The following is a 57,671-nucleotide window of genomic DNA, read 5'->3' as shown; positions in this document are numbered from 1 at the left end:
CCTAATCGCCATTCTGGCGAACATTAAAGGCACACTCAAATATGAGTGTGCCGGGTTCACGTTTGACTCCTTGCAATTTAACGTGACCAATTCTAACTGCAAATCATTGTCTCACACATGCCATTTAATCAATGCTCACCACGAGTTGGGAAAGTTATTAAAATTCTTTTATATAACTGAGTATATTATACTATAGTATAATACTTTACCTCAACCAATTATTTCCTTCATTATTTTCTGATTTTCGATTTTCTTAATATAATTACAACATTTTCCTTAATTTTAGCGCGAATTTTATGTTGTTTCGTCATTTTTGTAGAATAGCATTCTTAAATACTCGCTATAAGTACAATTTTTGCAGCGTGTTCGACTGCATTCCTTCATAGAATTGCCTTAGAGAATTGCCTTAGAGATATTTACGCATCAAAAAACACCAGGAATAAATTCCTGGTGTCGTTTTTGCGTTATGGGGTGGGTGATGGGGCTTGAACCCACGAATGCCGGAGCCACAACCCGGTGCGTTAACCACTTCGCCACACCCACCATAATGATTTTTAAGTGGTGCGCCTGGAGAGACTCGAACCCCCGACAACCTGCTTAGAAGGCAGATGCTCTATCCAACTGAGCTACAGGCGCATTCAAGAATTACGATTGTCAACTCAGGTTACCCATTTAACCGAAGAAGATCTTGGGAAAATCATGGTCGGGGCAGAGGGATTCGAACCCCCGGCCTCCTGCTCCCAAGGCAGGCGCGCTAGCCAAGCTGCGCTATGCCCCGATTGGTGACTTGATTAGTATAGCTCATCTTCGCCCATTCGTCAAGAAAAATTTCAAAAGTTTTTTTGAGCGATTCGAGGACATTTTTATCAACCAAAAAAACCACAATTCCTTTTAAAATTCCCTTTAAGCCACTACCTTTTAGCTCTCTTTGTACTAGTCAGAAAGTATAACTTTTTGTTTCATACTGCAAGAAGGTTTAACCCGTGCGAAGACAGTGTCTTCGTGGGCGCCAGCCAAGTTTTCTTTAAGAGCTTGTAGAATCGGAATCGCTTGTCGAAATGCCTGAGCTCTGTGGCTTAATTTATTTTTTTCAGTCAAGGTCAGCTGAGCCATAGTTCGTTCATACTCTGGTAGATAAAAGATTGGGTCATAACCGAATCCATCTTGTCCACGACGTTGCCTTAAGATTTGCCCTTCAACAACACCCTCTGTAAGATATTCTTTCCCAGAAGACGTTGCCATAACCAACGCACAGCGAAAACGCGCCGTCCTTTTGTCATCCGAGGTAGTTTCTAAGAGATGGAGTAGTTTGTCATTGTTACGTTCATCATCTTTAGGCTCACCGGCAAAGCGCGCAGAATAAACGCCTGGTGCACCATCTAAAGCATCTACTTCTAAACCGGAATCGTCGGCAAGAGCAATTAACCCTGTTTTCTTGACTGCTGCTCTAGCTTTAAGTGCAGCGTTGTCTGCGAAGGTTCTTCCGGTTTCCTCCACATCCTCCCAATCAGGAATATCCGCTAATGAAAGTACTTCAATCCCCTCATCCATAAGCAATTCTTGAAGTTCTCGGACTTTCCCCTGGTTTTGAGTCGCCAGTACTATCTTCATGAATTTGTTTCCACCGCCGATTTCTGTACCTCCATCAAAGCGCGAATCCCTTTTTCGGCAAGTTGCAAAAACGTATCCAAATCTGCACGGTCAAAGGGGATTTCTTCTGTGTGCCTTGGATTTCCACAAACTTTCCGGCACCGGTCATAACGATATTCATATCTACGTCCGCTTGTGAATCTTCTTCATACGCTAAATCCAGCACCGCTTGTCCTTGAACCTTCCCCACTGAGATGGCCGCAAGCGTATCCTGAATTGGGTTCGTTCTAATAAGTTTCTTTTCCAATAAATATTGAACAGCGTCAACCAAGGCAACGTAAGCTCCTGTGATAGCAGCGGTACGCGTTCCACCATCCGCTTGGAGCACATCGCAATCCAACCAAATTGTGCGTTCGCCAAGTTTCTTCAGATCAACCACAGATCGCAGGGCACGCCCAATTAAGCGTTGAATCTCCATCGTACGACCGGTTAGCTTTCCTTTGGTTGCCTCTCGTTGCGTCCGTGACTGTGTTGCCCGAGGAATCATTGCATACTCTGCTGTAACCCACCCTTTACCCGACCCCTTTTGAAAAGGAGGTACTTTTTCCTCAACACTGGCTGTACATAAAACCCGTGTCTCACCAATTTGGATGAGAACTGAGCCCTCAGGTATATTAGTAAACTGCCGTGAAATTTTAACAGGACGTAATTCATCATAAGACCGACCATTAGAACGTTGCATATTATAACCTGACCTTTCTTCGCGCAAGTACTTATTACTAATCTCAGTTTACCAGAATAGCAAGAAAAATGCCAATTACTTCCTCAACATATAGGAAGCTAGCTATTTGGGATTGCGCCCTCCACAAAAATCCACAGTACGGCTAGGTATTGTTTCCTCTCCCACAATTCCGGCAATAGTATAAAGCTGGGCAATGGGGTCGAACCGGAATTCCTTAAGCAAGTGAAAGCCTTTGATTTCACTAGTCCGCCGAATATGAATCCGTGGACCTGTGCAGGGATAAAGCATTTGCCCGACCCGTATATGCCCATCATCAGCAAAACAAATAGGCAAGTCGGCATTAATTAAATCCAGAACACGTTGTTCCACTAAATCTAAATCAATATCTGGTTTTTCCGGTAATTCTAAAACAAAACCGTGTTTAATGTCGCTATGGACTTCAGGTTTATCCAAGCCCATCTCCTCAAGAATCATCGAGGTGATGTCCTCAGCGCTGTGTGCCTTGCGTCGATACTTAATCGAATCAAACACAATATCTACAATACTCTGCGGCTCTGGCCCAAACACTGTCGGACGAGTTACAATCACTTCTTCCCCTACTCCAATCAGTACTTCAGCGTTAACCTCAAGCTGAGAATAAACGAGGTCAAAGTGTTCAACGACCACGCGATGACCACTCGCTATTGCTTTTTGAATAGCTTCAGCAATTCTCCAAGGTTGTGTAAACGCCGACTCGAAACGGACATCTAAATGGTAAGTATGATAACGAAAATGTCCACGCTCCGCATCCTCCATCAAAGGCAAGGGTCTAATATTAATTCCATCGTCATCATTAGTCAATTCTAACCCTGGAAACATCCCTCGAATCAACAACGACTTCCCAGCTCCGGCATCTCCCACAAACCCTATCAGTTTGTCCTCAGGACTTAAATAACGTTGTTGAATATTCGTTCCTAAAAATAGAAGACGTCGCTTCCCACGTGGAGCAAAGTAGACCGCCTGCATCAAATGCTCATGAACAAACATGGTCAAAGCCCTCCCTCCCTCAAAAACCTTTTTATTATCTATACCTCAAAGGGCGTCTAGCCTTCTTAAAGAAAATGCAAAGCAAATTTACGTCAATAGACGAAAACAGCCCTATAGTACCCCCCGTCATACTCCCCCCGTCAACCCAAGCCCAGAGGAAGTTTCTTAGCTTAGAGAGCACTTTAGTGGAATTGCGTCAATGAGCGCAGACAATAAGGCGTTAAGAAACGCAACGGTTCACATACAGAACACCCCAGAGGTTTTGCGTTTTAGCCTTAGTGACAAGCAAATAGCAATGTAACGTGTGCGAACGGGCTAAGACACTTCCTCCCTCATAAACGATTAACGACGAAAATAATAAACAGGATTATGGGCTGATGAATTAAATAAATGCCCAATGAATTTCGACTTAACCACTTAGTCAGGTTAGAATTCAGCCGAAACGAAAATAGAGACTTCGTTCTCTGAGCGTAAAAACGTCGATATGCAAGAATCCCTAAAATGGTCACCGCAAAATACGGAAAAAGGGGATAATAATCTAGAGAACTAAACCCGTCATTCATTAGCCCAAATGGAATAAAGAGACCCGTTCCTACTGCCAGTCCGTTGAACCACAATCCAAGCAGGACGATAGGAACGACAAGTACCCAAAGCGTTCGTGAAGATAAGCGAGAAACGAGAGGGGATAAGATCATCGTCACACCTAAAAAATGTAGAATCCCAAAGCGGACATACTCTTCTTTCATAAACAGATAAGTTACAACTGTGATGACCATTCCCCAGAACAGCACTTTCAGTCCCCGCCTAACTGAGGATTTGCTAAAACCACTAGAAAGCCCCGATATAAAAATAAAGAGCAGAGCAGAAGTCTTTCCAATGACAAACCAAAACGGATCCTGATAGTCAATATCGACCCCAGCAAACTCCTTTAGGTCATAAACAAGATGAAATACCACCATCAGCCCGATCGCCAGCGCCCTTAAAACATCAATTTCTTCATAACGCTGGCTCAATATCCCCCTATTTAGTGAGTGCCACCTATCCATCTTCATTATCCTCTTCCATCTCTAAAACATATATCCTTATGCATCATCCCATTTAAACGTTTGCATTATACTCTTAACCGTCGACTTACTGACACCCCATCTCCAAATGGCAAGACAGTCGTAGAAAATTCCGGATTCTGGCAAAGGTCCTGTAAAAATAAACGCAATCCCCCCACCATACGGTCATACTTAGATGCAAAGGTGGTTCCCGGAACCACCCACCCACGAAAAAGCACATTGTCCACCACTAATACTCCCCCTGGGGCAATTAAGGGATAAATAAGGCTCAAGTAATCCAAATATTCCCCTTTGGCCGCATCGATGAAAACAAAATCGAACACTGAATCCAAGGTCGGAAGAATCTTACGAGCATCCCCCTCTAAAGCCGTGATACAATCTTGAAGTCCTGCACGCTCAAAATATTTAACGGCCCGCGCGCGACGATCTTTATTCATATCAATCGTCGTAACATGCCCTCCAGTCTGTTCTGCAGCACGCCCCAACCAAATCGTAGAATACCCAATCGCTGTCCCAATCTCTAAAACAGACTGCGCTTTGCCCATATGTACAAGTAAGTTAAGGAAATTCCCAACCATTGGCGTCACTACCGGTATAGTTTCTTTAAGGGCCTGCTCCTCCATTTCTCGAAGCAGCGGGTCCCGTTCTCCCAACAATGTTTCCAGATAGCGTTCCATTTCAAAAGGGTAAAACAAAGCCAATCTCCCCTTTTTCTCAGATCTAATTCCAAAATCAACAGTTTCACTACAACTTTACCACAAATAGTTTTGAAACGCATTTAACGCATTTAAACCATAATAATTATAACATCCGTTATATTCTTCCTCGGCTAACGCAAAAAATCCCTACTGTGCTTTATCTGATATTGATAAGGCACAGTAGAGACACGGGAAAAGAAGATAAGGTTACGACGTATGAGAATCAAGAAGCGTCCCTCCACTATCCCAGAACAAGACGGTGCACATGAAATGTGCCGTCCTCCTAAACTCCGTCTTCCGTTCCTCAACACAAGTCCCCTCTAATCCCGCAACCCCATTTGGGCTAATGAAGTTGCCGAATTAGCCACATCTTCTGAGGCTGCTCCGATCTGGCCAGCCGTCAAGGCTAAGGCATCAATCTGCTGAGCGATTCCTTGAACTTGTTGAATACTGGCATTAATTGCAGACATGATTTCTCCAAAACGACCTACGACTTCTCCTGCCTCTGCCGCGGCAATCTGCATGGCCTCAGTCGTTTGAGCAATGGATTGATTCACCGCAATCGTATTTTGCTTCGTGATCGCAATCAGTCCGCTAATCTCCTTGACCGATTGTTCAGAATGGGTTGCGAGCTTCTTAACTTCCTCGGCGACGACCCCAAAGCCTCGACCACTTTCTCCAGCGCGTGCTGCTTCAATGGCGGCATTTAAGGCCAAGAGATTGGTTTGTGAGGCGATTTCCTTGATCACATCCGTAACCGAGGCAATTCGCGCCGAGCTTTTATCCAATTCGGTCATTTTCCCTTGCATCTCAGCTGTCATATGTGCGAGACGCAAAATTGTCTCTGAGATCATTTGAATCTTCTGAGCGCCCTCTTGCGCCAAGGCATCCACCTGGCGAGAGAATTGGGCCGCTTCAGATGCATTATTCGAAATCTGCGCTGTTGCTTCATTCATCTCCGACGCTGAAGCCGCTGTTTCTTCCGAGGTTGCCGCCAACGCTTGACTGGCTTCACTCACCCTGCGCTGTAAACCGTCGATCTCATTTAAAGCCTTCTCTAATTCGGCCTTCTTATCGATTTCAGTCATGTAGGACTGAATATAACTAGCCATAACAACTTGCTGGTCAAAACTCAAAAGTCTCTGAATGGCTAAACTGGCCCGGATGGCCTGCTCTGTTTTCTTACGATAGTGTTTAAAAATCCGTGGTATAATCTCGTCACATAAGACCTGATTAGCACTCAGATAGTAAGACGGTGGCAAGTTGATGCGATTATGAACCTCGCCAATCGTAACTCGCCACTGCATGAACTCTTCGTCAATCTTTTCTGGGAAAAGAGATAACAAGTATTTCTTCATGGTGATTTTCAACATGTCCACTGTAGAATATCGGTCGATAATGGCTTTTAGTCCTGATAAGGTTGTAACGTGAGCATAAAAATTCCGGACAATCTCCTCTGCATTTTGCTCGATCACAGGTCGAATTTCTTTAAGCAGAGCCAACTGTTCTGCGTCTATTCTTAATAAGCCAACAGCTTCGTCTAAGTCAAACTGATGTAACTGAATCATCGGAGCTCATCCCTTCTCTATCAATAAATCTTGCAATGTCTTAAGTCGCCCTCTCAAGCAATGGTTTAAAATAATTCTATTTTAATAATTTTATTGTTATCATTCGATTATTTATAGCGAAAATCCTGCAATATAATTTAAAAGATCAAGTTTTTATCCAAACAGACCAAAAGAGAGCCTAAAACCTTGGCTCTCTTTTCACTAATTATTTAGCATATTTCAATACACTGCTGCATTTATTTACTGTTTTACGGATATTGACCCCTAACACTTGTCAATATGTACATGCTCCATCCTTCAGCCGGCTCGGCGGCGTTCACCACATTGAGCGTAGGCTTGGAAGAAACGATCATGATCTGTTGTCAACTGTTCCACCGATCCATCCGACAAAACTTCATAAATTTTAACCTCTCCCCCTCCCTTCGTCCACTCGTGACAACATTCTCTGCAATAATACCGTTCACGGCCAATTCGGCCAACCTCACGCGCTCCACATAACGGGCAAGTATTCATACTTTAGCCAACTCCTATCAAGGATTTCCAGTATTATCTACATTATACCGTAAATTCTTAAACTGTTGCTAAAGATTTTGTGAAGCTTTTGTGTCTATTTTTAGGTCGGAAAATATAAAAATCTTATGTGAATTCGTATTATTATACTGCTACACAAACCCACTTTAATGTCACTCTATCGATTAAAAGAAATTCAAAAACTTGATTGGACATGAAACCGTTCGTAATTATTTATGATGTAATTATGCAAATTCCTCAATTGCAAATTGTCATAATGGAGTAATGTCTATAATCCTCGAAAAAAAGAAAAATTTATTTTTAAAAGTAGAAAAACAAGCAGGATTTTTAATAATATAAGAAGAACACGTCGTAATACCAAATTTGCTATCTCTCAAATTCTAATTATTTATGAAGAAGTTCTGAGATAGAATTGATTCTTATGTTGAGAGGGAGCGTATAATGTTTAAATTTAGACGTCATTTTTCTGACAGCGTTACGCAGATGGCCATAGACAAAGATGAACTAGACAAGTTAACTGAATGTCTGAATCACTGCGACCTCGGAAAACCGCTTGAGCCGGACCTCTCTCCCTCTAGCTCACTTAGCGGTATTGTCAAAGTCATCAACGGAATCATCGAAACACGGCAAAATGCTGTCGCCAGTACTATGCTCGACATTAATGGAGCAGTTGGACAAATGACCGGTATGACCTCTATTCGAGAAATGCTCCAACGCATTCAGGAACAGACGCCACAAATTGCTAATATGTCCGCACAGGCCCAAGAAATGGGCGCAGCCGCCGGTGAAACTGCCTCATCCGCAGCCAATGCAGCGTCTTTTGTCGAACAATCCTTGAGTATGGCCTCCTCTGGGGTGGAAAAGATCAAACAAGCCATTGACTTTGTTGAACGCTCCTTTGCCCAATTCGAACAAGTGAGCCTCCAGGTACAAGCTGTTTTAGATTCCATGGGCGAGATCGAACAGATTGTCGGCGTCATTGCAGGCGTTGCGGATCAGACAAACCTTTTGGCTTTAAACGCGGCCATCGAAGCCGCTCGAGCGGGAGAGCAGGGACGTGGGTTTGCAGTCGTTGCCGACGAAGTACGCAAGCTAGCCGAACACACGAAGATGTCTGTCACTGACATCCGACAGAAGACTGGGCATTTGAATCAGAATTCTAGCCGTACTGCGAGTGACATCCTTTCCCTCTCTCACATGATGCTGGAAGGAAAATCCGTCATGCAGGCTGCGGGGCAAGAGGTGGAGCAAATCTTAAACCACGTCGAAACGATCGCGGAGGAAATTCAACAAATTGCTGCCGGAAGCGAAGAACAAAGTGCCGTTATCGAAGAATTTGCTCAAATCATTAGCTCGGTGAGCGAATCTGCCAATACAACTGAAATCGTTGCCAACCAAACGGGCGAGGGGATTTATTCTATCAGCCAACAACTCGGAGAAATCAGAACCCGCCAAATCCAGAGTGTGCCTGTCATAAACACTTCACAGGCTCTCGAGCTTTCTAAGACAGATCACCTCCTCTGGACTTGGCGAATCTATAATATGCTTTTGGGGTATGAGCAAGTTGATGCAAATAACGTGGGTACTCACCATGACTGTCGCTTAGGACAATGGGTCGATGGTCCGAATTCTACCCTATTACGAACAAACCCAACCTTCTTGAAACTTGCGTCACCTCACGAACGCGTGCATGAATTAGCACGCCAAGCTGCCCACGCGTACAGTCAAGGTAACGTTGAAGAAGCCGCCTACCTCCTGTCTGAGATGTCCCAGGCATCTCAAGAGGTTGTCGGAATCCTCAACGAGCTACAACAGCTTATTTGATTTCTCTATAAATACTCTTTACTACTTCTATAAGATTAACAAAGCACATAGTCAGACCGTGAAAAAGGGGCTGTGCTAAAACTTGTTACTATATTTTTCACATCCCCACTTTTGCTTCTATATCATCAAAACACAAGCGTCCTCACTCCACTTTAATAGTGAAATGAGGACGCTTATGATTGTTGTAACCACTTGAAATTTTGGAGACTGAGTTTTCACACATCCCCTTTCCTTACTTCCCTGAACTTAATAGAAAATTTTCTCCGAAAAAGATTTACCCCTTATTCGCACAGGACGTTCGTGGTAGAGCATCACGATGAACCGTCCCTTTTCCCTCAGTCTCTTTCCATATAATCATCTAATAGATCCAAGAAGACTGTGACCCCTAATAAATCTGCGCTACCACCGGGACTAATCTTTCGTCGAGAGAAGTCTTTATCCATTTCATGGATCGCTTTTATTCCTTGGGACGTTTTTACTCCGCCTATGGAAATAATTTGCTTAGCCTTTTCTTGAATTTCTTTTAATGTGTCAATAGAGTGTCTATATAAAATAGTGGAGTCTTCACAATACTGCATAATCGCCAAAAGAGTTTGCACTAATCTTTGGTTTTTACCTAAATCTTGGTTCCTCTTATAAAAACCTAGCGAAAAATCAAAAACCGTGGGCAGTCCTCTTTGAACTTCTCCACGAATTCCTTCTACTTTATGGTGCAAAAAGAGCCTTTCTCCGTGTGTTAAGAAGAGTTCATCAGCATTTTTAAACTCATGATACCTTGAGCTCAACTCCCGCTCTACCAAACCCGAGGTCATATCTTTTATGATGCTTTGTAAAGCTGAGAAGCGAGCTCCGCTATGAAGTGCTTTGCCTGCAGCAGCACAGCAAACACCTAACAAAAAAAACATTCCTTTATGGGTATTGACCCCTAAAGTCTTGCGAAACATTTGTTGTTCGCCCAATTGTCCAATCTGCCTTATTTGAGTGAAAATTTCTTGGGGTGTACTGGAGGTGAACCCCGCCTCTGTGCAATGAATTAAGGGACTAATTAGGGTGGTGGCGCTATCCAAGAAAGTGAAGTAATCCATATCTTGATGAGCGCCACTTGAGGCTCTGGAAACCAATCCGGGCGATGGATGGCAGGATGCCTCATAGAGCATTGCTTGCACAGCAAAACTCGCTATCTTAATACATTGATCATTTGCGCTAGTGTTTAGTCTGGTGTTCGCTACCATAAACATTTTCCCTATATTCCCTATATTTTTCTTTAATATATCCGACGACCTCATGTTTGCTATGTCGTTTCGCCCTAACGCAATTATGGGCATACTCCTCACATAGATAACATTTTCTCCTTGGATACCCCAGTTCCTGCCTGCCTATACTTTTCCCCTCTAAATCATACACATCTAGGTCTAAACATCTCCCAAGGGTATGTTTTTCTTCAAGATCAATCGCTATCCTCTTCAAAACCAAAATGTCTTCTTTAACGGCAACATAAAGAATCGGGCCTTCTGCTCCTTGAAGTAGTAACTTGCTACAAACTTTGTCGCTTAAAATAGTACAAATTAGAGAGCTCATATCCTCAATCATCTGGGTTGTCATCTCATTTGTTTTTTCAAGTCCCGGATAGTTTACTCTCATAACTAATAGTGGGGTATTATACCGTTTTAGTAATTTGCCGATTAAGCTAACTCTTTTTTCCCTAGCTAAAAGTAATTCATCGGCTGTGTATTCTTTCATCATTTAGTGCGAGGAGCAACTACTTTTCAGCTTCTCCACGATCTCCCTTCCTAAGCGTGTGTTTAAAAACTCCAGAGTAACGTCAGGCAGAAGGTTTTTAAGATCATCGAGCTCCCCTTGTTTTATTAGAGCTCTAACCCTAGAAGCGCTTATGGCAACATCCTTAAACCTTTTCCTTCCAATAACGTGCACCTCTACGCCATAAGTAGGAAGGACCTTCTTCAGAGCCTCATTGTAGGTCTCAGTAATTTGGCAATAAGGTTCATACCCCACATATCTCTTCGTAATATTTAAGATTTTACAGAAATACTGGCCAAAGATTGAGGAGTCTAACTCCACATAAGCCTTTAACCTTGCACCCTTTTCCCGCAAAAAGTAGGAAGGGAAAGTGGCTGAAGATATTATATACTCTCCACTTGGTAACACCTTAACATTTTTTAAGTGCGAAACGCCTTTACTAACCAGCTCATATCGCGTTTTAAAGGGAAATAGTGATCGATCTTCCTCGACAACAAACACGAGTACCTCTTTATTGTTTTTAGCCGCTTCTTCAATTAAATAGGCGTGTCCTAGGGTGAAAGGGTTGCAATTCATTACTAACGCCGCTTTTTCTCCGCCCCCTAGATTATACTTTTCTTTCATATCCTCTAAGGCTTTGTAGATATCATAAACGCCATTTTCTAAGAGGGCTACCTCTTCATTACTATGGATAAGTTTGAAATTAAGAGCCAAAAAAACATGAGTACTTGCTGGTTTTGAGAAAATAAAGCTGTGGAATATACCTTGACTGAACAGTTTATCGATCAGAGCAGAAATTAAGATGGAGGCTATTCCTTCTCCTCTATGCTCCTCAATTATGGCAAAGCATTTTAAAACATTTTTTGCTTTAGAACAGGTTGCAATAATTGAAGCTTCCTGCGAAACTCCATCTCTTATTACTATAGTATAGTCCACATCCTGATCTAAACTTAAATTAAAACCTCGTAGAAAGGTTTCTACCTCGTCTCTTGCTTTGCGATCTTTAAGATTTACCCATTCAGGGATGACTCCATACATTACTATTCTCCTCTACCATCCTCACAACATCTATAACACTACCATCTCGGTATTCCACCACAGCCACGATCTTATCGGAGGTTTTAATGGCCTTAGGCACTCCTGTAATCTTTTCGGCCATCATTTTCAATTCTTCAATAGTCATGAGCGGCAGGCCCGTTTTCCTTAGTTTTTCAATTAAATCTACTCTTCTAGGATTGACAGCAATTCCGCGTTCAGTCACAACAACATCAATGCTTTCTCCTGGAGTTGTAATCGTCGTCACTTTATCTTTGATTATTGGAAGCCTGGCTTTCATTAGATTAGTAACGACAATGGAGAGTTTGGCCCCTGCAGCGGTATCACTATGCCCACCCGAGCCGCCCATGATTACTCCGTCTGAGCCTGTCGTAACATTGACGTTAAAGGCGATGTCAATTTCAGTGGCTCCCAGGATCATGATATCTAAGTTGTTAACCACCGCTCCCTTAGTGTGAGGATTCCCATACATGGAAGCAGACATAAATTGGTGCCGTTTATTATTTCTATACGATTCTATTGCTTCTAGATCAAAGCATTGAACATCAAAGAGGGCTTGAAATAATCCTTCTTCCAGCATCTCCACAAGATAACCCGTAATTCCACCGGCAGCGAAGCTTCCAACTACACCTTCCCGTTTCATAATATTTTTAAGCTCTGCTGCGACTGCGAGAGAGGTTCCACCTGCGCCTGTTTGAAAGGACATTCCATTTCTAATCAAACCCGAAGCCTGGATTACCTGAGCAGCCATTCTTGCGATCATAAGAGCCACAGGATCCTTCGTAATCTTCGTTGTGCCTGAAACAATACCCCTAGGGTCTCCGATGGATTCAACCTGAACCACGTAATCGATAAAAACTTGGCTAATTTCAATTGGGCAGGCTGGGTAGGACACTAAATTATCGGTTATAACTACCGTTTTATCGGCGTACTCGGCATCTGAAACAGCATAACCTAAGGCTCCACAGGCCGATTTACCCTCCACTCCATTGATGTTGCCGTAGGTATCTGCCGTAGGCGCTGCAATGAAAGCCACGTCGATATGCAAATCTCCACTTTCTATGGCCCTAGGTCTTCCGCCATGAGTCTGCATTATAGCAGGCTTTTTTAATTCCCCTCGTGATATGGCCTCCGGCACAGGCCCTGACATATAGTTCGCTACAATTCCAGTGACCACTCCATTTTTTATGTGCTCTACAAGGGGCGCATGGACTGGAAAGATAGAGCTGGCCGCGATCGTAAGATTTTTTATGCCTCGTCTAGCCAAGGCCTCCACCACCCTATTTAAGATATAATCTCCATTTCTTAAATGGTGATGGAACGAAATTGTCATACCATCCATTATGTTTAATATATCTAAAGCCTGATCTAAACTTGCTAAAATTTTTTGCTCACTGGGGATGACACTGGTCAGTTTCACAGCTTTCCTGGTCTTAATCCTTTCATTAATATAAGTGCCTTGAAACGGCTTAACTTCTCCATACCCCTCTATGTAAGCCGGAAGTTCTCTGCCTAAAATCGTTTTGATCATTTTTATAGATTTCAGTATGCTTCCCCCTATCTCTCCATAAGTCCTAGTCTTTGTCCAAGCTCCACTATCGTTCTCGCCCGATTGATAACCGGCGCATCAATCATTTTACCATCTAAAGAAAAGACTCCTTTGCCTTCTTTTTCAGCTTCTTCCATGGCAGCCAAAACCCTCAAGGCATGTTTTAATTCGGCCCCCGTCGGGGCAAACACAGCATGAATGATCTCAATTTGCCTGGGGTTTATGGCTGATTTTCCGGTTAGCCCCAAGCTTTTAGCCCTAGCTGTGTCCTTGGTAAGTCCCTCATAATCGTTCGTATCTGTAAACGGAGTATCAATAGCATCTACCCTTAAAGCCCGGCACACTGTTGCGACCTTATTCCGAGCATAAAAGATTTCCTCTCCCTCTTTTGTTCTCGTAATTCCCAGATCTGCGGTCAAGTCTTCTCCACCCAGTAAAACCCCTACCATTCGTTGGGAGGCCTTGATCACCTCATAAACTGTTTCTAAGCCCAAAGCAGTTTCAATCAGAGCAATTATTTTAATGCTACCGACTAAGTAGCCTTCTTCTTCTTCAATTTTAGCCAACATAGTATCAACCAGCTTTATTTCCTCTACATCCGCTTTCGGAATCAACAATGTATCCGGTTTAACTCTAGCAATCATATCCACATCTTGCGGCCCAAATTCTGTATCCAAGGGATTGACTCTAACCACCACTTCAACCTGTGAGTAGTCTATATATTTGATAGCATCTCTTACCAAAATCCTGGCACTATCTTTTTCTGTTAAACTTACTGCGTCCTCTAAATCTAAAATAATAGCGTCCGCTCCAAGGATCGCCGCATCTTGAAGCATACCTGGGTTATTTCCCGGCATAAAAAGCATCGTTCTTCTTAACTTTTGCACTTTTATCACCTCGACTTATGATCCAATGCGTATCGCCACGATATACGGTTCGCGGTTCGATATACGAATATACAAGTATACGAGTATCCGAGTATCCGAGCTTCGCTCATCGCCTGTGTCCCTGGATAAGTTCAGCTAAACCCTGTAAGCTTCTTTATGACCTTGCCAGAGTTGAAATTGTCTTTAAAACCGTGTGTTAGATGGCTCGTTTAATAGCTGTTTCCACTCTTGCACCGATCGTATAATCTAGAGCTCCCTTATCTTGAGCCTTAATAGTAATACCCTCGATACCCATTTCCTTAACCTTATGTAAAATCACTTGCTCAATCACATCACCAAACTGCTGCATAACGATACTTTCTAGTTCAAGCTTTACGTTTCCCGAATCATTGGGCATGACCATGATCAGAATATCGTTGGACTCTAATGTACCTGCTTTGGCGATCTTAGTTATCTTGATGTAAATCACCTCAATTCGATTTTCTTTCTTGCAATAGCAAAAAATAGCCTTTCTGACCAGAGCTGAAAGGCTATTTTCCTGAATTCTCTAAATAAACACTACTGGTATATTATATCATGATTTTTAAATTGACACACATTTCAGTCGAGTCAATTTTACGTCCTTTAAATACGGATGATGGAAAAACAGAGGGACGATTATACGATCGTTACCCGACGTTATATAGAAAAGAGAGTCAACGCCCGCAGGCGCCAGCTCTCTTTTAGACAATTAATCGAATTGCTATAGGGTCTTGTTCTGACATTTTACATTCTTGTCCATAGCTTCCGATTCTTCTGGCAGACTTTTGTCTGTTCTTGAAACTTTATCAGATTCCAACACACTGACTAAATGTCTCCATATATCTAGGTCATTTGGAATCTCACTAAGGTTTCTTCCGCAAATAGGGCAATCCCAGTATGATTCACTACATGAGGAATATGATCTCGCCCCACAGTCAGGACATGTTCTTCTGTTCACCTTTTATCTCCCTCCCGTCTAGTCTGCATTTGCTGACGTTTCAGACGAGCTCGTGCTAATTCCTGAGTCTAATTGACCTCCATCGTTTTGACTATCTGCGGTATTGTCTGGATTTCCTGACGAAGCTGGCGTACTTGTAATGGTTGCTGCATCTGCTGGTGCGCTTGGGTCCGTTGCCATGTCGGCTGGCGTACTCGGGTTAGTTGCCGTATCCGCTGGCGTGCTCGGGTCAGATGCTGCATCTGTAGGCGTACTCGGGTCAGATGCTGCATCTGTTGGCGTACTCGGGTCCGTTGCTGCATCTGTTGGCGCACTCGGGTCGGTTGCTGTATCCGTTGGCGTGCTCGGGTCAGATGCTGCATCTGTTGGCGTACTCGGGTCCGTTGCTGCATCTGTTGGCGTACTCGGGTCCGTTGCTGCATCTGTTGGCGCACTCGGGTCCGTTGCCGTGTCTGCTGGCGTACTCGGGTCAGATGCTGCATCTGTTGGCGCACTCGGGCCAGATGCTGCATCTGTTGGCGTACTCGGGCCAGATGCTGCATCTGTTGGCGCACTCGGGCCAGATGCTGCATCTGTTGGCGTACTCGGGCCAGATGCTGCATCTGTTGGCGCACTCGGGCCAGATGCTGCATCTGTTGGCGTACTCGGGCCAGATGCTGCATCTGTTGGCGCACTCGGGCCAGATGCTGCATCTGTTGGCGTACTCGGGCCAGATGCTGCATCTGTTGGCGCACTCGGGCCAGATGCTGCATCTGTTGGCGTACTCGGGCCAGATGGCGTACTCGTGCCCGCTCCTGGATCTGTCGGGTCTACCACCGGCACCGTCGGGTCTACTACCGGTAGTACTGGTTCAAGTGGAAGGATCTGGGGTACTAGTTCCGGAAAGGTATCAGCCGCTTGAAAATGCACGGATGCGGAAGTTTTATCACTCATAAGGGAATATGTACTAGGAATGATACCTAAATTAGCTATGGCTAATCCAATTCCGAAAAACAATGCCATTTGTTTCTTGGACCAGTTAAAAGCGTCCTGTACAAAAGGTTCATGTATTATCCCCAGTTTGCTTTTACTAGTTGCATATATCCATGATTTTATCTCATTTGCAACGACACCTATGTTTTTTTCACAATAAGGACAATCCCAGTCTTCTTCACTGCCAGAGATGTATGACATTCTTCCACAATCGGGACAGATTTTTCTGTTCACACCTTTTCTCCTTCCCGTCTTGCCCTAAATTGCACCATTTAAAGGTACCCACAGTGTAAGTAACATTAATAAGGCCCTTCTTTAGTCGCATGATAATCTATTCCACAGCTGACCCTCTTTTTGAATCATTAAACTTTAAGGTGCATTCGAACGATTTCCTGGTTCCGTGCTAAAGGTCTTTTGACCGTACATCTGGGAACCAGAGTATACAGTAGCAGTGTAGGTTTCGTTATCAAAAAACAGATTTTGATCCGCATACACGTTGGCCTGGTAATGTCCGCCATTGAGACTTAAACCGTTTTCAAGGTTGTATGTCAATCCTTCCCTCAAGTCGCGGCCAGTGATGACAAGCTTTACATTGTGGCTAGATGTGAGCAGATTACCATCTGAGTCGTAACATTCAAATTTAATGGGAGTCGAGGATCCTCTTTTCATTGAGTAATTCCGATTGCTAAATGGGGGTCTAAAGCAATTATGAGAAGAAGGCTGATCAGTTGCGTTTAGTATAAATTTCATAGAAGTGAAGATTTCTTGATATTCATTTCCTGCTTCACTCGGTAATCCGATGGTTACATTAAAGATCTTATTTTTGGAGTTACCTAATATCCCGAGATCTAAATCATTTAAGTCCTTCAATTTGCCTGAATATAGCTCATTATGATTTTGATCGTTTATTACTAAATCCAGATAGTTATATAACTTATCACCAGACTCCATCTCAGCGCTAATGTTGTAGAAGAAATCTTTTTTGCCTGTATTCAGTACTGTTAATGGGGCACTTGCATTATCTCCAGGGGCCATATTTTTCACCCTCAAGAGTTCTTTTGTAGGATTAGTGGAAATTCCAAGTTTATTGCTCTTGGATTCTACTGCGAAGACGCTACTCGTTGGCGTTAAAAAGAAAAATACTGTAAGGATTATTAAAATAAGTAATAATGACCCAATGGTGTAATAGATTATATATTTTTTACTCTGCATAAATTTCAACCGCCCTTTAGACACCTAAGTATTCGGAATGCATTAAACCCAAATTTGAGGATATACGCTGTTTTTTTATCATGGGGATTTGGTAGGTCGGGTAGGTCGGATAATCGGCGTAAACGTAGAACATGGATAATGACCACTTAAAGGCGCACTATCTCCCTCCATACTAAACGGCTGACCCTCTTTTTGAACCATAAAACCTTATGGTACATTAGAACGATTTCCTGGTTCCGTTATAAACGTCTTTTGTCCACACATCTGGGAACCATTGTAAACAGTAGCAGTATAGGTTTCTCCATTGAGAAACAGATTTTGATGCGCATACACGTTAGCCTGATAATGTCCGCCATCGAGACTCAAGCCGTTTCCCAAGGTGTAAGTCCGTTCTCCTAAGCCTCGGCCAATAATGACAAGCTTCACATTGTGGCCGGACGTGAGCAGATTACCATCTGAGTCATAACATTCAAATTTAATCGGAGTCGTAGACCCTCTTTCCATTGAGTAATTTCGATTGCTAAATGGAGGACTAAAACAATTGTTTTTAACTTGCTCTACTCCTAATTGGAAGTCCAGTACGCCTTTAACGCCCTGTAAATCGTTCTGTGCGTTCAAATCCATTGATGCGACAAAAGCAACAGTTGTAGATGAACACTTACTTAGGCAAATGACTTTGTCAAGCGACTGAGGAGCTTGAACCAGTTGCTGGAAAGTGCCTGTGTAAATAGGTGTCGAACTACCTTCTGGATAATATATGTCGATCCTCATGTGATTCAAGAAATCCTGATATACTTGAGAACCACTGAGTACAGCATTCCCGTTTCGATCTCTCAATGAGAACTTATCCACAGGAGTATATACCTCTGTGATTTTCGACGCTGCGCCCGAATTTAGAATTTTCCAGGTTCGTTTAACATGGTCTCCCGGCGCCCATCCTCCTGGAATTTCACCGGATGGTGTATAGCTCGTTTTAACATCATAAGGATTTCGTCCAGGTATAGTGTGGTCATAAAACATAGTTAAATTTACTGGCTGGCTACAACAATTTGCAACTAAAGAACGAGATTGAAAAGCCGAGATGGTGTCAGACTCAGGAAGCGATTGAATGTCAATCGTTTCAGCCTGGAATTCCTCAAATTGGTTGCCCGTATTGGTCGCCGATGCAGTCAATAACGCGTATGTTCCCCCACCAATGAGCAGGCCGTTACCAAGAAAGATGATCGCGATTATAGTTATGAGGCGTTTTTTCAAGTCGAATCACCTCCAAGCGTGTCCCGAGGAGTGCGTTACTACCTTTGGCTTAATTATATCCCCAACCGCATTTTGGAATGTAGTTGGGGCTTGAAGGGGTTGTTATGGATTGTTTCTCAACTGTTCAGCATAGAATGAGAAATCGAATACGAATGTCTGATTCTGAATGTCGTTATTCGCAGTCGGGTCAAGGGTAACCTTAAACGTAATGTTCATTGGTCCACCATTCTTATTCATACGCAGGGCCGGACTAATGTCTGTCCACCCTGAGTCACTGCCATTTAGAAGGCCACTCAATGGTCCATCGTACAAAATCTTATCGACGGATGGCACCTGAACAAGCACATTTAACTTGTCCGTGAATTGATCATAAACTCTTCCTGAAGTTAAGCCTCGAGGATTTACGGTTGCCTTAAGTTTCGTGACTTTCGCGTCTAGAGCATTTGGGCCATTGTTAAACAAATTCATCGCCCTCGTCATAGAGTCACCAGGTGCCAGTCCACCGAAAGACTCTCCCCCTGGTGGTTGATAACCAATATTTTTATCTGTGTCGTAAGGGAATGAACCAGTGGGATCAGATGTATTGGTGTAGAACATAGGTCCTGGAATGGTATCACCTTGATCCCTATTCTGAGTCAGGTTAATTGTTCCTGCTGTAAAATTGTTATTAGTATTCGTAGCTGAACTACGGAATAAGGCGTACGTAGAACCGCCAACAAGTAAGCTAACCGCTATTACACCGGTAGGAATTAACATTAGCAGTTTTTTATTCATGATATTCCTCCTACATGAAGAGTTCTCTCCCGAGGGATTACGAACAACCTCTGTTAATCAAGAATAGGGTGGTAGTACTACCACCCTATTCTTGGTCTATTGCCAGTTTACCAGCTTACTGGGCCATCGCCAGCACTATTAGTATTATTGCGAGCTTGAACAGCATCAACGACCACATTAAACGAACCAATAGCTGCTTGATAGGTATCATCAGCTTCTAGGGGGAAGAGGTAATCTATATCCAAGTCCACAGATTCACCTGGTGCTAATAGCTTCGGTGTTTGGGCTGGCGTTAGAACTATTGGTTTAGCTCCTTCGAATAGAGCGCCATCCTCACTTGCAATAGTTGAATCTTGGTCAATCATTACCCACTCATCCAAGGTACCTTCATTTTTTACGGTCATTTTCAAAGTCTTGCCATCTCCAGGCGCGAGGTTTGCGAAATTAACTTCTTGAGCGACAACTTTTCCGACAGTTTTGTCCGTAACGACAACGGTACCAGCTGTGAACGTGTTATCCGCATTAGTCGCTGTGCTGGTAAACAATGCGAAGGATCCTGCTGCCATGATTGCGGCACCTGCTGTAGTGGTGACGACTGCCATTGCTAATTTTTTCTTGAGACTCATTTCAATATTCCTCCCTAATAATTTTATTCTCCTCAGATAAGGGTATTTATTTGAAACCTCCCATGCTGTTAGCGAATGGACTTTCTCCTCCTCTTCGCTAATGAGAAGTATTTCAAAACCAAGGTTTGTATTTCTTACGCTTTTCTGGCACTCTCAGATGATACGTCTGGTGGTAGATCAACTGAATCATTCTTTTTATCTTTCTCATACTTCATTATCTCGCGGAATAAACCGAACATTGTACATAGTATCAAAAGCGCGCCAGGTGCCATGATAAACAAGATAATCCCTATCTTTGATTTCATCAAATTAAGGTAATAACCAACAAATGGAATTGTAATATTCGCATATTGAGCTACTATATTTGCCGCTGGAACAAGGCCACTGTCTTGTGCGTCATTTGCATCACCTTTTGTTTGAAATGCTAAAGCGCCGTCTTGGGTTTTAATTTGGATGATTCTGTGGGTGATTAGCATATTAGGATTATCAGCTGCTTTAAATGTGATTACATCGCCAGCTTTTAAGCTTTTAACATCTACACCTGGCTTGTCGAATATCACAGAGCCTGTATGGATTCCGGGTTCCATGGATCCTGAAAGCACCTCATACATCTGTAAACCGAAAACTTCTGGCACACCTTTAACTCTGGAAGTGACTGCGGTATATACCGTAAGTATCAACACCACTCCCAAAATCACGCTGACAATGTTGCTACCCCACTTTAGAGCACGTTTCATTTTTTATAAGTCATCCCTTTCTTGTTACTGGAGATTTTGTATGGTTAATAGAACTTACCAATTCTCAGGACCTCTTTAATTGGTAAGAGTCACTTGCCCTTTACAATCGTTGTTAATCGAATGGGAACAATTACGATTAAACTGTTAAGAAACTCTTGCCGCCCCTTCCTTTAACTTGACCTAATAATATCCCCTCTGCTCTGTTCAGAAATCACCATTAAGCATACTTTTTTTGCCTATTACTTGATAAGTATGGCTCCATCTAACGAGGAACTGACTAGTCTACTTTTGTACCATAATGATTGTTCTTAAGAATAGGCTTTCGCAATAACACAGGTTGGACAAGACCTTATTGACAAAATGGATTACATTTTCTGATCAACAAAACTCCCCATTTAAAAACAGCACCCAGCACACCAAATAAGGCGTGCGGGGTGCTAGGTTTGTTTCCTTTCGAAGACAAAAAAACTCCCCGGCGAAAGAACGCAGAAGAGGTAGAAGAAAAATTTCAATAAATTAAAGTGTAAATCAGTTAATCAGTGTATCACTATACACAACAGCACCCGATCGCCCCATTAAACTGGGGCTCCTGCGGGATAACAATCCGTCGGCCGGACCCAACCTCCAAGAGCTTGGCAACTGCGCGGTTGTGTGCAACACCCCCAGTAAAGACTAGTACCTCCCCGGCAAAAGAACGCAGCAGGGGCAAAATTCGCTTGACAATCGTAGCGTTAACCCCAGCTCCGAGTTCTGCCAGCGGAAACCCTTCCACAATCTTACCGATAAGCTCACTTTCACCAAACACTGCACAGGTAGAATTCAACTCCACCGGATTATCTGTATATTGTCCAAGCTCCTCAAGAGTCACATCGAGAACACTTGCCATATTTTCTAAATAACGGCCAGAAGAAGCCGCACACTTATCATTCGTCAGAAAATCGATCATTTTGCCTTTCCGGACCTGGATTATTTTACTATCTTGTCCCCCAAGATCGATCAAGGTGAAATCCGTTAGACCCGTCTGATAAATCGCACCTAAAACATGCGCCTTCAACTCTGGAATCGCCTCACCTCCAGCAAGCTCCAGAGTATTCCGTCCATAACCGGTGGAAACCAAACGATCCACTACAGGCAGTCCCAAGGCCTCAAAGTTCACGACTAGTTTATCCCCCTGCTTTCGCCCATACTCCCGGTAAAAACGAATCGTATCCAAGCTCTCCAACCGAAGGATCTCTAAACGTGCCCCTTCCTCTGGCCGCTCCATGAGGGCAATCTTCACACTCCGGCTTCCTAAATCAATTCCACAAACAATTTGCTCAGACATGCCCTACCTCCTTTCTACATGTTCCAAATCTTCTCTAGACTTATAGTGGGTACTATTCTAATCGATCCCCTTCGTCTTCCCCGCCCAGAGGGTCGTGAGAAACGGCGTGAAACCTTTGCATGAGTCGTAGCCGAACTTGGCTTTAAACCCTCTTTCATAAAGCAGGGCGGACAAGGTCCCCTCCCACCATCAAGGCACCTTGCCAATCCACACTGCAGGAGTATGCGTAATAAGTTGCAGTGTGGCGATAAGCTCGTCCGCTTATCGTCTTGGCAGCGGTCCCTTCTCGCCATCCATGACCAGCGCTAATCTCGAACGTCCTGTTCGAGCCTTGGCTCCGGTGACACTCGACCATCCTGCAAGAAGGCTAATTCGTGCGAAGACAGTGTCTTCGGGCCAGCGGATGTCGCTTTGGCCGAAACACATCCTAGTGTTCGCCCTAATCTATGAGCATACTCAAAAAAGACTCTATCCTCATTTTACTCCGCGCATCCAATCCTGTTGGATTCTCCCCTTCCAAGGTTAGAACCGGGTAATCTAATTTCTTTCTTATGATCAGATCCTCAATCTGACGATAGCAGAAACTTTGCGTATAGTGTATGATTCCATCTAGTTGACGGCGTTCCGCCTCGCGAGAAATATCCTCGATCCTTTGAAATACTTTATAGGGATACGTATATAAGCGGTACTGCTCGACTACATCATCTGTCTCAAAAGGCATCGCAAATTGCCTCTGCACTTCATTGAAAACAACACGAGCTCCGTGTTTTTCTAAAAAATCGTATAATTCAGGGAAAATAGGTGGAACCCCGATAAAACCGAGGCGGATTTCCCGCCCTTTCCCTCCAGATCTTGAACGGAACTCTCCTGACAAAGACTCCCGCGTACGCGCCTTTTGAATGAATTCCTCCATCTCTTGGGCAAAGCCCTCTGGGTCGCCATTAAAATCTGAACACGAAACAAGATAAAGATGGTTCTCAAACCCACTAACCCGATTTTCCTCCCAAGTTAGTCGGTCAATTTCCCAGGCCAAAGCTCGAACCTGATCAAGGCGCTTCTTCTGCAGCTTCACACCTTCCCAGGTTGTCCCTAAAGCTTTAATTAGCTTGTCCATCTGGAGACGGAGCATATCCGGGTCCTGATCATACGGAAAAGCAAAGGGAATAATTTCGATTCCCTCCACTTCCCATGTCTCCATCAGAGCATGGGTATTACTACAATCTCCTTGTGTCACAGCAACAATGCGCTTAATGTCCGGATTATGCAAAGCCGTTGAATACAACCCCTTAATCCAACCACACACATTCCTCGGAAAGCCAGCCAACTCCGCCTCTTCCACTCGACGCATAGCCTCCGAGCCTGTAATAAAAATATTGTTCAAATCAACAGGTGTCTCACCCGCTGCAAAAATCACTTCAACCGGCACCGTCGTTGTTAACCCGATTTTACCCATAATCGCTGTCTACTCCTTGCTAAAACCTGTTAATAGGACTTTCTTCTTATATTTTAATGGGTCGAGCCCAAAATGTTAAGTAGGTGTCACCAGAGAGTCATGTCCTTTAAACGAACACAGATCGCTAGTAAGTGAATGATCACCCTTTGGAATGTTAGCAGATGCTATGACGCAATGCCCATATAATGGTATAATAGTTTAATGACATAAATCAGAGAAAACCATAGAAGAATAAATACCTTAGAATTATTGTTGGTTTGTCTAAGGAATCTCACTTGATTATAAGGAGGGATTACTATATGCCATTACATCAAGAAAACAAGAAGTATACCTTCGCCGATTATTTAACCTGGCCTGAAAATGAACGGTGGGAAATTATTAATGGAGTACCTCATATGCAATCTGCACCTACCTGGCAACATCAGGCTATATCGAGGGAGCTATTAACCCAATTCAACAATTACCTAAAAGATAAGTCCTGTCAGGTGTTTGCCGCACCATTTGACTTAAGGCTTCCTGAAACAAACGAAAACGATGAAGAAACCACTTTTGTTGTGTAGCCTGATCTTATAATTGTTTGTGATAAAGAAGGTCTAAAAGGTACGGGCTACTTTGGGACTCCCACTCTCGTGATCGAGATAACCTCCCCTGCAACGGCAAGAAACGATAAGGTTTGGAAATTTAACAAATATGAAGAAGTTGGTGTTCAAGAATACTGGATCGTAGAACCAGACGGCAAATTTATCAGTGTATATACCCTACAGCCCAACAATAGATATGGCAGACCAGAATCTTATACTGAAACAGACCAGATCAAGGTGGCTGTCTTCCCAGACTTCACAGTAGACTTGAAACCGATATTTGAGACAATTTAATTTTAATTCTACCTATTAATTTCATACATAGAGAACACCTCCTAAAGGCCCTCAGAGACAAGCTCTCTGCAGGGCCTTTCCAACGTTTCTACGTAAGTTATTCTCAAAAACGAGTATTTCGCGACCCTTGCCTAACTCCAAAATGCTTCCTCAGCGTGCGTTTTCTTCCCTTCCCGATACTTCAATACAGTCAGGGTCCTACTCATCTCATTATGCACAATCATATACCCTTCATCCACGCCCATACCGGGCTTCGCCAGCATTTGATCCGGACGAGTAGCCAGAGATACATGAACTGCAGTCCGTCCACCGGCATCCGTTTCATTACAAGATCCACCGACATAAGCACCTACACCATATTTTTTGGCATAGATGACTGCTTCTATGGTGTTTTGAATTCCCCCTAGATCCGGGGTCTTGATTTGAACCATATCAGCGGCTTGAGCATCTACAAATTTGACAATATCTTCATACGTATTGCACCACTCATCGGCTACGATTTCAACCTTAATATCCTTAGCCTTCAAGGCCTCGCGCAAAGACTTAAGTTGTTCAATTTGACCCTCGACACTTCCAGCATCCATCGGTCCTTCAATTCGCAAGTGCAACGGTGCAGCGGCCTTTTCCAGCTTCGCAAAGTAGTCGACCATCCGCTCCGTACTATCTTCAAAGGCAATCCCAATTGTGCCATAAACATCAATATGCAAGACAGGGCGATAGCCATCTCCACCCAACGTCAGAATTCGGTTTTTCAGCCACTCCACATAGTCCAAGAGTAGTTCCCCATTTTTCCCCAGCTTTGTGTCCACATTATTAATCAAAGCATGCGGTAACACCCCAGCACGTTTAATAATCGCCTTATCTGCATTATCATAGCGATCATCCCCGGTTTGGGTAAAAATTGGGACAGGCTCCAGAACCAGTGGCAGTTTATATTCCTCAAGAATAACTTCTGTCATCGTCTTCTTCTTAGCTTTAGCCACACCATCAAGAATAGCCTGACTCACCCCATAGCGAATGGCTGTATGATAGCGATCCCCATTGGGCCGGATTAAACTTTCTGCAAGACCCACCAAACGCCGAAAGGAATCAAGTTCCTGTCCTACCAGCTTAGGCGCAATCTCTTCCATAATAATAGGAATAAAATCTTTAGCCAAAAAAAGCGGATCCCGACCACCAGCCCCAGAATATTGCACGGCTGCACAATCTCCCGAAGCCACTTGCCCATCTTTCAAAATGAGAATTACAGAAATCGACTCCCCACGTTGACGAACCGCCTTAAACCCCGGTGTCTTCGGCTCCCCATTATAAGTAAAGCCATCATGGGCAGCCCCCGCTTTAATCGCCTTTTGATCGTCAAAGTAAAATCCAGTAAGCCCCGGCGAAGCAATAACATCAACAATTTTCATTATGTACCCTCCCTAGATGTTTTTCCCAACCCCAACCCAGTCTAATACCCCCAAGGGGATTAGCATCCCAGACAGCCCCACCCTAGGGAACCTGACCCCATCGACCCAGGATAGACGTTGCTTGAGACCAAGAGAACGACTTAAGTGAGCAGCCCGCCAAACTTCACGAAAGCGACCCGTAAAACAGGGCTGAGCACAAGGATGTGCGAAGCCGCCAGTGAGCCAAGGATGGCTCATCTGGCGGGCACCCTGTTTGGAGGGAAGCTTGAGCGTTAGTTTGGCCTGCGAGCGCCAGTTCGTGAACGAGTCTCAAGCAACGTCATCCCCAAAACGACCCCCGAACCGAGACCGAAGCTGCTAACCCCTTGGCCGCCCAACGAGCATCCCTTTCCCAATCGCATAAATATCATCAATTACCATCTGGAAGGAAGGATCTCGCCCTTCATCCTTCCCACGCTGCGCAATACGTTCTCGGTGAAACTCCTTAATCCTCTCATCAAACGGGATATTACCAAAATCCAACAACCTGACCGCGCCTGTGGTATCGCGGGCGGGGAGGATCTTACCAGTATTATAACGGCTCGGCGCGAAGGGAACATCGATGACACCCGCTTGGAAGGCTCTAACGACACCAACTGCAGTATCCCCTTCGCCCAGGTCGAGAACTCGATCGAGGATCGCTCTGGTTTCCGCCAAGATCATTTCCTCTTCCAAGGCAAGTTCTGGTGTCATAGGTAAACTTTGGTCTTTTAACATGCTTAAAATCTGTTTCGTAGTGCGAATACCGGCCGCATTGGCCTCCTTGGTTGGAATACCGAGGGCTTCATGCGGCGTTTTCACGATAACCTTTGTGGCCTTACCCAAAGCCGCAGTCACCGCTCCCCAGGAGATAACTCCGAAGGCCTTTGCTTCATCTTGGGGGAAACCACCCATCCATTGATGAAAGACCGTAGTAATCATCACTTTTGGCAAACCGAGTTTTGCCAAATACTCTTCCGCCAGTGCGGGCAAGGTATGCAGCGCAGCGACGTCTTGAATGAGATTACCGCATTGTCCATAACCGAGCGTTAAACTGCGAACACCCTGAGCGACCGCAAGAATTGCTTCAATAACCGCCACGGCATGCGAGATAGCTGGTGGAACGAGCGTCCCAGTCAAAGGGCCGAACGGTTCGCGGTTGATTTTGACCCCTTGCTCCTCGTACAGACCGATCAAACGGTCCACATACTGCCAGTATTTAATCGTACTTTCAATGGAAACGTCTTTGGAATACGGAATGTTATATGAGATTCCGCCTCCTTCATAATCCGTAAATCCACCGGCAATCGTAATTTCTGCCAGCAATCGAGCATCTGGGGTCCCATGACGAACTTGAACCGGCACTTGTACACTTTCGACTACTCTCCGACAAGCCTCAACTCCATGGTTGACAGCTGGAAACCCATTAAGCATAGATCGCCCAAGGGCTCGACTTTCTTCAATCCCAGCTTGAGCTTCGGTATAACGGTTTTGACGAGTATAAGAATCGATTGTGGACGGTAGGAAATCCGCTCCGCCTTCATCTTGCAGGAAACGCAACAGCTCAATATGCTCATTAAGAAGGGCAACGCCGGCGCGCGGTTGAGCAAAGGTGAGGCCGTTTGCCTTTCCTTCAGCGAGTTTTTCGGCAAATATTTTACTCTTTGGTAAGGATTTATGATAGGCGACCGCTTCTTCAATGTTTACAGCTTTGCCTGTCTCCCATTGTCCCAAGACTTCCAGCCTCTGGCGCTGAAACTCTTCAGCATCCATTTGTCGGACTGTTAATTCCATGACTAAACCCTCCTATAATTTAACCACATATTTTTTCATCATTCGAAGCGCAACTTGCGGCGCCACCTCTCGTAGGAGACCCATAGCCGCCAAAATGTACTCTTTATCTAAATAATAACTAGCCTGTTGTGGTTTAAGAATCGTAGGTTCCTCTGGATTAAAGACCGCCCCCTGTAAGATTTCCAAGGCATCTGGGTGATGGAGCAGGACTCCTCCCGTACCGATTACCACCGGAAGTGGAGTTAAATCTTTTCCGTGCTGCACATAGGTAGCGCCGAACGGAGTATAAACTACCTCAACCGTTCCCACATGCCGCTCAACTGCTAAACTCACAGCCATTCGGCCCATAGCCCTATCGAACTTGGCCTCCTCCTCCGTTTGAGGGATTCGCCAAGGGTTTTCCTTACATAAGCCTAATTGACAGGCAACTTGCTCATCTGTCCAACTCAGATAGTCAAACAAGCGACGCCCGGACGCTTCCACTAAAGCCTCCGAACTGTAACGCATTCCCAAATCACCCTCGACGGTCCGTTTGGCATAAGGTTCCGGCAAGCCTTTAAGCATAACGCTGGGTTTGCTCGGGTCACCTTTGGCAATGGAATGCACATCTGTCGTGGCTCCTCCGACATCCACAACCATCAGTTCTCCCATTCCTCGTTCGGAACCGTGTCCCTGGGCCAGAAGTTCTGCTGCCGAAAGTACTGCGGCTGGCGTTGGCATCATGATCCGCTCCAGAAACTCCTCGGCTTTATCTAACCCTTTGGACTTGATGATGTGAGTTAGAAATACATCCCTAATTGCTAAACGGGCAGATTCTACTGCCAAAACACCGAGTTCTGGCATCACATTGTCTGCCACAACTACGGGATCGTGGTGTTTTCTTAAGATGTCCGCAGCCTGCGCTGAGACCGCTTTATTTCCTGCAATCACGACAGGCAGGCTAGTAGGAAGCGCGCAAAGCATTTCTGCATTTTTCAGCAGTATTTCTTTATTCCCGCCGTCCGTTCCTCCCGCTATTAAGAGGATATCCGGTTTCGAGGCTGTAATTTTGTCGAGATCCTGTAAGGTCAGTTCATAACTAAAGACTTGCAGCACTCGCGCCCCCGCCCCCAAGGCTGCCCGTCTGGCCGCTTCGGCGGTTAACTCTTTAACTAAACCGCTGGCAATCATCTTCAATCCACCGGCTGCACTGCTGCAGGCGAGTTTTCGAACAAAATTCCAGCCTCTCGCTGGCTCAGGAATCTGAGCCAAGGCCACCTTCAGCCCGTCCATTATGTTCGTCTCAATAGACGTACCCGCTCGGGCCGTCCCAACTATTTCCTCAGTATCCAGATCGACAATCGTGACCTTAGTGTATGTACTACCAAAATCGATGAGAAGGACTGCTTGCAAGGTCCATTCCCCCTTTAATCTTTCGTAATACCCAAATCCTTACGCAAATCTGCAATCGCTGTCTCTGGCATAGTTCCAGGTGGATAAACTCGATCAAAACCCATGGCTAAGAACCGTTCTTTGACGGACTCAAAGTCGCATTTCCCACAAACCAGGTTACCTCCAACATACATAAGAATGTTGCCAATTCCTGTTTCCTGACATTTCTCCCGCAGACCCCGGCAATCCATCTCTCCATGTCCATACAAGGATGAAACCAAGATCACGTCAGCATTCGTTTCAATAGCCGCATGGATGAATTCCTCCTGAGTTGCCAGCACCCCAATATTAATGACTTTAAAACCCGCTTGGGTCAAGGCATAATCCAATATCCGATTTCCCACGGCATGAACATCTGATCCAATAACCCCTAAAACCAAGGTTTTTTGTTCCACATTCATTCCTCCATAATCGAGGTTCGAAGTCCGAAGTCCGAGGCACGAGGTCCGAGGTCTGAGGTCCGATCGTGTAAGTTCCGTACTTCGTACTTCGTATCTCGTGCTTCGTGTTTCTTACCTCGTGCTTCGTGTTTCTTACCTCGTGCTTCGTGTTTCGTGTTTCTCACCTCGAGCCTCGAGTCTCGTCATTCGCTCAGGATTACTTGCTCCACAAGATCAATCGGTACTTGGAGGAGCGTATTTCCGACTTGTCGGAAAAGGCCAGGATCTCCACTTACAAAATATCGGGTCCGCCAATGACTTTTCCCCAAAACTGAACCGGAAGGTGCCAAAACCAATCCTGATTGTTCCCGCTGATCCATTTGCTGCAGCAATACTTTAAGCTCTTGGACTACAGCCAAAGCCGGATCGACAATCAGCACATCCTCCCCTAAGATCTCCCGAATGACTGGTTCAAGGAAGGGATAATGTGTGCACCCTAAAATAAGGGCATCTACGCCAGCCGCCTGGAGTGGCGTCAGATAAGTTCGTGCAATCCCTCGAGCCTCTGCTGAATTGGCTAACCCAGCCTCAATCAAAGGTACAAAGAGCGGACAACCCTGAGCTTTGACCAGAGCAATGGCCTGCTCTCCGTGCTGCCAAGCCTCGCGAAGTACAGGGTTTTCAGGTACACTCCCTTTAGCCAAGGCTCGACTCACCCCGGACGAATAGGCTTTACTACGCACAGTAGTTTCCGTTGCTATCAACCCAATCCTGCCGGCAATTGTTTTTTCAACTGCTAAGCGGGCCCCTGGTTCGACCATACCGATCATTGGGACATCAAATCGATCCCTTAGAATGGGAAGCGCGGTTGCCGAACTGGTATTACAGGCTACAACAATCACCTCTGCCCCTTGTCCAATCAGAAACGTGACACTCTCTTCTCCGAAAAGAATAAGCTCCTCCCGAGAGCGGTTCCCATAAGGAACCCGAGCTGTATCTCCAAAATAGACAACTCGGACATCCAACAGTTGCTCCAAAATCTCTTTCATTACGGTAAGTCCCCCGACCCCAGAGTCAAATATACCAATCACGCGTTGTTTTTTCAAATCTTCTCCTCCTTTAATTCAAGCAACGTTCCTCGCAGGAGATTAAGGCTCCCTGCATCCGGTTCAAAGCGAAATTCAATACACTCCATATTTTCCGGAAGTACTTTTTCAACCCTCCGTCGAAGCTTTGGAGCTAGAATCACTGCTCCACATTCCAACAAAACCTTCCGTAAATTATCCTCATTCGGTTGGACCAGCGTTTTAAACGTTGGGCGCAAACCGGCTTGCTTCAAAGCAAGTTTAACTATTTCAGCAAATTGATAGCTTTCGCAAACTAAAGCCAACTCCCGGCCCATCGTCAATTTGGCAATCCGAACAATTGTCTCCAGTTTAGGCTGAAGTGAAATCCCCAGAATGGGAATGCCAACTTTATCTAAGAGAACCTTGACTTCAGCCAGGTTATTTTCTCCTGTGACGGCCATGTCCATTCCTGCCAAACGTTCCTTGACCCGAGGAGATCCCTGAAGTTCGGAAAGCAAAAACGGCAGGAGACTCACACCTGGACCGAGATTCCAATGGGCCTCTGAGAGCTGCTCAGGGTTATCCACGATAAAGACCACTTTCCTGCGAGAAAGGAGCGCTTTTTTTTCCATCCCTCGCACATGTACGAAGGATACAAAATCATCGATCGTAAAGCCAAGTCCGACCGCCTCTTCCATGGCCACATCAACGATGCGTAAAACCTTCTCCTTGCGACTTTCCTGCTGCATAATCAGCAACGTATCCTCAACGTAGGTGCCTCTCCCCCGTACTGAACTTAGGATTCCTTCACTTTCCAGTTCCTTATAAGCTTGACTCACCGTATTTCGGCTGAGAGACAAGCTTTCAGACAGCTCTCGTTCTGTCGGAAGTTTTGTTCCTGCTGTCCAGACCCCCTGGGTTATTCGACGCCGAATCTGTTCTTTAAGCTGAATGTAATAAGGTACACCACTTTTCCGATCCAGATCCATTAAATCCCCTCTTCCCTATCCCTATTCAATTTCAGCTTTGGATTGACTTATATTGGTATGGTTAATTAGTCCAATTAATAGTTTATAGTTTCGCCATTCTCCCAAATTTCCCTTCTTTATCTTAGTATTTATAAAAAAAAATATTATATTAATAATTCCTATTTTATTTAAAAGACTTAGACCGTAATTAAGATAAAGAAACTTGGCAGGCGCCCCACACACACACACACACACACGAAGACACTGTCTTCGCACGTATAACCCTTCTTACAGACACTGTCTTCGCACGTATTAACCCTTCTTGCAGACACTGTCTTCGCACGTATTAACCCTTCTTGCAGACACTGTCTTCGCACGTATAACCCTTCTTGCAGAAACTGTCTTCGCACGTATTAGCCTTCTTGTTAGCCTTGACGGAGGCGGCTGCCCTAGTTGCGCTTATGCACTGCCAAGGATGACAAAGCGCAATGATGGCGAGAAGGAACCCTCCAGAAAGTATGAAACAAAAGGTTATACTTTGTGACTAGTACAAAAAAGAAGCAGAGAATTTGTCATATCAAATCCTCTACTTCTTTCTGGATAAGTCTTCTGTACATCAATCTAACCATGGTAGTGTTCAAACTTCATATGAAGCACCCAATACCAGCTGTTTAATAGTTCAACATTTGTTGAAGCTGTTGTTCCAAATTCTGTGAGACGCCACTATTGTTACCCACAACAGCTGATTTGGCAATATACCCCTTATTAAATAATAAGAAATAATTCAAACTTGAAGGAATATCATTCTTCGGCAGCATTGCCACAAACCCTCCTGTTTTGGCAGCTAAAGCGGCCGTTACTAAGGCATCTGCATAGGGTTTTCCTGAGCTTACATCATCTTGGCGAACTAGTCCCGAGGTAAAATAAAGTGGGGACTGAGGATTTTCGGTATTAAGAAGGTTTTGAAAGATAATACTTTGTGTATCATAACGGTCAAAACCACCCCAACGTTTGACTGAATACTTTGCGCTTAATTGTTGTTCCACCGAAGTACCAATAACCGCCGTCCCGCCTAGTAAGATGACGTTACTGGCATTCAGATTTGCCAAAGCCTGTATCGTAGACGCTGGTAATGTATCTCTATCGGTCAGCAAAATCGAGTTTCCTTGCTCAGCAGCAAAGGCACTTATCGCTATAGCATCCGGAATTGCATGCCCATTGGCCAGATATACCGTATGGGTGGAATCAGTACCCACATTCGAGGAAATCTGAGCAGCTGTATCATATCCTTGTTGACCAGCAATCCGAGTAACATTAAACCCCTTCAAGCTATCTTGGACACTCTGCGATATAGCTACTGTTCCGCCAACGATATAGATGTTCTGGGCACCCAGCTCGCGAATCTCTGCTAACGTCCGCTCATCTAAGCTGGAAGAAGCCGTCATAAGAATCGGAGCATTGAGTTTCTTAGAGAGCGGAGCCGCTGCTAGAGCATCGGAAAACTGATCATCGCGTGCTAAAATTACATTTGTTGCGCTCTGCCAACCTTGCTTGGCGACCTCAACCGCAAGCCCCACATTATCAGAAGCTTGTGAACCAATCCGACTATCCGCTACAAAAGCTGGACTAACGGGTATTGTCCCAATGATCTTTCCACCAAAGACAAGGTTGACATTACCTGATTTTGTCGGAGTCATGTTCAGTATAAAGGTTCCATCATTTAAGGTCGTATAATTCTGGGTTCCTCCATCAACTTCCGTTCCATCAACAGTCACTGACCTTTGTTTCAAAAGATTCCCCTCAGAATCCGTAAGCTTGACTGTTATAGAGTTGTCTGCGTTTATAATGAGCGGATCCGTTACCGTTGTAACAGCATCGAGGACCTTGATGGTCGCAGTTACTGAACCTTTGTTTGGATCAACAGCACTAATCTTAAGCGTGTAGTCTCCCGGTGTATATAGGGTAACATTAGAAACATTGTAAAAGCCACCACCACCCGATGCGGTATACTGGGTCACTTTACCCTCAGAATCTGTAATGGTCGCATTCACCGATCCCGTGAAAACCTTACTTACCGGAATCCGAGTTAATTTCACATTGATGGTCTTTGCTTCCCCAATAATCAGTGTAGAGTCTTCGTCAGACACGAACGTAAGCCCTCTCAAGGTAATGTAAGTGTCACTAGTAGTGGAATCAGTAGCAGCAACTGCCAACCCCGGCATCATGCTAATCAGCAAAGAAACCATCATCAGAATACTTAAAACTGTCCGTATCTGTTGCTTCTTCCCCATGTTCTATTTCTCCTTTCTAACTTGCAGTATAAATATAACAACCCCTCAAATCTATACGAGTTTTTTCTCGTCCAAGGGTTTCGGCGTATTTTGAAACTCTGAGATTCACAAACCTCGAATAAGGTTGGCTCTACTCATACCTTAAGGCATCAATGGGGTCCATTGCCGCAGCCTTTCGTGCCGGGAAAACTCCAAAGACAATCCCGATCGCGGCAGAAAAGCAGAAGGCAACCAACACTGAGGTCATAGAAATACTGGTGCTCATTTTTAAGGCCTTCCCTGCCAGAGTAGATCCTCCATACCCAAGGGCAATACCGATCCCTCCACCTAAGACGCTAAGTACGACTGCTTCGATGAGAAACTGCAACAGAATATCCATGCCTTTAGCCCCAATTGCTTTCCTAATTCCGATCTCCCGGGTTCGCTCGGTGACCGAAACAAGCATGATATTCATGATTCCAATCCCTCCAACCAGTAAGGAGATACCAGCAATTCCACCCAGAAGCATGGTCAAGGTTTGGGTTACTCCTGTCATGGTAGCTAACATATCCGCCTGATTCTGAACTGTGAAGTCATCCGCTTTGCCCTCGGGGATTTTATGCGTTTTATGCAAGGCTGCCGTAATTTCATCTTGGGCTGTTTGCATAAAGTCTGCTGAAGTAGCCGAGACCAGGATATTACGCACTGTCTTTTTCCCGATTAAACGCGCCTGAACGGTTGAAATCGGTGCGGTAATCATATCATCACTACTCATAAACCCGGTTGACCCACTGGCCGTTGTCACTCCGATAACTTGAAAGGGAACGTTGTTGATCTTAATAACTTTTCCGATAACTGAAGCATTCGCGTCACCCATAAGGTTTGTAACCACTGTCGGGCCGAGAACAGCAACTCTTGCACTGCTATCGACATCTTCTTTTGTAATAAAACGTCCACTAGCAATCGTGACATTTTTAATGATCGCATAGTCCGCTGTCGTACCAGTAATACTCGTCGAGGTGTTTCCTGAACCAAAAACCACTTGAGCATTGGTACTCGAAACAGGCGAAACTGCTTTCACAGCCGTGTCGATTGGAATTTTCGAAACATCTGTCATACTTAGAGTGTTTGAACTGCCAGCCCCTCCTCGAACCCCTCCGGAATTTGACTGCCCTGAGCTGATTGTCAGAAGGTTCGAACCGAGGCCCTGAATCTGGGAGGTGATCGAAGCGGTTGCGCCATTTCCGATCCCAACCATGGCAATAACCGCCGCCACTCCGATAATCATCCCGAGCATCGTCAAGGCCGAGCGCAGTTTGTTGGCCCGCAGAGCCCTGAGAGAGACTCGGATACTTTCAAAAAAGTTCACTTTGCTTCTCCCTCCTCAAGGACCTGAGCTTGAGCTAGACGTTGATTTTGAACTACTTCGTCCCCTTCAATATGACCATCTCGGAAACGCACAATTCTTTGGGTAAATTCTGCAATATCCGGTTCATGCGTCACAATAATAATCGTGTTTCCTGAGGCGTGGAGACGTTGAAAGATTGCCATTACCTCTTCACTAGACCGACTATCCAAGTTCCCTGTGGGTTCATCGGCTAGGATAATGGAAGGTTTTGTGACCAGAGCACGGGCAATAGCGACCCGTTGTTGCTGACCACCTGAAAGTTCTTTGGGGCGGTGATGAATCCGACCACCTAAGCCAACCGATTCTAAGGCAGCAATGGCGCGTGCCCGTCTTTCTTTGCCCCCTATCCCCGCATAGAGCATGGGGAGTTCTACATTTTCAACCGCCGTTGTCCGAGCAAGAAGATTAAAGCCTTGAAAAACAAACCCAATTTTGCGGTTACGAATCACAGATAAATCATCACCACTGGCTTTTGCCACATCAGTTCCATCCAGATAATACTCGCCTTCCGTCGGGGTATCCAGGCATCCTAAAATATTCATCATAGATGATTTGCCGGAGCCTGAGGGTCCCATAATGGAAACAAACTCACTAGCGCCAACATGAAGGTCCACCCCGTTTAAAGCAGCCACTTGAATATCACCATTCGCGTATATCTTTTTGATCCCTTTGAGATCTATCAAATAGCACCCCTCCTGACGTATTCGTCAATGCAAGCTCACTTAGTTTCCTTTGGTACCGCCGCCGCTCATTGCTCTGGCAGGATTAGCGCCTCCGCCACCGCCGCCTAATCTAAATCCTGAAGAAGAATTAGTCGTGGTAGTCGTCGAGGACGAACGCGTGCCAATAATGACTTCTTGCCCTTCTTCTAAACCACTTTTGATTTCAACATTCGTTCCATCATCTAAACCGGTCTCTACCTTAACAAACCGAACATTCGCCATTGCACCACTTCCTGCGCCAGCATATCCCGCGCCGGAATTTCTTGTGCCGGTATTACCTGCAGCAGCATTACCTGTACCGGCATTTCCTGAACTTGCGTTTCCTGCATTATTAGCTTTGGTGCTTGATTGACCTACCGGATTCGCTTGATCTGCACCAGTACTTGCAGTCACGGGCACCATGACACCTTTTTCATTTCCTCTGGTTTTAACCGCTTCACTAGGAACCGTTAGAACGCCCTTCACTTCTGCCACAATAATGTTTACATTGGCATTCATTCCTGCCCGAAGCAAATCGCTGGCTTGATCGACCATCGCCGTGACAGTATACGTCGTAACGTTCTGGGTGGTTGTACCTTGTAAGGCAACTGCATTTACTGTCCCACTGATATGGTCATTCGGATAGGAATCCAGAGTAATATCCACTTTCTGTCCCACTTTACACTGCGAGATATCCGCCTGATCTATCGAAGCATCCACTTCAAGCTTATCGTTCTGGGGAGTGATGGTAATAATTGACTGGGCATCTGAATCCTGGCCTAGTTCGAGTGGGCAACTAACAACCACCGCGTCCACTGGTGCAACTATTGCGGCATCATTTAAATCTGCCTGCGCACTGGCTAGTTGAGCCTGAGCTATTTGAATACCCGCTTGAGCCGATTGAATATCTGCTGCTTTCGGCCCCTGAGCTTGTTGATCCACCTGATATTGAGCGGATGTAACATCTGCCTGGGCAGATATCAAAGCCTTAGCCGCCCCTCCATTCTGGAGATTCTTAGCAGCGGTTAAATCATTGACTGCCTGATTCAGAGCATTTTGCGAGGATTGCATAGTGGAAGTATTTCCGCTCTGTGTGCCTTGGCTAAAGTATCACTAGCCTGCTTAACATCTTGTTCGGCTAGGGAGACTTGGTTAGCTAAATAGCTCGGATCGGCATTCTGTTGGGCAGTTGTTAAACTCTGCTGTGCCTTAGCAAGCGCTGCCCGAGCTTGGGCATGGGTTTGCTCATTGAATGTATCTTCAAGATTTTGAAGTTTAGACTCGGCGGACGTTACATTGGCCTGCGCTTGTAAAACGGACGTCTTTAGCTTCGTATCATCTATCTTAGCCAGCACTTGCCCTGCTTTAACAGTATCCCCTTCTTTGACATTGAGCTCCACAATCTTTCCGGCTTGCGAAGAATTTCCGGTTGTTGGAAAGGTTAAAGTGATCGCGTGTGGGTAATTGACTGTTCCAGTTGCTGTGATCACCTTGTTGACATCACCCATTTTTACTTTTGCGGTAATGTTAGAGGCAACGACAGGCTTGGCCTTAAAATGTTCATAACCCCAATAGCCACCTCCTATGACCAGAACACCCAAGACTCCAAGGGTTACCCATTTTTTGTTCATGCTCTCTCTCCTTTTCTACCTGTTAATGAAACAGTCATCAAACTAAGCCATTGGGTATAGGTAAACTTACATAATAAAGTTCTCATGAAAAAGTTAGGTTAAATCTTTATCCAAGGGTTCATCGCCATTTTCTCCATGTTTAATTAACAAGGAACTTTAGTGGCGGTTGGCCATCGGGCTAAATTCCTTGCTAAATATAACATAGTAATATGATCAAATAGCGATAGACTTCTTAAGATGTTGTCAAGGTAATTACATTCGGTTTTATTGGTAAGAAGATCTGAAAACAACTTCCGACTCCTGGCTTGCTCTTCACATGAATAGAGCCACCGTGTGCCTGGATAAACTCCTTGGCAATCGCGAGCCCTAAGCCCGTTCCACCACTTTCCCGCTCTCGTGCTTTATCCACACGGTAAAAACGGTCAAAGATATGCTCAAGTTCTTCCTCTGGAATTCCTTCTCCAGAATCCACAACCATCACTTGTACCCACTCTCCGGGTCGTAACTCCCCTTTGCTTTTTTCCGCTTTGTCCATTTCTTCCGGTTTTTCCCCTTTGCGTCGGAAGACTGCACGGAAACGCGTATTTCCCTCGTGAACCGTTTCATCTTCTACCGGCCTTTCGGCCTCCCCTAACAACACGCGCAAAGAACCTCCTGGCGGTGTATGGAGAAGAGCATTTCCAATCAGATTCACAAAAACCTGGGTCAAGCGATCTTGATCACCAATAATATCCGCCGTATCTCCTATAACTTCGATCTTCAACTCGCGTTCCTCAAATTCTATAGCAAATTGCTCAATAATTCTCTCTAGAATCTGTTTGAGGTCGACTGATTTCCAACTCATCGGTAATTTACCGGCTTCGGCCAGACTCAGCTGTTGCAGATCTCGCACCAGGCGAATGAGTCTCAACGTTTCATCCTGAATCGGGAGGATGGTTTCCGGCGTTGAAGGGAGCACTCCCTCCTGAATTGATTCCAGTTTTCCAAGAATAACTGCCAGCGGCGTGCGCAATTCATGGGCAATGTCCGCCACCATGTTACGCCTCACTTCTTCGTTACGGGCCAATTGCTCAGTCATCCGATTAAAGTCGCGGGCCAAAGTCGCAATATCTCCATTGCCCTTCACATCAACCCGCGAGGACAAATCCCCTTTCCCCACATTCCGCACGGCCTCCATGAGATGGTTTAAGGGCTGGGTGAAATGTCGAGTCAGCAATAGCCCCAAGAGTAAAGCAACCAAGGAAGTGATAATCAATCCGATGATCATAGCCTGAATAATTGAAGTTCCAATAGTTTTTGCCATTCTACCGTCCATGGCTATAGGACGTTGATCTTGCCAGTAATGTCCCACCGTTTGTCCGTTGACCTTAATTTCCTGCCATTGTTTCGCAATTTTATTGTCCGCTGGAAACATAGCCAGTTGTTTGCCAAGATCTTTACTTGATTGAGCTGCCACGACTTGATCTGCTTGGTTGAATACTAAAAAGCGTTGGAAGTCACGAGGAGGACGTCCAAATTTCTGATCCGGCCCCTCAGTGATCTTGGTAATATAATCCTGAACTCCATCCCAGCTACTGTGGCTCTCATAGTAAATACTCAGCATTTGATTAAAGCGCTCACCAAAGGCTTGTTGTACATAAGTTTCAGCATGCCCTAGCAAGGCTTGAGTTGAGGTTAAGGCAATGAAGGTAAAGACAATGGACATAAAAATAACCATACCTATGAGTGCGAGCAGAAATTTGCGCCGTAAAGTCACACGCCTTCACCGAACCGATACCCAACGCCAAACACAGTTTCCACATATTTGGGATCACTTGGGTTGTCTTCAAGTTTCTTGCGCAAATTAGAAACATGCGTGTCAATAGAACGCTCATAGTAGAGGTACTCCTCCCCCATGGCCTGACGCAAAAGTTGAAGACGGCTATAAACTGTACCAGGGCGGATGGCAAGTAAATGAAGTATGTTAAATTCGGTCGGGGTTAGGAAGATTTCCAACCCTCTTTTCGTCACTTTATGGCTTGTGACGTCGATACTCAGTTCGCCTCGGACTAATATCGAAGAATTATTTTCCTGGACCACCCCCGACGAACGTCGCAGCACTGTCTTGATCCGCGCTGCCAATTCTCGAAGGCTAAACGGCTTAACGATGTAATCGTCCGCTCCGAATTCAAGGCCCAAAACTCTGTCGATTTCCTCTGATTTTGCAGTAAGCATGATAATCGGAATCGTACTGGTCTCACGTAGGTGTTTGCATATTTCCAGCCCACTCATTCCTGGAAGCATCCAATCAAGCAGAACGAGGTCTGGTTTTTCCCGCTCGATAAGCTTTATGCCATCAAGGCCATTGATCGCTGTCAAGACACTAAATCCTTCCCGCGAAAGGTAGTCTCTGACGAGGGTTAGGATTTCCTGCTCATCATCTACTAAGATAATTTTCATTGCCACATCACCACTTCCCGGTACTTTCATTTTTATTTAAGTATACCGCTTATCTTTCAGATGTATTTAGGAAAGTTCTCAAGATTGTATGAAGATAAATAATAATACCCTCACCTAAGGTATCTTAAGCGAAGGTATTTAAATAACAGTTATTTCAACTCCATCCGCTGGGTCAGAAGTTCCAATCGACGCAACAAGTCCACGTATTCTTCATCCGTATAATTCTTAAGGACTGCACCAAGAAAACTTTGACGTTCTCTAATCACGGCATCAAGGGCTTCATCCCCTCTAGTTAGTAAGTGCAACCTGACCACTCTCCGGTCTTTATTGTCCCGAACTCGCTCGACCAGACTTGCCCGTTCCATTCGATCCACCAAGTCAGTCGCCGTGCTGCACGCGACAAACAAGTGTTTGCCTAAATCCCCCATTGTCAAGGGCCCAAACTCTCGAATAGTTAAGAGTGCATTAAACTGAAGCGCAGAGATCTCCATGCCAATTAGAATTGATCGACCACGCTTGTACAAAATGGTATTAGCACGTCTTAAGGCCTCTTCTAATTGTTTTGTCAATTCTTCGGTTGGTGCCATCCCTCGACCCCCATTCCCTATTTAGATCTTATTTTAACATAGATTTATAGCTAGTACATCTAAGAGATGGGATATATGGAAATGAAAGATACTCGGCAAACAAAGCAATGCCTTGTTTGCCGAGTACTTGACAACTCTTTTACATCCCCATATTTCGCCCCGCTTGGTTACATCATAGGTTTAAAGCCTTTAGCTTTGGCGTTATGACGAGCGCAAAAGCCGTACAGGTAGTTCCCTGACCTTCTCAAGTGGAACTGGGAGGATAGTTGAAAAGATTGATGGAGCTTGGAGAATCAGGAAGCGCTCCGTTACTCGTTTTGTTTGGTGTAGATACCCCAGAGTTCGTATTTTCTGTTCCTGAACTTGGGACAATTGGGTTCGAGTTTGAGTTTGAGTTCGAGTTTGTCGAGGCAGCCCCCTTAACTAAACTCGCTTTATTCTCCAGATTTGTCGCATCGATTGTCCCATACTTTGTCAAAGGTTTTCCTTCGACGCGGATCTGAACTTGCTTGATTGTTGAAAACTGGGTCAGAGTGTTAACTAGCCCATAGAGAGCAACTTCAGAAGAGACCTTAGAATTGGGTTGCAGGAATTCCTTACTTAAATCTACGATGACTACATTCTCTTTAATAGCAATATCAAGGAGCATTGTGGTCGTTGGAACAGCAGCCTGCACACTCGTTCCTGTGGAGACCGCGGGACCTTTTAACCACTGTGTTACTGTCTCTCTGGCCAGACTCAACGTCTTTGGCAACATTCGTTGTTCTTCTACTAAATACTTACCTGTCCCATCCGCAAAGTACAGTGAAATCTCCCTCGAATCCGCTGAAGCTGACGCTGTTGATGCATCTGGAAGAATGGCAGTTTTATCCCCACCAATAAAATCTCCTAACGAAGTTGCTGTACCCTCCTTGTTAATTAAGGTCTCCAGTGTCCCACAGCCCAGAAGAAAAATCAGACTGAAGAGTACAACCCCCATGAATAGACTGTTTCTAACCCGTATTTTCATATTCTTTGCCCCTTCCCCTGATCGATGTTCGACGTTCGACTTTCGATGGTTCGATGTCCGAATATCGCATCGCCCATTTTAGCCCCTAGATAAGTTCAAACCGAACTTCATCTAGAGTACTTTACTGAGTAAGTTCCTTTGCCTTTACTCTAAACCTATGCTTTGTCCTCAAAAATAGTACAGGTTGTTTTGTATAAAGCTCAGCTCCAAGCCATAAATATGGGTATCGTTATGTTTAGAGAAAGGAGTCCTTGATGCACGATTTATTCAAAATCCTCTGGATTAGTACAATTGCTGGGCTGGCCACGACCTTTGGCAGCATATTGGTTCTTTTGTTTGGTAAACCGCAAGAACGAGTCCTCGCCTCTCTCATAGCGGGAGCAGGCGGTGTGATGCTCGCGGTTGTAACCGTCGATTTGTTACCAAGTGCTTGGCAAAATGGCCCACCGCTGCAAGTGGGAGCCGGGTTTGCACTAGGCCTGCTCTTCATGTTTCTTGCGGCTAAACGTCTCGAGGTCCCCAATAACACGCTCCCCCTGTCACGTCGCCAACGTCTAAAAAGGACCGGGCTCCTCATTGCAACCGGGATCGCCTTACATGATATTCCGGAAGGAATGGCCATCGCCGTCAGCCAAGAAGCCGCCTCCAACCTCGGCCTTCTTATTGCCTTTGCCATTACGTTACACAACCTTCCTGAAGGGATGGCAACAACGGCACCTTTAAAAATGGCCCGTATCCGCTGGTGGAAGATTCTTCTCCTCAATATTGTGATCGCCTTTTTCACTCCGCTCGGAGCCTTGCTCGGGCTCTTGGCCCTCGAAAACGTTCAAAATTCCTTGGCCTTTTTTCTTGCCCTTGCTGCAGGTGCGATGACTTTTCTCATCTTTGCTGAACTTATTCCTCTCTCCCGAGAGCGGCACCCTCATTATGCCCTCCTCGGCGGAACAATTGGGTTTGTCTTCTTTACGTTAATCAGTGTTTTGCATCCCGGTTAGGGAGGAAAGTGAGGGGGATTCCATTGACGCGATTACGCTAAAGTGCTCTCTCAGCTAAGAAACTTCCTCTGGGCTTGAGTCAACGGGGGCCGGGATTAAGAAAGCCATTAAAGTAGGGGATACCGAATTTACGGTATCCCCTACTTTTTTTGATAATGGTATTTCTCTTTTCTGAAAATGAACAAATGATTTACTTGAGTACTCGGGCCGCGTAATCTCCCATCGCTTCGTACCCTTTGGCAGTTGGATATTTCCCATCATCTGATAAACCGCTTAAGTATTTACCGTTCGCATCAAATAATACGGTGGAAAAGTCGAGGGTCGTGATATTTTCCTCCTTGGTGTAACCCTGCTCCCACTCTCGGGTGTCTTTAATGTTTTGTTGAGCGCCAGGGTACCCGATCGGTAGGGCTAGGATTGGAGTAATGTGATTGGATTTTGCCTTCTCTACCATGGCTTTAATATTGGTTTGCACTTCTTTCAGGGGCACCTCTTGAATTGCATCCCCAATCCCCGCAAAAATTATAACCCTGCCTGGTTTCTCAGCCACAACATCTGCATCGAAGCGAGAAAGTAGGTCTTTTGCTGTCTGACGTACTTTCCCTTTATTAACTACTGGAACCTGGAGAACATCCGCCATCCGTTGAGTCCAGGAATGTTCCTCGTCCAATGGATGTCCTAAGGTAAACGAGTCTCCTAAAGCGACAATCTTTGGATTGCTGAGCGCTTGAGCCTGAGTATTAACCGCAGTTTCGGCAGGAGGTTTGGTAGCCTGCCCCCATAGTCCAAAATATCCGGCGATCAGCACGATAAAAGCAAGTCCGGCAGCGACTTGAATCAGGCGTATTTCTAATCGATACGTACGCATAAAAATTTCCCCTTTCTAATTAAATAAAAATATTCTACACCCCTTCGCGACATTCCTTCTTTCTCCCTTAGTACACCCTTTTTTCTCACCATCTTACGAAATCCATCATACACCAGTACGCCCTTTAACGCATAATTTGTATAAGGAAAAAAGGAGGTAGCCTCATGAATTACATTAATAAGGCTCGTGAATTAGGGGAGGCCCTGTCTCAAACCCCTGAGATTCAGGGATTAAAAGCTGCTGAATCTGCCATTATGGCCGATCCCCTAAGTAAAGAAGCATTTAGCCAGTACCAGGATAAAGAACGCGGACTGGTGACCACGCAAATGATCAGTAAAGTTATTCCCGAAAAAGATTCTCTAGCACTTCTTGATCTGAAAATCCGTCTTATGAATAAATATCCTCTTATAAAAGCGTACTTTATTGAACAACAGAAATACGAAAAACTTATGGCCATGGTGAACCTGACCCTAACCACTTCAATGCATGGCATGCCTTCCGCAAATGACCTGCCTATTCCAGAAGAGTTAAAGGGCATGGCTCAGCAAATTCTTGACAAAATCAGTGGCGGAGATTCCATGGAAAAGATGCAAATCTCACCGGAGATGTTAAAAGGTATTAAGCTTCCACCCGGCTTAACTCAGAAACTATAAAAGGGAAGTGTAATTGAAAAGTGCCTCTCGATGGTTATCACGGGCCCTATTTCATTAATGATATCACGCATCCTGTGACTTTAATTGCCTTCCTAATTGTCATTCTGTTAGGGGGATGGGTAACTATTTGCACTTGGTTTTGATGAATTATTAACGAAAGGAGAAACGCCGTGATCAACCAATATAACTGTACACCCCCGATGCCGGCGACTCCTTTCTCCTTTTCTATCTTAGTGGACAGCCCCATTCGGCGCGATTTAAAGTTTAGCCCTGTCAGTGCGATGATATTTCCTTTGGCTTCTACGCAAATTCATTATGCCTCTATGATTATCGTTGGTTTAGATGTGCTTATGGCGTTTCTTTTTAAACGCTCCTTGGCCCATCCTCCAAACCCCTCCCGCCCAAGTCCAGATCTTTATCCCGTAACACTTACTTTGCCACAACTAACCAAACTCATGCAAGCAGCCATCAATGGGCAGGTCCCTATGCCCTCACCTATTCAAACTGCTCCGGGGCAAGGCATTGGTCCCGTCGGAGGGGATGAACCTCTCTTTCCCGATAATTTAAGTGTTTCCTTGATCATCTCAGCTCCTTTTGCGCCATTTGATGGAAGCCCTGATACATCCTTTAACGTTCCTTTATTCGAAGTTCCCGGAGCACCAGGCAACCTGATTATTGCTTTAGGTCTAATCATTGCTCAGTTCTTTATTGAACGGACTGGAATAGGAACTCCTGATGGAACTGGAAATGGAAATGGATCTGGGAGCCCCAACACCAACGGGAATGTGACCAAAAGCAATGATGGGAAGGGAGGGATAAAAAATGCCACTGCTAACTCGACCCCGTAATCCTACCTTTCCTGCTGGAATTCCTCATAGATGTTTCGAACCCAAGTCTCCTCAAACTTACGATTATGGGTTTAAACGGTTTGCACCACTGCTGCAGTCCCCACCCGTTGGCGCGGGCATTTTGGCGATAACCTTGTTCTATTTCATTGCATTTTTCTCTAATGTACTCTTAGCCCCGGTATCCTTCACAACTCTTGGTATCACCGTGACTATAGGTACGTTTGGGTTACTTGCGTTAGTTGTGCTCATTCTATTTCTATTTTAAGGATGTGGACCATTACATTACCTTTAAAAACGCCAAAAACATGAGCCTTTCACGTATCAAAGTGTAAGGCTCTTAAAACTATCTTTCATATTTTTCAAGGTCGAAGATGAATGAATTTACATAAAAACTGTTACACCCCAATAATTAGTTATGGCTATCGATACGTTAAATCCCTACGAATTAATTCGGACCTATCGGCGGAGACATTGGAGGGATCGGCGGGGCTATAGGTTCGGGAGCAACTCCCATCTGGTTCAGCGATTCTAAAAGTTCCGGATTTATGGGGGCAGCTTCTGGGCTTATCGCTGGTTTTTTCCTGCCACTGATCAATCCTGTGACTTTCCCCCAAACTGTCGTTGCCGTATTCTTCATTGGAGTGAGAAAGGTCATCATCCCCATGGGTTCTTTGACTTTTAATATGATGGGTCCATTGGGAGCCTGCCCAAGCTGAGCGGGGTTTTCCACAGAAACGACGACACGACTGTAATGCTGAAGAGGAACTGGACTTTGGAAATGTGCCCGATAAACTCCATTTCCAACGGGGCGTAAAGGCCCCACTAAAAATCCGGTCTTTCCTTTGTCATCGACCAAATAAGCTGCATACATCCCTATCTGTCCTGGTCCCAGGTACGTTTGGGGCACTGGCAAATTGGCAATCAGCAGAAAACTGTTGTCGGGTGAAATCGTCGCTGCGCCATTACCATTAATTCCCTCTTGAGCGGCTTGTAGAACAAGTTGCCGAGTTTGATTCATCCCTGTATTCCCTTGAAATTGAACTTGATTATATCCTGGACCCTGGCTATACCCGCCTTGATATCCCGGACTTTGATTATATCCCATGCCTGGGTTATATCCACCCTGATTATATCCCCCACCCTGTTGAGGTGGACTATTGCCCATGCCCGACATAGGTGGAGGGGGTTGGAACGGTATCCCTGAAGGGGGCGGTTGCTTTGCGCCTATAAAACCTCCACGTAGATTTTGGATTTGTCCATCTTTTTGAAAGACCCCACTCGCTTTAAGTCCTGAACCCAGTGTATTGCGAATCGAACCCGGAGAGTATCCCGGAGCTAATTGACCATTAGGTAATTGCATAGGGAACCCCTGCGGTCCGATAGGCTCATAAGAACCATTTGGCTTATCCCCACCGAACTTCACCATGCTCCCCTCCTTTATTTAATTCAATGTAACTTTATAACATGATATGATAGGACGAATGGAAGGGTTCTGAAGACATCTTGATGGGCAAACTAATAATTAAGGAGAGAACAAATCATGCCCGAAAAACTCACTCCACCGCTTTCTAAAAACATATCCCGACGCACCTTTCTCTCACGTGTCGGCGGATTTATAGCCAATCATTGGTTGCTTTCCACATTACCTCTTGGCAGTGCAGGGGTCCTCGGCTGGGTCGAACATGATACTATGGCCCTGAAACGGGAACAGTGGGATTTGTTTTACCCCAACCTGCCTGCTGCTTTAGATGGAAAAACGATCTGCCAACTCAGCGACTTGCATCTGGAAAGCCTACGAATTTCACCTGAACTCATTGACCAGGTAGTGATGGCCCAAAAACCGGATCTCCTCGTGATTACCGGGGATATCATTTCCACCCGGACGGATCTGGATAAATTATCTCCTTTCTTAGGAAGGCTTACAGCAACCTACGGAAAATATGTTGTCATGGGAAACAACGATTATAGCAATCTTTCCCACACCCTCTTTAAACGATATCTCCAGCAGTTGCAAAACTTAGGGTGGATCCCCTTACTTAACGATGCCTCTTTCTTAGCGACGCTTAATCTGTGGGTCATCGGTGTCGACGACCCAGCAACTGCCCATGACGATGTGGAACTGGCCTATCAAAAGGTTTTTTCTTCTCCCTCTCTTTCTCCACCACCATTTCGCCTAGTCCTAGCCCATTCCACAGATTGCCTAGACGATGTGGCTAAAAACGGGGCCGAACTTCTTCTTACCGGGCATACTCATGGCGGACAAATCCGCCTGCCAGGGCTACAACCACTGATTACCAACACCTATCTGGGATACTATGGAATTTATGAAGGCTATCATGTGATTAACGGCGTTCCCCTGTACATTAACCGCGGCATAGGTGAAAGCGTTATTCCACTTCGCTTTAATGTCCCTCCAGAGGTTGCCTTTTTCACCTTACATCGAGGGGAAGCGCCGGCAAAGCATCGAGGACTTGTGTGACACAGCGCTCGGTGCTTGCGACGCAGAGCAAACTAACCGTTCAAGCTCCTTTCTTTGGGGAGCGGGGTTCATCCTTCGGCGATAGTATTCTTTTAAAGAACCGCCTACGGCGATAATCTCCACTGGAGACTATCGTGCCAAAAGCGCCATCCGCTGGCCCGCGAAGACACTGTCTTCGCACGTATTAGCCCTTCTTGCAGACACTGTCTTCGCACGTATTGGCCTTCTTGCAGGATGGCGAGAAGGGACCTTGTGCGCTGCCCCGTGTTTGGGGTCAGTCGCTTGAACGGAAGTTTGCTAGGCTACGTACGTAAAGACCTCGCGCTTGTGTCACACTGCGTCCTGGGCTGGGGTCGGGAAGCGGAACGTGGGAGACGGCACATTTCATTTGCGCCACGTTTGTAATCGTATAAAAAGCAAAGATCCCGCAACCCATTTGTTGCGGGATCTTTCTTAGATGCTAAAGGTATGGTTGCCAATCCGTTTAATAACGGGTCGACTCTTAATCCAACGGTCTGTGGCAATGCGTGGATTAAAATAGAATATTGCTCCGTTCGTCGGATCCATGCCAGACAGTGCTGCTTCAGCAGCCTTATAGGCCTCATCATCGGGTTCTAAATGAATCTGTCGGTCCTCTACGGCTGTGAAGGCACCTGATTGGTAGATAATAGCCCGTATTGATTTAGGAAAACGAGGGTCTTTCAGACGATTAAGCACAACTGCTCCAACGGCCACTTGTCCTTCAAAGTTTTCACCTCGAGCTTCGCCATAGATAACACGGGATAAGAGTTCGACATCTTCTTTGGATACCAAACGCCCTAAGCCTCGAGAAAGAACCTGGCTTTCAGCCTCTATTGGAACCGTATTTCGCGCTACTTGTGTCTGAGCGTCGTCTTGATCGACTGACTGTGTTTCTTGATTTGCAACTATGTCGTACGTTGGAATCTTAGATTCCATCTGTGACGGTTGAGGATCGTTCGAACGTGATGTACTTAACCCTTGCTTATAAATTCCGGCAAAAACTGGTATACTTTGTAAAATGTTTTTCCACCATGACCTTGTGACCGTATTATCGATCGTTCCTGACGCAGTATTTGCGACTTCCTCTGGATAATCTTTCACATCAATAGTCACCGAATCTTTAGTTGATTGTCTTGTGTCTCCATTCGGGACCAGCAAGGGTTCTCCTGCTCGGATTTGATCTGGACTCTTGATTTGGTTGAGTTTCGCAATTTCGTCAACCGTAGTATGGTATCGTTGGGCCAGGTTCCAAAGGCTTTCTCCACGCTGAACTACAATTTCCAGGGTACCAGTCGGATTCTCGAGAGCATTATCGTTTACATAATTAACTTTCTTTGTTTCTTCCATAGCAATATTATAAGAAAGCACGGTTCCAATTTTGCTCCCTCGTCCCAAGGCGGGATAAATACTGGCTTGCCACAGAAACAAGCACATCATCCCACATAGGAATATTGCAGAGGATTTCCGACATCGTCGGTGTGGCAATAAAATAAAAATCACCTCTTAAAGTTTAGACTATTTCTAGTCTTTCCCAAGAAAGGCGAGATTTATAACAAAACAATGTAAATCGCTTATTCTATTGATTACTTCTACCTTATTTATCATATCCAACAATGAGCGGACATATATTATTCTGACTGAGCAAAAGAAAACTAGGTTTTTTTCTTTATATATTCTCTCCATCACGGTGCCTTGCCATCCTTGGCCAGTGCATCAGTGCAACAAAGGCGACTGCCTTCGCCAAGGCTAACAAGAAGGCTAATACGTGCGAAGACAGTGTCTTCGAGCTTCAGCCAGTTTTCTTAATATCGGTCAAAGCACGGTAAGTGAAGTGAGGGCTGAATTATATGAGGACTTTAGTTAAAAACCTTTTATCATCTTTCTCTTCTCCTGAAGCGCCACAGCTTAGCGAGGCGGAACACCTGCTTGCAGAAATTGAGGATACAAGAGTGAAGATGAAATACGCCTGGAACCGTCTGGATTTTGCGGCACCTGAGTACGTAGAAATTGCTGTACTTGAACTCCTACTTGTAGAGACACAATATAGCCTTCTGAATAGACGTTATCGTTTATTGCAAGGCAGTGAAAAAGAATCCCCGTATTTCATGACATCGACTAGAAGATTACCTTTTTCACTGGAACACCAACTTCAAAATCATGCATTCTATCGGGCCTTCTGCCTGCCTGCAGAGGAGAGCCCCCCTCTGACAGCTCAAAAAGGGGTGTCCCAAAATCCTCACTGGGTAAGAAACCTTTGAAGGAGTCAACCGTTGAGACTTTTAAACAACAACCGTGTTATTCAGAAAAGACCAAACACAAATTAAGGTGTTTGGTCTTTCTTTCAGGACAGCAATTATCTTAACCCCTTGAGTACCATATCCACGATCACCTGATAATCAATTTCCTCCAGAGGGCTCCGATTGCAAAAAAACCTTTTCTTGCTAAACTCATCCAGTGTCTCCATAATACAGAAGGTCGCTAATTCTTCATCGAGGTCTGCTCGACATTCCCCTTTTGCTTTAGCCGCTTTAACTAAATCTATGATCTGTTCACAGATAACCTCTCGCTCCGCAATGAGCTGCATGCGGATTTCTTTTAGAAAGTATATTAACCTGCATCGCTATTTGGAAGATATCCATATGGCTATTCAGGAATTCCACATTAACATGGAAATCAATCCACTTTTAGCTATCCTTTGAAATAAAATCTCGGGCAATCAACGTTACGAGCAACTTATACTCTTAAGGAATATTATGATAGCATAAATTAAAACGCATTATTAAAGAGGAAGGAAGAATCACATGTTAAAAACGCCCAGAACCCAGCGGTATAGTAACCTGAGCGCCGTTGCCGCGGCTGCCTTCGTTGGAGGCCTCGCTGGGGCGGTCATTGGCCTGAAGTTCGTACCAAAAAGTGAGAAGGCTCTACGTCAAAGAATTCAGGACAGCATCATAGAACACGTCGTCGAGGACGTTACATTCCATCCTGCCGAGACTCTGAAACAACAGGGCACAGATCTGATAGATAAAGGGAAAAAATTAGCTAAGGAGCTCCAAACTTTTATTCAAGAATCCCAGAGAATTTAAGAATACTATTATTCTTATCAGTATTGCCACAGATACACAACCAGAAGATTCTCTCCAAACCTGTGCTAAAGCTGAATAACTCCTCTAATACTTACTTTTAAATTTCATTCAAACAAAAACAATGCATCTTTTCCCAAGAAAAAAGGGAAGTCCCTACCGCCAGCACCTAGCGGTCCGAGGCTTCCTTTTTCCGTTGACGAATTTCATGCCAGAGGTCCATCACTTGTTTAACTGCCTCAAAAAAGACTTTAATAAAGTGCAATGGATTCCTTTGTAGTTCCTCAAGACCACAGGCGACCTGACTCACCGTACCGCCCACTTGCTCACTAGTCTGTCTCACAACAGTGGTTACGGCTTGGGCATCCTGAAGGAGATGCGGCAAATGAGCATTCAAATTCTGCATGGTAAGCTTTGCCTCATTCGTGAGTTTCCGGACCGAGCGAATCCACAGCATTAATTCAATACCGAGGACCCCTAAAATGATGGTGGCCACAAGTGTACATACTTCATAAATCACAGATCTAGCCTCCACTCTCATCGCAATTACTTATATAACAGATTCGACGGATTTAATCATTTACCTTCGACCTCAGCTAAAAATTCTGATTTTTGACTTTGGTTAAAGAGTTATTTGAGCATATAAAAATGCCCTCTTGGCCAAAGAAGACATTTTTATATGCTCGAGTATTATATTATGCATCATTAAATCGCCTTCCGTGTTGTAATTACATCCCCAATGGCATTTAAAGTCCCCTCAACATGGTGAACCTTATACTGGAAATTATCAATTTCTGCCCCACGTATTTCACTATTATGTTCTATAGCCTTAGCAACCATGTATATTTCATCTTGTCTTGACTTTAATCCGTTCACCTCTGACTCTAGTCCGTCCATTCTTGACTTTAATCCGTTTACCCCTGACTCTAGTCCGTCCATCCTTGACTTTAATCCGTTCATCTCTGACTCTAGCCCGTCCATCCTTGACTCTAATCTGTCCATTCTTGACTCTAGTCCGTCCAGTTTATTTAGTATAAGCCCGAGCATTTCTTTAATCTCTTTCTCCATCAGTTCACCACCTTTCTTCAAAATTATACCATTGAGAGAATACCTCTTCAAGATAAATATCGTCAATAAAAAGAGAGAAAGGTGGGCATATGAACACCTTTCTCTCCGAAATTGTTTCTTATCCGATAGGAGTTTTCTTATCCGTTTCTCTTACTGTCCCTACCTCTTTGAGCTCCGGCCCCTCCACGAACATCGTTGCCTTTCCCTCTCCGAGCCCAAGTATCAACTTTTTGTCCATAACCATCTCGGTTATAATTCCTCTGCTGAGGCCTTGGGTTATTACCCATGCTTCGCACCCGAGCCGGTGCCGCTTCCGTCAAGCGGACCTCTACAGCTTCTGGTTCCTTGGTGATTATTTTCAAAGCAGCGGACAAAAGAGTCACAGAGTCATTTTCTGCCAGCAACTCTTCTGCTACCCCTTTATATTTCTCAATATCTTCTTCTGCGATCACTCTTAGGATCTCATTCATAGTCAGACGTTGCTGACCTTCCACCGCCTCGATAATTGTCGGAATAGGCTTACGGACAATCCGCCGCTTAATAACCGATTCAATAAGTCTTAACATACCTATCTCCCGTGGGGTGACTAACGTAATGGCTAAGCCTGTTTTTCCCGCACGACCAGTTCGGCCTACTCTATGAACGTAACTTTCCGGATCTTGTGGAATATCAAAGTTAAAGACGTGAGTCACTCCGCTAATATCCAGGCCTCGAGCAGCCACATCCGTGGCAACCAAAACTTCGATTGTTCCGTCTTTAAACTGCCGTAAGACACTATCTCTCTTGCTCTGGGTAAGATCACCATGAATTCCTTCCGCTGAATAACCGCGCTTACTTAAAGCCTCAGAAAGTTCATCCACCCGTCGTTTGGTTCGAGCAAAAACAATAGACAAGTCCGGTGATTGGATGTCTAGAATACGGGATAACACATCGAATTTTAGTCTTTCCGATACTTCCACATAATGTTGCTCAGTATCAGAGACCGTAACTCCCGTCGCTTTGATACTAATCAGCTCTGGTTCCTTCATAAACCTCTGAGCGATATTTTGAATCTGTCTAGGCATGGTAGCCGAAAAAAGTAAAGTTTGACGCTCTTCGGGAATCTCTTTCAGGATTGTTTCGATATCTTCTAAAAATCCCATGTTCAGCATCTCATCGGCTTCATCCAAAACAACAATTTTGATTTCATTAAGGCGAATCGTTCTCCTCCTCATGTGATCCATCAAACGTCCCGGTGTTGCTACAATAATGTGGGGTCTTTTCCTAAGCGCCCTAATCTGCCAATCAATGCCTTGCCCTCCATAAATAGGTAGGGCGTGAATCCGTTTAAACTGCCCAATCTTATTTAATTCCTCAGCAACTTGGACTGCTAATTCTCGAGTGGGGGCCAGTACGATTCCTTGGATTTGTTCGGCTTGAGGCAAAATTCTCTCCACCAAGGGAATCCCATAAGCCGCCGTTTTCCCCGTTCCAGTTTGAGCCTGTCCGATCAGGTCTTTCCCCTCTAGCGCAGTGGGAATCGTCTTTTCTTGAATAGGAGTTGTTTCTTCAAACCCCATGTTGACAATTGATCGAATAATCGGTTCACTTAATCCTAAGTCTGTAAATGTTGCCAATACTTTCATTCTCCTTTTTGTTTGGTCATATTCTATAAGTTTTCCAATTGCGTCTCTATCTATAACTGCCGAAACAGAAAAGTTCTCTGTCTATAACTGCGGTACAGAACATGTCGCGATCGCGCGTGAGTTTCGCCAACGAGGCAAATAGACGCTTGTGGCACTCAACTATATATTATACCACATTACTTCAGATATGGAAACCCTTGATCAATATTTAAATTCACTCCCTTCGTGTTCCTTTCGTATTGTGATGAGCATGTCCTAAGTCATAAGTTCTAACAAAATCCAGGCTTATGGAAGGGCCATTCTTCTACTAAAAGAAGGATTTTAGTCGATATTTAGAGAAAGTAAGTATAAAGGAGGAATTGAATTTTGAGATTTGCAGGAAAATGTTTTTTCTTATTATTTTTTATTTTTGGTTTTATAATATTGGCTAATGTACCTTCAGCTAGCGCATCTACCTCTATTAACCGAATTGCGGGCAATGATCGATATCAAACTGCCGTTGCCGTTAGTCAAAATGGCTGGCCTGATGGTGCTGATTCAGCAATTCTTGCCTACGGACAAAATTTCCCCGATGCCTTGAGTGCCGGGCCATTAGCTCACAAATACGATGCTCCAATTCTATTGACAGGTTCCTATAATCTAAATGAGGACACTGCTCAAGAATTAAAACGTCTTAAAGTTAAAAAAGTCTTCATTATCGGTGGCTATGCAGTAATCTCTAAAAGTGTAGAAGCTGAGTTATCCGCGCTGAATATCACTTCAGTACGGATAGCCGGTCAAGATTGTTATGAAACAGCTCTGCTAGTAGCTAAACAAGTCGGTATAAGTAAAGGGGTTTTTGTGACAACCGGTTTAGATTTTCCAGATGCTTTGTCCATAGCTCCCATCGCAGCAACCAATGAAATGCCTATCCTATTAGTGCCCCCTAATGATCTTACTTCTACACAAAAGACTTTCCTAAGCAAAAGCAAAATACCCACTAGTTACATTGTCAAAGGCTATAATGAAATAAGTGACCAAGTGGTAAGCCAATTCCCTAATTACGAATTTATTAATGGAGCAGACCCTTACGAAAGGAATATCAACCTAATCACACGGTTTGCGAGTAGTCTTGATTTAGACACGGTTTATTTAGCGACCGGTGAGTTGTTTCCTGACGCTCTCACTGCCTCGGCTTTAGCCCAAAAGGGGAAGAACCCCCTAATCTTACTTAAGGGTGATACGATTCCGTACTCAGCCCTTGCCTTCATCCACTCCAACATTATTTCTCAATTCAACATTTTAGGCGGATATAGTGTCATCAGCGCCGCAACAGAATCAACTCTCCCAGAGCTACCCGCTCAGATTGAGTCCGTTGCAGATGTCAGTGACAGCGTAGTAGAAAAGCAAAAGTATGAACCTCCGAAGACAGTAACGGTTACCGACACAAACGGCTTATCTCAATCAGTACCTGTGACCTGGAGTCTTTCCTCTGTATATACCCTACATACAGGAACTTATAGATTTGAAGGAACAATCAATAACTATAGTGGTCATGTGTACTTAAAATTGACGGTCTATCCCAGTGTCTCGAAAATAAACCCTATTTCAACTGAAGTGATTCTTGGTGACTCCTATAGTTTTCCCGATACGGTTATGGCAGTAATGAGCGATGGTAGTTCAAAAGATTACCCCGTTACCTGGAGCAGTAATATCGTAAGTTTAAATAAGACAGGCACTTACACATTCAAAGGCAAAGTTGAGGGCTTAACCCAAACAGCAACCTTAACACTTAAGGTCTCTGAAGACGCCAAAATAGACTTTCCAGATCAAAACCTGAAAGAAGCTGTTGCGGATAAAGTAGGTAAAGACGATGATGAAACAATCTACAGAAGCGATGTTATTAATATTAGTTCCTTAAATGCCAAAAGTTCAGGGATCGATGATTTAACTGGGTTAGAGTATTTAACTAACCTAAAAACCCTTGACCTCAGTAATAATAGCTTAACTAAAGTTCCCACTCTAACAAAGCTCACGCAATTAAAAACCTTGAAGTTGCATAATACAGATCTGCAGAATTTAACTGCTTTAAAGGGTTTAACATCACTCACCTATCTTGATATATCTGATAATTATATTACCGATTTTTCGCCACTGAAGGATTTCGTAAACTTAAACACACTATATTTGGACGATAACTATCCTCTTAATTATACCGAAAATTATACGCCTGATTATAGCCCTGTTAGGCTATACTATGATAATCTAGACAGGAAGGATTTCGATTTATAATATAGCTCAGATCAGAAAATTTGGCGTTGCGGGAAGTAACAGCCCTCTAAGAAGAAAGAAAAAGAAAGAGGCTGTCCTAAAACTTGTTGGTGTTGTTTTCACATCCCCACTTTTGCTGCTATATCAATAAAGCACAAGCGTCCTCACTCCACTTTTGATAGTGAAATGGGACGCTTTTTGATTGTTGTAACCACTTAGAATTTTGGGGACTAAGTTTTCACACATCCCCCTTCTTATTCTGCATTAGTTGCTGACAAGCTTGAATAAAAATAACTATATTATAGCCAAGTCATATTGTCCATATAATCGCCCCTTAGAATTGGTGTGAGCTTACTTTTTAGGGGTTCTTCTATGTCCCTCAGTCTATGATCATCAATTTTTAGGATATCCACTGTATCTAATTTTAGTTTACCCGCTAGTTCCTTAGCTGTAAGGTTCTGGTTTTTCCGAAGTTCTTTAACTGTTTTCTTATCCTTGAACTTCAATCCAAAAAACACTGTGATCCCTCCTGAATTCACCAAGATCCTTTAGGCTTCCTTCTCAGGACTATAGTCCTGAAACCCATTGAGATAATCAATTCATTATAGCCCAACCACGACTTACTCTAACAATAAAAAAGGATCTCTTGACCAGAGATCCTAAGGCTAATTCAAGAACTAACCACAGATGTCGTCCGTGGTTAGTTAATTGCTGCATTTTAATTTCTTCTGGTACTATTTTACGATGTCCAAGGCATTCCCTTCAAAAACCAATTATAGCTGTTTATCGAGGAAAACAATTGAATCTGGTCTGTCTTGACTGTATCTTCTTGTGTCTGATAATCAGTCGTGGCACTATCTAAATCCAACTGTGTAATCATCCCTAGGTTCATCTTGATTTGAGCTTCAGATAACGCTACTTTTTTATCTGCGAGTTTTTGTTCTTCTAATTGAAGATTGCTCTGCTTCTTAGCAATATCGTCTAAGATACTGCTATAGTCTGTATTCAATTTGTTTTTTTGCTGAGCGAGTGTCAGATTTGCATTATCTAATGCATATTTTGCCGTCTTATATTCAGTCGATGAGAGTCCGTTATCTTTCTCAGCCCGAGCAAGGTTATCTTCTAAAAGCACAATTTTATCGTCCAGCGCTTTTATCGTGTAACTATTTTCAAGAGCTTGCTTTAAGTCCGCATCTTTATCTGCAACGGTAAAGTTTTCATCTGTCATTGGAACACTTCCAATTTGCAATGTACTATCTTGATCATTAAGCAAGTCTCTCAATTGACGTACATTAGATTCTTGTTGTAACTGATTACTTACAAGTTGTGTTTGCATATTCATTAACATCGTGTTAAGATTATCAACCTCAGTATGGGATACCACCCCTAGTTTCTCACGCAATTGCATAGTTGATAATTGGTTTTGAAGATTTGTAATACTCATAGAGAGATCGGAAGACGCTAATTTCAAGGCATTTAATGTAATGAAGGCACCTTCCGCAGTACGGATCTGCGTGTTATCACTCATCGTAGAGGAAGTATCTGTGCTATCGACGGATGTAGGCATATCTTCTAATTGCCTCTCTAGTGTCTTTAGCTGATCAAGTAATGCGCTTTTTTCAGTATTAAGTGCAATAATTAGAGACGCATCGTCTGGCATACTTAGTCCATGCTTTTCATCATTGATTTTATCAAGCCTTCTATTAATATCTCTAATGTCCTTCCTTAACTTACCTGCACCAACGTTACTGTCTTCTCTGTTATTCTGATTAATAGCAACCTGAAGATTTTGTTCTGTAATTAAAGGTCCGATATCTTCAAAGTTTATAATTCCTGAATTTGTGGTATTAGCAAAAGTTGCTAACGGTTGTCCTAAAACTAATATAGCGGACAATACTGATACTCCAATTACTTTTTTCATATGTAAACTTCCTTTCATGATACCCTTAGTACTTATTTTAATTTACATTTTTTCTATTGTCAATTGTAATTTAGTTAGTATGCAAACTATTTTATTCTAACTTTACAAAGCGCTCATTCGGTACAAATAACCAATTGGGAGTGACCAATTTAACGCTCTACTAAAAAAACACGCTTTCAATCTAGCGTGTCCCAAAAGAGTCTTTCGCCTAAACGAAAGACTCTTTGGTAATTTTGTTGAATCTTAAAT

Annotated in this window: 58 protein-coding genes, 3 tRNA genes and 1 pseudogene; 11 read left to right on the top strand and 51 right to left on the bottom strand. The window is 44.3% G+C overall.

The genetic code is table 11. The annotated features are described in order from the left end of the window. Positions 1 to 467: 467 nt before the first annotated feature. The 10 genes from DSBG_RS08315 to DSBG_RS08270 form a co-directional block, all read right to left on the bottom strand. A tRNA-His gene (locus DSBG_RS08315) sits at positions 468 to 543 on the bottom strand. A 16-nt stretch (positions 544 to 559) separates the two neighbouring features. After that, positions 560 to 636, bottom strand: a tRNA-Arg gene (locus DSBG_RS08310). A gap of 64 nt (positions 637 to 700) precedes the next feature. Further along, a tRNA-Pro gene (locus DSBG_RS08305) sits at positions 701 to 778 on the bottom strand. A 155-nt stretch (positions 779 to 933) separates the two neighbouring features. Beyond that, a complete protein-coding gene (locus tag DSBG_RS08300) occupies positions 934 to 1,611 on the bottom strand; it encodes an XTP/dITP diphosphatase (RefSeq protein WP_242877483.1) in 678 nt (225 codons plus the stop codon). A gap of 34 nt (positions 1,612 to 1,645) precedes the next feature. Beyond that, positions 1,646 to 2,332: a ribonuclease PH gene (gene rph / locus DSBG_RS08295; RefSeq protein ID WP_491005716.1), complete on the bottom strand. Its 687-nt coding sequence runs from the start codon at positions 2,330 to 2,332 to the stop codon at positions 1,646 to 1,648. Positions 2,333 to 2,434: 102 nt separating this feature from the next. After that, entirely contained in the window at positions 2,435 to 3,358 is a 924-nt protein-coding gene (locus tag DSBG_RS08290) for a lantibiotic ABC transporter (RefSeq protein WP_068963682.1), read from the bottom strand. A 332-nt stretch (positions 3,359 to 3,690) separates the two neighbouring features. Further along, complete coding sequence (locus tag DSBG_RS08285; protein ID WP_083236779.1) at positions 3,691 to 4,404, bottom strand: heparan-alpha-glucosaminide N-acetyltransferase; 714 nt, start codon at positions 4,402 to 4,404, stop codon at positions 3,691 to 3,693. Positions 4,405 to 4,469: 65 nt separating this feature from the next. Beyond that, complete coding sequence (locus DSBG_RS08280) at positions 4,470 to 5,117, bottom strand: O-methyltransferase (protein ID WP_068963681.1); 648 nt, start codon at positions 5,115 to 5,117, stop codon at positions 4,470 to 4,472. Positions 5,118 to 5,440: 323 nt separating this feature from the next. Beyond that, positions 5,441 to 6,688 carry a globin-coupled sensor protein gene (locus tag DSBG_RS08275; RefSeq protein ID WP_068963680.1) on the bottom strand — a complete coding sequence of 416 codons (1,248 nt, stop codon included), beginning with the start codon at positions 6,686 to 6,688 and terminating at the stop codon, positions 5,441 to 5,443. A 297-nt stretch (positions 6,689 to 6,985) separates the two neighbouring features. Next, positions 6,986 to 7,201: a YrzR-like zinc ribbon domain gene (locus tag DSBG_RS08270; protein WP_068963679.1), complete on the bottom strand. Its 216-nt coding sequence runs from the start codon at positions 7,199 to 7,201 to the stop codon at positions 6,986 to 6,988. Positions 7,202 to 7,660: 459 nt separating this feature from the next. On the opposite strand from DSBG_RS08270, the gene DSBG_RS08265 reads away from it, so the two are divergent. Further along, positions 7,661 to 9,043: a methyl-accepting chemotaxis protein gene (locus DSBG_RS08265; protein WP_068963678.1), complete on the top strand. Its 1,383-nt coding sequence runs from the start codon at positions 7,661 to 7,663 to the stop codon at positions 9,041 to 9,043. A 335-nt stretch (positions 9,044 to 9,378) separates the two neighbouring features. On the opposite strand, the gene citG is transcribed toward DSBG_RS08265, so the two are convergent. From citG to DSBG_RS08195, 15 genes are all read right to left on the bottom strand, one after another. After that, entirely contained in the window at positions 9,379 to 10,281 is a 903-nt protein-coding gene (gene citG, locus DSBG_RS08260; protein ID WP_348980966.1) for a triphosphoribosyl-dephospho-CoA synthase CitG, read from the bottom strand. Next, on the bottom strand, positions 10,247 to 10,786 hold the full coding sequence (gene citX, locus DSBG_RS08255) for a citrate lyase holo-[acyl-carrier protein] synthase (protein WP_083236778.1): 540 nt from the start codon (positions 10,784 to 10,786) through the stop codon (positions 10,247 to 10,249). Before citX ends, citG begins: the two co-directional genes overlap by 35 nt. Continuing rightward, positions 10,787 to 11,839 (bottom strand): [citrate (pro-3S)-lyase] ligase, encoded by a 1,053-nt coding sequence (gene citC / locus DSBG_RS08250; protein ID WP_068963676.1) that lies wholly within the window; start codon positions 11,837 to 11,839, stop codon positions 10,787 to 10,789. It lies immediately after the preceding gene. Continuing rightward, positions 11,820 to 13,385: a citrate lyase subunit alpha gene (gene citF, locus DSBG_RS08245; RefSeq protein WP_141694263.1), complete on the bottom strand. Its 1,566-nt coding sequence runs from the start codon at positions 13,383 to 13,385 to the stop codon at positions 11,820 to 11,822. Before citF ends, citC begins: the two co-directional genes overlap by 20 nt. 29 nt (positions 13,386 to 13,414) lie before the next feature. Next, positions 13,415 to 14,293, bottom strand: a complete 879-nt coding sequence (locus tag DSBG_RS08240; protein ID WP_068963674.1) for an HpcH/HpaI aldolase/citrate lyase family protein — start codon at positions 14,291 to 14,293, stop codon at positions 13,415 to 13,417. Between the two features lie 196 nt (positions 14,294 to 14,489). Continuing rightward, a complete protein-coding gene (citD, locus tag DSBG_RS08235; RefSeq protein ID WP_068963705.1) occupies positions 14,490 to 14,753 on the bottom strand; it encodes a citrate lyase acyl carrier protein in 264 nt (87 codons plus the stop codon). Positions 14,754 to 15,290: 537 nt separating this feature from the next. Beyond that, positions 15,291 to 16,478: a hypothetical protein gene (locus tag DSBG_RS08230; RefSeq protein WP_068963673.1), complete on the bottom strand. Its 1,188-nt coding sequence runs from the start codon at positions 16,476 to 16,478 to the stop codon at positions 15,291 to 15,293. Between the two features lie 135 nt (positions 16,479 to 16,613). Then, positions 16,614 to 17,456: a hypothetical protein gene (locus tag DSBG_RS08225; RefSeq protein WP_068963672.1), complete on the bottom strand. Its 843-nt coding sequence runs from the start codon at positions 17,454 to 17,456 to the stop codon at positions 16,614 to 16,616. A gap of 207 nt (positions 17,457 to 17,663) precedes the next feature. Further along, a complete protein-coding gene (locus tag DSBG_RS08220; RefSeq protein WP_068963671.1) occupies positions 17,664 to 18,710 on the bottom strand; it encodes a M73 family metallopeptidase in 1,047 nt (348 codons plus the stop codon). Positions 18,711 to 18,812: 102 nt separating this feature from the next. Continuing rightward, positions 18,813 to 19,484 carry a TasA family protein gene (locus tag DSBG_RS08215; protein WP_068963670.1) on the bottom strand — a complete coding sequence of 224 codons (672 nt, stop codon included), beginning with the start codon at positions 19,482 to 19,484 and terminating at the stop codon, positions 18,813 to 18,815. A 107-nt stretch (positions 19,485 to 19,591) separates the two neighbouring features. Then, positions 19,592 to 20,110 (bottom strand): TasA family protein, encoded by a 519-nt coding sequence (locus DSBG_RS08210; RefSeq protein ID WP_068963669.1) that lies wholly within the window; start codon positions 20,108 to 20,110, stop codon positions 19,592 to 19,594. Between the two features lie 134 nt (positions 20,111 to 20,244). Continuing rightward, on the bottom strand, positions 20,245 to 20,847 hold the full coding sequence (locus DSBG_RS08205; protein WP_068963668.1) for a signal peptidase I: 603 nt from the start codon (positions 20,845 to 20,847) through the stop codon (positions 20,245 to 20,247). A gap of 547 nt (positions 20,848 to 21,394) precedes the next feature. Beyond that, positions 21,395 to 22,171: an acyl-CoA dehydratase activase gene (locus DSBG_RS08200; protein WP_068963667.1), complete on the bottom strand. Its 777-nt coding sequence runs from the start codon at positions 22,169 to 22,171 to the stop codon at positions 21,395 to 21,397. Between the two features lie 154 nt (positions 22,172 to 22,325). Further along, on the bottom strand, positions 22,326 to 22,526 hold the full coding sequence (locus tag DSBG_RS22390; RefSeq protein ID WP_141694262.1) for a hypothetical protein: 201 nt from the start codon (positions 22,524 to 22,526) through the stop codon (positions 22,326 to 22,328). Positions 22,527 to 22,610: 84 nt separating this feature from the next. After that, entirely contained in the window at positions 22,611 to 23,624 is a 1,014-nt protein-coding gene (locus tag DSBG_RS08195) for a 2-hydroxyacyl-CoA dehydratase family protein (protein WP_068963666.1), read from the bottom strand. 299 nt (positions 23,625 to 23,923) lie between these two features. Between DSBG_RS08195 and DSBG_RS08190 the strand changes: the two are divergent. Next, positions 23,924 to 24,499 (top strand): annotated as a pseudogene (locus DSBG_RS08190) (Uma2 family endonuclease). A gap of 131 nt (positions 24,500 to 24,630) precedes the next feature. Here the strand turns inward: DSBG_RS08190 and DSBG_RS08185 are convergent. The 17 genes from DSBG_RS08185 to DSBG_RS08110 form a co-directional block, all read right to left on the bottom strand. After that, entirely contained in the window at positions 24,631 to 25,908 is a 1,278-nt protein-coding gene (locus tag DSBG_RS08185) for a methylaspartate ammonia-lyase (protein ID WP_068963665.1), read from the bottom strand. 12 nt (positions 25,909 to 25,920) lie between these two features. Then, entirely contained in the window at positions 25,921 to 26,145 is a 225-nt protein-coding gene (locus DSBG_RS08180; RefSeq protein ID WP_068963664.1) for a hypothetical protein, read from the bottom strand. 120 nt (positions 26,146 to 26,265) lie between these two features. Further along, a complete protein-coding gene (locus tag DSBG_RS08175; RefSeq protein ID WP_068963663.1) occupies positions 26,266 to 27,720 on the bottom strand; it encodes a methylaspartate mutase subunit E in 1,455 nt (484 codons plus the stop codon). Positions 27,721 to 27,732: 12 nt separating this feature from the next. Further along, the gene (gene glmL / locus DSBG_RS08170; RefSeq protein ID WP_068963662.1) at positions 27,733 to 29,112 is read right to left on the bottom strand and encodes a methylaspartate mutase accessory protein GlmL; all 1,380 of its coding nucleotides are present in this window, start codon (positions 29,110 to 29,112) and stop codon (positions 27,733 to 27,735) included. 14 nt (positions 29,113 to 29,126) lie between these two features. After that, a complete protein-coding gene (gene glmS / locus DSBG_RS08165) occupies positions 29,127 to 29,546 on the bottom strand; it encodes a methylaspartate mutase subunit S (protein WP_068963661.1) in 420 nt (139 codons plus the stop codon). 2 nt (positions 29,547 to 29,548) lie between these two features. Continuing rightward, positions 29,549 to 29,716, bottom strand: a complete 168-nt coding sequence (locus DSBG_RS23010; protein WP_176716225.1) for a hypothetical protein — start codon at positions 29,714 to 29,716, stop codon at positions 29,549 to 29,551. 18 nt (positions 29,717 to 29,734) lie between these two features. Beyond that, positions 29,735 to 30,637: a glutamate racemase gene (gene murI / locus DSBG_RS08160; protein WP_083236777.1), complete on the bottom strand. Its 903-nt coding sequence runs from the start codon at positions 30,635 to 30,637 to the stop codon at positions 29,735 to 29,737. Continuing rightward, a complete protein-coding gene (locus tag DSBG_RS08155; RefSeq protein ID WP_068963660.1) occupies positions 30,634 to 31,587 on the bottom strand; it encodes a GntR family transcriptional regulator in 954 nt (317 codons plus the stop codon). The genes murI and DSBG_RS08155 overlap by 4 nt, the downstream gene beginning before the upstream one ends. A 650-nt stretch (positions 31,588 to 32,237) precedes the next feature. Beyond that, complete coding sequence (locus DSBG_RS08145) at positions 32,238 to 33,857, bottom strand: cell wall-binding repeat-containing protein (RefSeq protein WP_068963658.1); 1,620 nt, start codon at positions 33,855 to 33,857, stop codon at positions 32,238 to 32,240. Between the two features lie 130 nt (positions 33,858 to 33,987). Continuing rightward, positions 33,988 to 35,205, bottom strand: coding sequence for an ABC transporter permease (locus tag DSBG_RS08140; protein ID WP_068963657.1), 1,218 nt, complete (start codon positions 35,203 to 35,205; stop codon positions 33,988 to 33,990). After that, on the bottom strand, positions 35,202 to 35,927 hold the full coding sequence (locus DSBG_RS08135) for an ABC transporter ATP-binding protein (protein ID WP_068963656.1): 726 nt from the start codon (positions 35,925 to 35,927) through the stop codon (positions 35,202 to 35,204). Before DSBG_RS08135 ends, DSBG_RS08140 begins: the two co-directional genes overlap by 4 nt. A gap of 39 nt (positions 35,928 to 35,966) precedes the next feature. Beyond that, on the bottom strand, positions 35,967 to 37,016 hold the full coding sequence (locus DSBG_RS08130) for an efflux RND transporter periplasmic adaptor subunit (RefSeq protein ID WP_242877481.1): 1,050 nt from the start codon (positions 37,014 to 37,016) through the stop codon (positions 35,967 to 35,969). Next, entirely contained in the window at positions 36,992 to 37,576 is a 585-nt protein-coding gene (locus tag DSBG_RS23645; RefSeq protein ID WP_242877479.1) for an efflux RND transporter periplasmic adaptor subunit, read from the bottom strand. Before DSBG_RS23645 ends, DSBG_RS08130 begins: the two co-directional genes overlap by 25 nt. A gap of 232 nt (positions 37,577 to 37,808) precedes the next feature. Beyond that, positions 37,809 to 39,332, bottom strand: coding sequence for a sensor histidine kinase (locus tag DSBG_RS08125; protein WP_068963655.1), 1,524 nt, complete (start codon positions 39,330 to 39,332; stop codon positions 37,809 to 37,811). Further along, a complete protein-coding gene (locus DSBG_RS08120) occupies positions 39,329 to 40,015 on the bottom strand; it encodes a response regulator transcription factor (protein WP_068963703.1) in 687 nt (228 codons plus the stop codon). Before DSBG_RS08120 ends, DSBG_RS08125 begins: the two co-directional genes overlap by 4 nt. A 149-nt stretch (positions 40,016 to 40,164) precedes the next feature. Continuing rightward, a complete protein-coding gene (locus DSBG_RS08115; protein WP_068963654.1) occupies positions 40,165 to 40,602 on the bottom strand; it encodes a MarR family winged helix-turn-helix transcriptional regulator in 438 nt (145 codons plus the stop codon). 244 nt (positions 40,603 to 40,846) lie between these two features. Continuing rightward, positions 40,847 to 41,611 (bottom strand): GerMN domain-containing protein, encoded by a 765-nt coding sequence (locus DSBG_RS08110; protein WP_068963653.1) that lies wholly within the window; start codon positions 41,609 to 41,611, stop codon positions 40,847 to 40,849. A gap of 254 nt (positions 41,612 to 41,865) precedes the next feature. Here DSBG_RS08110 and DSBG_RS08105 point away from each other — a divergent pair, with 254 nt between their 5' ends. Next, on the top strand, positions 41,866 to 42,606 hold the full coding sequence (locus DSBG_RS08105) for a ZIP family metal transporter (RefSeq protein WP_068963652.1): 741 nt from the start codon (positions 41,866 to 41,868) through the stop codon (positions 42,604 to 42,606). A 190-nt stretch (positions 42,607 to 42,796) separates the two neighbouring features. Here the strand turns inward: DSBG_RS08105 and DSBG_RS08100 are convergent, their stop codons facing one another. Beyond that, the gene (locus DSBG_RS08100; RefSeq protein WP_068963651.1) at positions 42,797 to 43,474 is read right to left on the bottom strand and encodes a GDSL-type esterase/lipase family protein; all 678 of its coding nucleotides are present in this window, start codon (positions 43,472 to 43,474) and stop codon (positions 42,797 to 42,799) included. A gap of 164 nt (positions 43,475 to 43,638) precedes the next feature. On the opposite strand from DSBG_RS08100, the gene DSBG_RS08095 reads away from it, so the two are divergent. The 3 genes from DSBG_RS08095 (at position 43,639) to DSBG_RS08085 (ending at position 45,240) form a co-directional block, all read left to right on the top strand. Continuing rightward, complete coding sequence (locus tag DSBG_RS08095; protein ID WP_068963650.1) at positions 43,639 to 44,127, top strand: YlbF/YmcA family competence regulator; 489 nt, start codon at positions 43,639 to 43,641, stop codon at positions 44,125 to 44,127. A gap of 170 nt (positions 44,128 to 44,297) precedes the next feature. Continuing rightward, entirely contained in the window at positions 44,298 to 44,975 is a 678-nt protein-coding gene (locus tag DSBG_RS08090; protein ID WP_068963649.1) for a hypothetical protein, read from the top strand. Next, positions 44,950 to 45,240, top strand: a complete 291-nt coding sequence (locus tag DSBG_RS08085) for a hypothetical protein (RefSeq protein WP_068963648.1) — start codon at positions 44,950 to 44,952, stop codon at positions 45,238 to 45,240. The genes DSBG_RS08090 and DSBG_RS08085 overlap by 26 nt, the downstream gene beginning before the upstream one ends. A gap of 180 nt (positions 45,241 to 45,420) precedes the next feature. Here DSBG_RS08085 and DSBG_RS08080 read toward each other — a convergent pair whose 3' ends face one another. Further along, complete coding sequence (locus tag DSBG_RS08080; RefSeq protein ID WP_068963647.1) at positions 45,421 to 46,401, bottom strand: hypothetical protein; 981 nt, start codon at positions 46,399 to 46,401, stop codon at positions 45,421 to 45,423. Positions 46,402 to 46,515: 114 nt separating this feature from the next. Between DSBG_RS08080 and DSBG_RS08075 the strand changes: the two genes are divergently transcribed. Together DSBG_RS08075 and DSBG_RS23005 are read left to right on the top strand one after the other, a co-directional pair. Further along, complete coding sequence (locus DSBG_RS08075) at positions 46,516 to 47,454, top strand: metallophosphoesterase (RefSeq protein ID WP_068963646.1); 939 nt, start codon at positions 46,516 to 46,518, stop codon at positions 47,452 to 47,454. Positions 47,455 to 47,688: 234 nt separating this feature from the next. Continuing rightward, positions 47,689 to 47,859, top strand: a complete 171-nt coding sequence (locus DSBG_RS23005; RefSeq protein ID WP_176716224.1) for a hypothetical protein — start codon at positions 47,689 to 47,691, stop codon at positions 47,857 to 47,859. A gap of 48 nt (positions 47,860 to 47,907) precedes the next feature. Here DSBG_RS23005 and DSBG_RS08070 read toward each other — a convergent pair whose 3' ends face one another. Beyond that, the gene (locus DSBG_RS08070) at positions 47,908 to 48,909 is read right to left on the bottom strand and encodes a cell wall hydrolase (protein WP_068963645.1); all 1,002 of its coding nucleotides are present in this window, start codon (positions 48,907 to 48,909) and stop codon (positions 47,908 to 47,910) included. A gap of 413 nt (positions 48,910 to 49,322) precedes the next feature. On the opposite strand from DSBG_RS08070, the gene DSBG_RS08065 reads away from it, so the two are divergent. Continuing rightward, a complete protein-coding gene (locus DSBG_RS08065; protein ID WP_068963644.1) occupies positions 49,323 to 49,733 on the top strand; it encodes a hypothetical protein in 411 nt (136 codons plus the stop codon). Positions 49,734 to 49,828: 95 nt separating this feature from the next. Here the strand turns inward: DSBG_RS08065 and DSBG_RS08060 are convergent, their stop codons facing one another. Next, the gene (locus DSBG_RS08060) at positions 49,829 to 50,059 is read right to left on the bottom strand and encodes a hypothetical protein (RefSeq protein ID WP_068963643.1); all 231 of its coding nucleotides are present in this window, start codon (positions 50,057 to 50,059) and stop codon (positions 49,829 to 49,831) included. A 217-nt stretch (positions 50,060 to 50,276) separates the two neighbouring features. Between DSBG_RS08060 and DSBG_RS08055 the strand changes: the two genes are divergently transcribed. Then, positions 50,277 to 50,561, top strand: coding sequence for a YtxH domain-containing protein (locus tag DSBG_RS08055; protein ID WP_068963642.1), 285 nt, complete (start codon positions 50,277 to 50,279; stop codon positions 50,559 to 50,561). Positions 50,562 to 50,727: 166 nt separating this feature from the next. On the opposite strand, the gene DSBG_RS08050 is transcribed toward DSBG_RS08055, so the two are convergent. From DSBG_RS08050 to cshA, 3 genes are all read right to left on the bottom strand, one after another. Further along, on the bottom strand, positions 50,728 to 51,078 hold the full coding sequence (locus DSBG_RS08050) for a hypothetical protein (protein WP_068963641.1): 351 nt from the start codon (positions 51,076 to 51,078) through the stop codon (positions 50,728 to 50,730). A 185-nt stretch (positions 51,079 to 51,263) separates the two neighbouring features. Further along, positions 51,264 to 51,647: a M domain protein gene (locus DSBG_RS08045; RefSeq protein WP_242877477.1), complete on the bottom strand. Its 384-nt coding sequence runs from the start codon at positions 51,645 to 51,647 to the stop codon at positions 51,264 to 51,266. 116 nt (positions 51,648 to 51,763) lie between these two features. Beyond that, positions 51,764 to 53,242, bottom strand: a complete 1,479-nt coding sequence (cshA, locus tag DSBG_RS08040) for a degradosome RNA helicase CshA (RefSeq protein ID WP_068963639.1) — start codon at positions 53,240 to 53,242, stop codon at positions 51,764 to 51,766. Positions 53,243 to 53,617: 375 nt separating this feature from the next. Here cshA and DSBG_RS08035 point away from each other — a divergent pair, with 375 nt between their 5' ends. Further along, entirely contained in the window at positions 53,618 to 55,522 is a 1,905-nt protein-coding gene (locus DSBG_RS08035) for a cell wall-binding repeat-containing protein (RefSeq protein WP_068963638.1), read from the top strand. 278 nt (positions 55,523 to 55,800) lie between these two features. On the opposite strand, the gene DSBG_RS08030 is transcribed toward DSBG_RS08035, so the two are convergent. Together DSBG_RS08030 and DSBG_RS08025 are read right to left on the bottom strand one after the other, a co-directional pair. Continuing rightward, a complete protein-coding gene (locus tag DSBG_RS08030; RefSeq protein ID WP_068963637.1) occupies positions 55,801 to 56,019 on the bottom strand; it encodes a hypothetical protein in 219 nt (72 codons plus the stop codon). 221 nt (positions 56,020 to 56,240) lie between these two features. Next, positions 56,241 to 57,422: a TolC family protein gene (locus tag DSBG_RS08025; RefSeq protein WP_068963636.1), complete on the bottom strand. Its 1,182-nt coding sequence runs from the start codon at positions 57,420 to 57,422 to the stop codon at positions 56,241 to 56,243. Positions 57,423 to 57,671: the final 249 nt, after the last annotated feature.

This window comes from Desulfosporosinus cupriresistens (assembly GCF_001707885.1).
GTDB lineage: Bacteria > Bacillota > Desulfitobacteriia > Desulfitobacteriales > Desulfitobacteriaceae > Desulfosporosinus.
The sequence above is the reverse complement of the archived record's forward strand: the minus strand, read 5'-3'. Positions and strand labels throughout refer to the sequence as shown.

Coding starts and splice junctions, on each gene's coding strand:
- DSBG_RS08195 (WP_068963666.1), bottom strand. CDS start 23,624: ATGGGTAAAATCGGGTTAACAACGACGGTGCCGGTTGAAGTGATTTTT.
- DSBG_RS08065 (WP_068963644.1), top strand. CDS start 49,323: ATGAGGACTTTAGTTAAAAACCTTTTATCATCTTTCTCTTCTCCTGAA.
- DSBG_RS08275 (WP_068963680.1), bottom strand. CDS start 6,688: ATGATTCAGTTACATCAGTTTGACTTAGACGAAGCTGTTGGCTTATTA.
- DSBG_RS08130 (WP_242877481.1), bottom strand. CDS start 37,016: ATGCAATCCTCGCAAAATGCTCTGAATCAGGCAGTCAATGATTTAACC.
- DSBG_RS08060 (WP_068963643.1), bottom strand. CDS start 50,059: ATGCAGCTCATTGCGGAGCGAGAGGTTATCTGTGAACAGATCATAGAT.
- DSBG_RS08285 (WP_083236779.1), bottom strand. CDS start 4,404: ATGGATAGGTGGCACTCACTAAATAGGGGGATATTGAGCCAGCGTTAT.
- DSBG_RS08095 (WP_068963650.1), top strand. CDS start 43,639: ATGAATTACATTAATAAGGCTCGTGAATTAGGGGAGGCCCTGTCTCAA.
- DSBG_RS08290 (WP_068963682.1), bottom strand. CDS start 3,358: ATGTTTGTTCATGAGCATTTGATGCAGGCGGTCTACTTTGCTCCACGT.
- DSBG_RS08205 (WP_068963668.1), bottom strand. CDS start 20,847: ATGAAACGTGCTCTAAAGTGGGGTAGCAACATTGTCAGCGTGATTTTG.
- DSBG_RS08180 (WP_068963664.1), bottom strand. CDS start 26,145: ATGAGCCATCCTTGGCTCACTGGCGGCTTCGCACATCCTTGTGCTCAG.
- citX (WP_083236778.1), bottom strand. CDS start 10,786: ATGATGAAAGAATACACAGCCGATGAATTACTTTTAGCTAGGGAAAAA.
- rph (WP_491005716.1), bottom strand. CDS start 2,332: ATGCAACGTTCTAATGGTCGGTCTTATGATGAATTACGTCCTGTTAAA.
- DSBG_RS08300 (WP_242877483.1), bottom strand. CDS start 1,611: ATGAAGATAGTACTGGCGACTCAAAACCAGGGGAAAGTCCGAGAACTT.
- DSBG_RS08075 (WP_068963646.1), top strand. CDS start 46,516: ATGCCCGAAAAACTCACTCCACCGCTTTCTAAAAACATATCCCGACGC.
- DSBG_RS08080 (WP_068963647.1), bottom strand. CDS start 46,401: ATGGTGAAGTTCGGTGGGGATAAGCCAAATGGTTCTTATGAGCCTATC.
- DSBG_RS08225 (WP_068963672.1), bottom strand. CDS start 17,456: ATGCAGAGTAAAAAATATATAATCTATTACACCATTGGGTCATTATTA.
- DSBG_RS08145 (WP_068963658.1), bottom strand. CDS start 33,857: ATGGGGAAGAAGCAACAGATACGGACAGTTTTAAGTATTCTGATGATG.
- DSBG_RS22390 (WP_141694262.1), bottom strand. CDS start 22,526: ATGGTCGAGTGTCACCGGAGCCAAGGCTCGAACAGGACGTTCGAGATT.
- DSBG_RS08105 (WP_068963652.1), top strand. CDS start 41,866: ATGCACGATTTATTCAAAATCCTCTGGATTAGTACAATTGCTGGGCTG.
- DSBG_RS08070 (WP_068963645.1), bottom strand. CDS start 48,909: ATGTGCTTGTTTCTGTGGCAAGCCAGTATTTATCCCGCCTTGGGACGA.
- DSBG_RS08210 (WP_068963669.1), bottom strand. CDS start 20,110: ATGAGTCTCAAGAAAAAATTAGCAATGGCAGTCGTCACCACTACAGCA.
- DSBG_RS08110 (WP_068963653.1), bottom strand. CDS start 41,611: ATGAAAATACGGGTTAGAAACAGTCTATTCATGGGGGTTGTACTCTTC.
- DSBG_RS23645 (WP_242877479.1), bottom strand. CDS start 37,576: ATGAACAAAAAATGGGTAACCCTTGGAGTCTTGGGTGTTCTGGTCATA.
- citC (WP_068963676.1), bottom strand. CDS start 11,839: ATGTATGGAGTCATCCCTGAATGGGTAAATCTTAAAGATCGCAAAGCA.
- DSBG_RS08270 (WP_068963679.1), bottom strand. CDS start 7,201: ATGAATACTTGCCCGTTATGTGGAGCGCGTGAGGTTGGCCGAATTGGC.
- DSBG_RS23005 (WP_176716224.1), top strand. CDS start 47,689: ATGGCGAGAAGGGACCTTGTGCGCTGCCCCGTGTTTGGGGTCAGTCGC.
- DSBG_RS08120 (WP_068963703.1), bottom strand. CDS start 40,015: ATGAAAATTATCTTAGTAGATGATGAGCAGGAAATCCTAACCCTCGTC.
- DSBG_RS08265 (WP_068963678.1), top strand. CDS start 7,661: ATGTTTAAATTTAGACGTCATTTTTCTGACAGCGTTACGCAGATGGCC.
- DSBG_RS08100 (WP_068963651.1), bottom strand. CDS start 43,474: ATGCGTACGTATCGATTAGAAATACGCCTGATTCAAGTCGCTGCCGGA.
- DSBG_RS08200 (WP_068963667.1), bottom strand. CDS start 22,171: ATGTCTGAGCAAATTGTTTGTGGAATTGATTTAGGAAGCCGGAGTGTG.
- citG (WP_348980966.1), bottom strand. CDS start 10,281: ATGTTTATGGTAGCGAACACCAGACTAAACACTAGCGCAAATGATCAA.
- DSBG_RS08155 (WP_068963660.1), bottom strand. CDS start 31,587: ATGGATCTGGATCGGAAAAGTGGTGTACCTTATTACATTCAGCTTAAA.
- DSBG_RS08185 (WP_068963665.1), bottom strand. CDS start 25,908: ATGAAAATTGTTGATGTTATTGCTTCGCCGGGGCTTACTGGATTTTAC.
- DSBG_RS08215 (WP_068963670.1), bottom strand. CDS start 19,484: ATGAATAAAAAACTGCTAATGTTAATTCCTACCGGTGTAATAGCGGTT.
- DSBG_RS08085 (WP_068963648.1), top strand. CDS start 44,950: ATGCCACTGCTAACTCGACCCCGTAATCCTACCTTTCCTGCTGGAATT.
- DSBG_RS08025 (WP_068963636.1), bottom strand. CDS start 57,422: ATGAAAAAAGTAATTGGAGTATCAGTATTGTCCGCTATATTAGTTTTA.
- DSBG_RS08115 (WP_068963654.1), bottom strand. CDS start 40,602: ATGGCACCAACCGAAGAATTGACAAAACAATTAGAAGAGGCCTTAAGA.
- DSBG_RS08055 (WP_068963642.1), top strand. CDS start 50,277: ATGTTAAAAACGCCCAGAACCCAGCGGTATAGTAACCTGAGCGCCGTT.
- DSBG_RS08175 (WP_068963663.1), bottom strand. CDS start 27,720: ATGGAATTAACAGTCCGACAAATGGATGCTGAAGAGTTTCAGCGCCAG.